This window comes from Herminiimonas fonticola, from assembly GCF_003293745.1.
Lineage (GTDB): Bacteria > Pseudomonadota > Gammaproteobacteria > Burkholderiales > Burkholderiaceae_D > Oxalicibacterium > Oxalicibacterium fonticola.
Genome location: NZ_PTLZ01000001.1, coordinates 56,974 through 113,150, shown reverse-complemented (window position 1 = coordinate 113,150; position 56,177 = coordinate 56,974). Strand labels below are relative to the sequence as shown.

The following is a 56,177-nucleotide window of genomic DNA, read 5'->3' as shown; positions in this document are numbered from 1 at the left end:
TGTTCAAAAACTATCCGGCGATTCGATTGAGGCGTTCGAGAAGGAGTTCTTCGAGAAAGTCCGTCCTACATCGTTGATCAAACGTTTCACGACGCCGGAAGAAGTCGCCAATATGGTGGTCTATATTTCTTCCGAGGCGTCGTCGGCTACTAACGGTGCGGCATTGCGTGTGGATGGTGGTGTCGTGCTCTCGGCTTTTTAAGCGATCACGATCATTGCTGTCTAGTCGAAGCAGAAATCGATTGTGGAATGTTTAAGTTTTTGAAAAAAGCGCCATTTGCAATGGCGCTTTTTTTATTCTCAAGCGTGATCAATAAGTTTTAAATCTGATCGTGCCATCGGAAAAAATTTCGCGCTTCAAGATTCCATCAAACCAGAGCTTGTGCAAATGCGCCAATGCTTCCCCCAGCGCAAAACTCAACTGATGTGAATCCAGCTTGCGCACAAACATGATGGGCACGATGTCTGCTGCCGATTGTGGCGTGACGCAGGCATCCAGTACTTCCTGCAGGCGCGCGGCGTGATGATCGACATACTGTTGTATGCGTGTGTGCAAACCACGGAAAGGTTTGCCGTGTGATGGCAGTATCAGCGTGTCGTCCGGCAAATCCTTGTACTTCAATAATGAATCGAGAAATTGCTGTACCGGATTCGATTCCGGCTCTATTGCAAAGACCGAGACATTGGTCGAGATGCGCGGCAAGACCATGTCGCCGGAGATCAGCAGATTCAATTCTTCGCAATACAGCGATGCATGTTCGGGTGCGTGGCCGAAGCCGGTAATGACGCGCCATGTGTGTGCGCCTCTGCGGAAGTTTTGCGTGTCGTGTATGCGAACGTAAGTCAGTGGCACGCTTGGTACCAGTGTAGGGTAATAGCTGCGGCGACCTTCCAGCTCTTGCAGCATTTGCGGATCGGCGAGGCCGTGCAGTTTGAAGAAGGGGAACATAGCTGTACCGTCCGAACCCGGCAAGGCGGCCGACATCATGCGTGCAAAGGTATATTCGCCGGTCGTCATCCAAAGCGGTACATTCCAGCGGCTGCAGATCCAGTCGGCGAGGCCGACGTGATCGGGATGGCAATGCGTGCAGATGACGCGCACGACGGGCAGGCCTTCCAGTTGCGTGGCGAAAATCTTTTCCCATGCTTCGCGCGTGGCATCGTTGGCGATGCCGCAATCGACGATGGTCCAGCCTGTGATCGGGCCGTTTTCACCTTTGACGGTATCTTTCAACAGCCACAGATTGATGTGATTGAGCGCAAACGGCAAACCCATGCGCAGCCACTTGATGCCGGGTGCGACCTCGAACGTGCTGCCAACGTCGGGCAAGGTGTCGTCAAAAGGGTAGTTCAGCTGGGCTTCAAGCAGATTCATCAAGGTCTCGCGGTGGGGTAATACGGTTCACATTCCAGTCAGGCGCGCCTACAATAGCTTCCTGGACTGCGTTGGAACGCATTGTGAATATCCTGCGCCATTTTAAACGGTGCATTAGCGTCGCGTACTGAGATTGCAAAGGGTAGCGGCAGGCAAAGAAAGTATGGCAAAACCAAATTCGGCGGCGAGCGCCGCCTGCCCTTGCGGCAATCACGGCGGCAAAGACAGTTACGCACAATGCTGCAAGCCTTTCCACGATGGCGCAGATGCATCGAATGCCGAAGCATTGATGCGTTCGCGTTACAGCGCCTATGTGTTGGGCTTGATGCATTACGTGCATTCCACATGGCACGCGTCTACGCGCCCGCCTTTGACTGATTTTGCGCATGATGCAGCGACCAAATGGCTGGGGCTGGAAGTGAAGAAGTTTGTGCCGGGCGAAAGCGAAGCGACGGTGGAATTTGTCGCGCGCTCAAAAAGCGGCGGCCGCGCGCAGCGCTTGCATGAGATCAGCCGCTTCGTCAAAGAAGATGGCCGCTGGTTTTATATAGACGGCGTGTTTCCCGAATAAGTTGACCTGCGTTTGCACTGGCAAGCGCATGGCAAGAATACGAGCGAGCTTGGAAAAATGAATCACATACCTGGCACACAAAACGATCTGGTGACGCGCAGCCTGCGCAGCGTTTGGCATCCGTGCACGCAGATGCAGCATCACGAAACGCTGCCGCTGATCCCCGTCAGTCACGGCCGTGGCGCGTGGCTGTACGACGTCAATGGCGATCGCTATCTGGATGCGATCAGTTCATGGTGGGTCAATCTGTTCGGCCACGCCAATCCGCGCATCAATAGCGCGCTGAAGTCGCAACTCGATTTGCTGGAGCACGCGATGCTGGCCGGTTTTACCCATGAGCCGGTAGTGCAATTGTCGGAACAGCTGGCGGCGCGCACTGGTCATGTACTCGGTCACTGCTTCTACGCATCGGATGGCGCATCGGCGGTAGAGATCGCGTTGAAGATGAGCTTCCACGCATGGCGCAATCAAGGTAAAACCGCCAAGCGCGAATTCGTTTGCCTGAAGGGTAGCTATCACGGCGAAACCATAGGCGCGCTCGGTGTAACCGATGTCGCCATCTTCCGCGATGCCTACGATTCTCTGTTGCAGCATGCGCACGTGGTCGCAAGCCCGGATGCGCGTGTCGCCGAGCCGGGGGAATCCGCTGCCGATGTCGCGCGTCGCGCGGCGCAGGATCTGGAAAAATTATTGCAGGAGCGTGCGCCACACATCGCCGCCATCATCATCGAACCATTGGTGCAATGTGCAACCGGCATGGCGATGCACGATCCTGCGTATCTGCAGGAAGTGCGCCTGCTGTGCGATAAATATCAAATCCACATGATCGCGGATGAGATCGCAGTTGGTTGCGGTCGCACCGGGACTTTCTTCGCGTGTGAACAGGCAGCGATCTGGCCGGACTTCTTGTGTTTGTCCAAAGGCATCAGCGGCGGTTATCTGCCTTTGTCCTTGGTGATGACGCGCGACGAGATTTATCAATCCTTTTATGACGTCGACGTGAAGCGCGGCTTCTTGCATTCGCATTCCTACACCGGCAATCCACTCGCATGTCGTGCGGCCTTGGCGACGCTGGCGATCTTTGAAGAAGACGATGTCATTTTGAATAATCGTGCGTGCGCTGCGCATTTGAGCACGGCGCTCGCGCCACTGGCGATGCATGAGCAAGTCACGAACTTCCGTCATCGCGGCATGATCTGGGCCTTCGATGCGGTGATCGACAGTCCGCAAGCAGCAGCGACTTTCTCGCAGCGCTTCTTCTCGACGGCGCTGGAGCATGAATTGTTGTTGCGCCCTATCGGCAACACGGTCTATCTGATGCCGCCGTATATTTTGAGTGGCGAAGAAATCGAAGGCCTTGCCTCGCGTGTGCAAACCGTTTTTGCAAAAGTGATGTCCGCATGAGCAAGTTGATCGCGGCACTGGATGCGCAGCTCGCGCAAATTGACGCGCAAAGCTTGCGTCGTCGTCGTCGCATCACTGAATCGCCATCCACGCCGCGTGTGCAAGTCGATGGTCGTTCCATGCTGGCATTTTGCAGTAATGATTACTTGGGTTTGGCTGCGCATCCCCAGATTGTCGAAGCCTTGCAGCAAGGTGCCGAACTCTATGGCGCAGGCAGTGGCGCATCGCATTTGATTAGTGGTCACTCGCGTGCGCATGCACAACTGGAAGAACGACTCGCCGAGTTTGTCGCGCCGCAAATCGACAATGCACGTGCGCTGTATTTTTGCACCGGTTACATGGCGAACCTGGCAATGCTGAGTGCGCTGGCCGGTAGCGATGCCGATCTGTTTTCCGAATCCTTGAATCACGCATCGCTGATCGATGGTGCGCGTCTGTCGCGGGCGAATGTGCAGGTTTATCCGCACGGCGATATAGAAAAATTATCTGCCCTGCTCGCCGCCAGCACCGCCGCAAAAAAGATGGTGGTGACGGACAGCGTGTTCAGCATGGATGGCGATCTGGCTGATTTGCCGCGTTTGCTGGCTTTGTGCGAACAGCACGATGCGTGGCTGGTGGTTGACGATGCGCATGGCTTTGGCGTGCTGGGCGCGCATGGTCGTGGTGTGCTGGAGCATTTCAATCTGCGTTCGCCAAATCTGGTTTACATGGGCACGCTGGGCAAGGCTGCAGGTGTCGCCGGCGCCTTCGTCGCGGCGCACGCCAGCGTGATCGAATGGATGGTGCAACGTGCGCGTCCGTATATTTATACAACCGCTGCGCCGCCTGCTGTCGCGCATGCCTTGCTGACCAGCCTGGATATCATCGAAGGTGCGGAAGGCGCAGAACGCCGCGCGCAATTGCAAAACCTGATCGTGCAATGGCAAGAGACTTTGCAGTTGAGCAAGTGGCAGGCGATGGAATCCAGCACCGCGATACAACCGGTCGTGATCGGCGCGAACGATGTGGCGATGCAGGTTGCAGCAAATTTATACGAGCGCGGCATCTGGGTACCGGCGATACGTCCGCCGACCGTGCCGGCCGGTACTGCGCGTTTGCGCGTGACCTTGTCGGCGGCACATACTGCCGACGATGTCGTGCAACTGGTCGATGTATTGCAGCAATTAGAAAAAGGAGCATGACGTGAGCAAAACTGTGACAGCGTCTTTCAGTTGTTTCGTAACCGGTACCGATACCGAAATCGGCAAAACGCTGATTTCGACCGCGATCCTGCATGCGCTGGTACAAGCCGGAGTCAAGGCAGCGGCGATCAAATCCGTGGCGGCCGGCGCGCATCCGATTCAGACAGCCGAGGGTGAGGTCTGGCACAATGACGACGCTGACGCTTTGGCGCAGGCTGCAAATGTCGTTTTGCCAAGGAATTTGGCGGTTCCCTACCTGTTTAAAGCCGCCGCTGCGCCGCACGTTGCAGCGAAGTTGGAGAATGTTGCAATAGATATCGCGCATATTCGCAGCAGTTATGCACAAGTTGTTGAAATGGCGGATGCGGTTGTGGTGGAAGGCGTAGGCGGTTTTCGCGTACCGCTGACGGATGACACCGATACTGCAGATTTGGCCCAACAACTGGCTTTGCCGGTCATAATGGTGGTCGGACTGCGGCTCGGTTGCCTGAATCACGCTTTATTGACTGCTGATGCGATTGCCGCACGCGGCCTGAAACTGGTGGGCTGGGTCGCCAATACCGTCGATGCCGGCATGCCGTTTGCCGAAGATAATGTGGCTGCATTGTCGGCTCGTTTGTCTGCGCCGTTGCTGGGTTGTGTGCCGCGCTTGTCTGCGCCCTTGCCTGCTGCAGCGGCTGCTTTTCTGGATTTTTCGTGTTTGCCTGGCTGGCCGAAGTCGGCCTGACAAACACTAGCTTTGAATTTTAGTCAGGAGTTTTTTCTATGTCGTCGCAACCAGTAACCTTCCAAGCGCCTGTCGCTCCTATCGTCCCGACCGCATGGCCGGTAGATGATGTGCTCGCCTTGTTCAATCTGCCATTCAACGAATTGATGTTCCGTGCGCAAACCGTGCACCGTGAAAATTTCGATCCAACGGAAGTGGAATTGGCAACCTTATTGTCGATCAAAACCGGCGGCTGCCCTGAAGATTGCGGCTACTGCCCGCAAGCTGCGCGTTACGACACAGGTGTGACCGCACAAAAAATTCTGCCACTGGAAGAAGTACTGGCTGCTGCACGCGAAGCAAAATCGCATGGCGCGACGCGCTTCTGCATGGGTGCTGCATGGCGTGAACCAAAAGATCGCGATCTGGAAAAAGTCGAAGAGATGGTGCGCGAAGTCAAAGCAATGGGTATGGAAACCTGCGCGACACTCGGCATGCTCGGCGAAGGCCAGGCTGAAAAATTGAAAAACGCCGGCCTCGATTACTACAATCACAATCTCGACACCGCACCTGAATTTTATTCAAACGTGATCTCGACCCGCGATTACCAAAACCGTATCGACACACTCGGTCGCGTGCGCGGCGCCGGCATCAAGGTTTGCTGCGGCGGTATCGTCGGCATGGGCGAATCGCGTTTGCAACGCGCCGGCCTGATCGCGCAATTGTGCAATATGGACCCGTATCCTGAATCGGTACCGGTCAACAATCTGGTGCAAGTCGAAGGCACGCCTTTGCACGGCACCGATCCTATCGATCCTTTGGAATTCGTTCGCACCGTCGCGGTTGCGCGCATCACGATGCCAAAAGCACGTGTGCGTTTGTCCGCAGGTCGCCGCGAAATGGGCGAAGCGATTCAAGCGTTGTGCTTCGTTGCTGGCGCGAACTCGATTTTCTACGGCGACAAGTTGCTGACGACCGGCAATCCGGAAGCGGTCGCAGATCAACAGTTGCTGGAAAAGCTCGGCATGCACACACGCAGCACCGCGATCGATGCGCGTTGCGATGTGACGCCGCAGTAATTAGAATTCGTAGTGTAGAGACGGCCGGTTGAATCTTCGACCGGCCGTTTTTCCATCTGAAACATGTTTTTCCTTGCAGTAAATTTTTGTATTAAATTTTTGCAGTAGCACTTGCCGCCAATTTCGTTTTGAAATCTGTTTTATCGAGGTCGTTCAATTGATGTCTTCCGCCCTGCCCGCATCCGTCAAGATCATAGAAGTCGGCCCACGCGACGGTTTGCAGAATGAACAGCAAACCATCAGCGCCGAGGTCAAGATCGAACTGGTCAATCGCCTGTCGCAAGCCGGCTTCGTCAACATCGAAGCGGCGTCCTTTGTGTCGCCCAAATGGGTGCCGCAAATGGCGACGTCGACGGAAGTGATGGCCGGCATTACGCGCAGGCGGGGCACGCTGTATTCGGCCTTGGTGCCGAATATGAAGGGCTTCGAAGCGGCCTTGGCGGCCGGTGTGGATGAAGTCGTGATTTTCGCTGCAGCATCGGAAGCATTTTCACAAAAGAACATCAATTGCTCGATTGCCGAATCGGTAGAACGCTTCCGCGATGTCGCGCGTGCCGCCAAGGAAAACAAGATACGTTTGCGCGGTGCATTGAGTTGCGCCTTCGGTTGTCCGTATCAAGGCGAGGTCACTACCGACAGCGTCGCGAGCGTGGTGCAGCAATTGCGCGATCTCGGCTGCGATGAAATCGATATCGCCGACACGATAGGGGTAGCGACACCGCGTCATGTGCAAGCGGTGATGCAACGCGCAGCACAGGAATTCCCGATCGCCGGTTTGTCCGGTCATTTCCACGACACCTACGGGCAGGCGCTGGCGAATATTTACGCCAGCCTGGAAGTCGGCATCACGATTTATCATGCATCGGTCGCCGGCCTTGGCGGCTGCCCGTATGCCAAAGGCGCGACCGGCAATGTTGCGACCGAAGACGTGCTGTACATGATGCGCGGACTCGGGATCGCAACCGGCATCGATTTCGATGCAGTGGTCGATGCCGGGCAATTCATTTCTGCACAGCTGGGCCGCAAGGCAGTCAGTCGCGCCGGCAATGCGAGCGCAGCGAAACGGCAGGGCCATGCTGGTTGCGCCTGAACGCAGATGGATATCAATGCAGCGAGAAAGTGAAGCACGCCGGAAGCTGCGACGTGCAGCACCGCTGCAATATGACTGGCGATAAGAATTGGAATACAAATTGCAGTGGAATAAAAAACGGGATGCGCCGAATTGGCTGCATCCCGTTTTGTTGTGCGACGTCGATCTATTTGTACAGCACGCCTGGCAGCCACATCCCGATTGCCGGGAAGATGTAGAGCAGGATCAGGGCAATGATCTGAATTCCCATGAACGGCAGCATGCCGAGGAAAATCTGGTTCAGCGTCACGTGCGGCGGCGCGACGCCTTTCAGATAGAAGGCAGACATCGCAACCGGTGGCGACAGGAAGGCGGTTTGCAGATTCATCGCCACCAGCAATCCAAAGAACAGTGGATCGACATCGAAGTGGGCAAGCAGAGGAATGAAAATCGGCATGAAGATCACGATGATCTCTGTCCATTCCAGCGGCCAGCCGAGCAGGAAGATGATCACTTGCGCGAGGATCATGAACTGCAATGGTGTCATGTCGAGCGACAGCACCCAGTCATTGATGATCTCCTGTCCGCCCAGCAATGCAAACGAGGCCGAGAATATGCTGGAGCCGACGAACAGCCAGCACACCATCGCACTGGTCTTGGTTGCCAGATAAGCGGATTCCTTCAGCATCCCAAAATTGAAGCGCCGATACGCCGCCGCCAGCAGGATGCCGCCGAACGCTCCCATCGCTGCTGCCTCGGTCGGCGTTGCCAGTCCGAACACGATACTGCCCAGCACGGCAAGGATCATGAATGCGAGCGGGAACAAGGACCCCAGCAGCATCTTGAAAATCTCCAGTCGGGCAAAGGTGAAGAAGGCATAAAACACCAGTAGCGCGGCCAAGCCTATGCCGAATGCGATCCAGAAGCTTTGCGGCGCGGGCTTCCTTTCCATTGCTGCTGCGCCGGATGCAGCTGGCGCAGCGGTTGGCTGGGCCTGGCTTGCTTCTGGTGTCGCTGCCGAAGAGGCTGCCGGAGCGGCTTCCTGCGGTGGTTCCGCCAGCCCGTCTTCCGCGGGTGGTGGTTCACCAAAACTGCCGTTCAAGGACAAGTCTTCGCTACTCACGTCCTGTGCGCCCAAACCCATTTCCACCAGCTCGGTTTGTGCCGCATCCGGTGCTGTGACCAAGCGATAACTCACACCCATAGCCAGCGCGAAAGCCAAGGCAGGCAATAGCGCAATTCCGAGTTGCGACAGCAATGTACGTGTAGAGACACCTGCTGCACGCTTGCCCTTCAGCGCACCCAGCAAGCCCGGCACCACGTTGTTGCTGATGCCAGTGGAAATGCTTTCCGCAAACGGCGGTAAATCGACGTGGCGTTCTGCGGCAGACAAGGGCGGTGCCATGCTGGGCTTGAGCTTCGCCAGAATGATCACGTAGCCGATATACAGCGTCGCCAGCATGATGCCGGGGAAGAATGCGCCGGCATACAGCTTGACCACCGAGACACCGGCGGTGGCGCCATAGACGATCAACAGCACTGATGGCGGTATCAGGATGCCCAGACAGCCACCTGCGGTAATGGCACCGGCCGACAATTGCGTGCTGTAGCCAGCCTTCAACATGGCAGGCAAGGCCAGCAGCCCCATCAAGGTCACCACGGCACCCACAATCCCGGTTGCGGTGGCAAACACGGCGCAGGTCACGATGGTGGCAACGGCAAGCGAACCCGGCACGCGTGCCATCGCAATGTGCAGACTCTTGAATAGTTTTTCGATCAGGTTGGCACGTTCAACCAGATAGCCCATGAAGATGAACAGCGGGATAGAGATCAGCACATCGTTGGCCATGACCGAATAGGCGCGCTGCACCATCAAGTCCAGCGTTTGCTGCGTTGCCAGACTGGGGTCGCGACTGTAAAACGCGAACCACGCAAACATCACGCCCATCCCCATCAGCGTAAACGCTGTCGGAAAGCCGAGCATGATCGCGACCACCACCAGCGCCAGCATCAGCAGGCCGAGATGGCCGTTGGTCATGTTTTCCGGTGACGGCATCAAGATAAAAAGTCCGACCACAATAGCGACCAGAATGGAGAGTCCAAACCAAACTTCTTTTCTCATCACTGGCTCCCGGATTGTTTGATGGCGAATTGATCGGCTTCTGCGAGGTCCTTGTCCTTTACCTGAACCATTGCCTTCAGCTTGTCGACGTCCACTTCTTCTACATCTTTCACGCGCGTTGGCCATTCGCCGTCACGCAGGCAAATGATGCAGCGAATGATTTCCACCACGCCTTGTATCAGCAAAAGGATGCCTGAGATCGGGATGACCATCTTGAATGGATAAAGCGGTGGTCCGTTGGCCGTGAGCGTGGAGTGCTCGTTGATGGCCAGTGATTCTGCTGCATACGTATAGCCGGCCCATACCAGCGCGATTACGCCCGGGATGAAGAACACAAAGTAAAGCAGCAGATCCAGTCCCGCTTGCAGGCGGGGTGGAAAGAATCCATACAGTACGTCGCCGCGCACGTGGCCATTTTTTGCCAGCGTGTAAGCACCGGCCATCATGAAAGCACTGCCGTACATCATGATCATTAAATCGAATGACCAGGGATTGGGATGGTTGAGTACGTAACGTGAGAAAACTTCCCACGAAATGAGAAAGGTCAGTGCCACGATCAGCCATGAAAATGCCTGGCCTACCCAGCTGCTCACCTTGTCGATGAAAAGTAGAATGTTCTGCATGACGACCTCCGAATGAAAGACAAGTGACGTTGGTCGCTTCGCGACGCCAGTCAGCGTTCATAAAACCCCATCCAGATGAACTGGATGGGGTTGTGTCGAACGTCGACGCGTCAGCCTTTCTTCGGTGCCGCCTTTTGCATGAAGTAATGGTTGTAGGCCATGCGACGATTATTGTTGGTGTCCATGTCCCACTTCATTGCGCGCTCGGCAAAGACGCGCTGCGATTTCTCCACTTCCTGGAACAGTGGATTGTCGGCGCCCTTTTTCTTGACGACATCGTCCCACACCGCCAGCTGGGTTTGCAGGATCGCATCCGGCGTTTTGTAAAACTTTACGCCATCCTTGGTTTGCATTTCACGATAGTCTTTGGAATAGCGATCGATTGCTTTCCATGACATGTCGGCCGATGCCGCTTCCACTGCATTGGCGATGATGGCTTTCATCTTCGGTGGCAAGCCCTCGTATTTGGTCTTGTTGAAGCTGATCTCGAATTGTTCCGAGCTTTGATGGAAACTCTGCAGCATGCAGACCTTGGATACGTCAGGGAAGCCGAGCAGGCGATCCGAACTGGCATTGTTGAACTCGGCACCGTCGAGTAGCCCGCGGTCCATCGCCGGCACGATCTCGCCGCCCGGCAACGCATTCACCGCAGCACCCATCGCCGTGAACAAATCAATTGCCAGACCGTTGGTGCGGAACTTCAGGCCTTTGAGATCGTCGGTCTTGGTAATCGGTTTTTTGAACCAGCCTAGCGGTTGCGTCGGCATCGGGCCAGACAGGAAGGAGACGACGTTGGCGCCGATGGAGGTATAGAGTTTGTCCAGCAATTCCTTGCCGCCGCCGTATTTATGCCAGGCCAGTACCATGTTCGCATCCATGCCGAAGACCGGACCCGACGTCCACAGTGCAATCGCGCTTTGCTTGCCGTAGTTGTAGCCCATCACGCCATGACCGCCGTCCAGCGTACCTTTCGATACCGCATCCAGCAAACCGAATGCAGGCACCACTGCGCCGGCCGGCAGCACTTCAATCTTCAGTTCGCCGCCAGTCATGTCATTCACTTTTTTGGCGAAATCCAGCGCGTATTCATGGAAGATATCTTTGCTTGGCCAAGTACTTTGGAAGCGCATCTGCGTCACGGATTGCGCCGTGGAGATCATCGGAAAACTGAGGGCTGCGGCGGCAGTGCCGGCGGTTGCTGTACCCAGAAACTTGCGGCGAGCGGTGGTCTTGCTCTGATCGTGATTCTTCTTCATTGTGTATCTCCTTTTATATTTTTAGAAATAACGCTGATTCATCACCGACAGACAGCTCCCATGAAAATGGTTGCCGGACTGACGAGCCTAGAATGCGCCTTCACAGATGGATGTCAAGGTGCGATGCAACACGTTCCAGGTCTTTCCCTCAGTGATTTGATGCTTGGGTGATGGTTGTCTCCTTTTTTTTATTTGACGCGATGCCGTGGTTCTTGTTTACGTCTTGTACCTCTAAGGCAAAGCGGTAAAACAGCATGCTGGTACAGAGCAGGGTGGCGCGGTGATAAATAAATGCCCTTCCTGCAGCAATCTTGGCGAGATGAAAATAACGCTTAAGCAGACTTCATTTTTTAGCCAGCAGTGTTATCTGGTTAAAATGACTTCACTATTTTCATGCACTTGATTGATGACCTATTATTCGGACCATTCCCTTACGTGATGCTTACAGCAACAACAACTTGCTTAATCAGATGCAAACTATCGAATTGATTCAAATTGGTGCAGCAGGACTTCCGCTTGTTCGCGCCGGCAAACTCAACGATGTTGCGACGCAGGTATGCGCCGCGACCGCGGTGCTGTATCGCGCAACGGGCTTCGTGCCACCGTGGATAGGTTACCTGGCTTGCATCGATAAACACTTGGTTGGCGCATGCGCATTCAAGGCACCGCCCGCCGATGGAAAAGTTGAAATCGGCTATTTCACATTTCCCGATTTCGAAGGACAAGGCGTGGCCACGCTAATGGTGCAGCAGTTGCTGGATATCGTGCGGACCAAAAGTCCAGAGTTGACCGTGCTTGCACAAACCGAGAACGAAGAAAATGCATCGAATGCTATTTTGAAAAAAATCGGTTTCACATTCGTTAGCATCGTTAACGATCCAGAAGACGGCGAGCTATGGTTATGGCAATTGACGGATTTAAATAAAGCGCTGCAACCATCGCCTGGAAAGCCACATGTTTGAACTCAAAACCATTGCATTGTTTATCGTCACCGCGATTGCAGAAATCGTCGGCTGCTATTTACCATATCTGTGGCTGCGACAATCTGCGTCAGTCTGGTTGCTGATTCCTGCGGCGTTCAGCCTCGCACTGTTCGCATGGCTGCTGACACTACACCCGGAAGCCAGCGGGCGAGTCTATGCCGCCTACGGTGGCGTCTACGTCAGTGCTGCACTGGTTTGGTTGTGGGCGGTCGATGGTATCAAGCCTTCCGTCTGGGATGCGGCGGGTGTTGCCTGCACCTTGTTGGGGATGGCCATCATCATGTTTGCACCACGGCATGCGTAGAAAAAATGTTGATCCGACGGCGTTCCGTGATTTGCTGGCCAATCTTGAGCTGTCATCAGAAGAAGGCTCATTGCCGTCGCCGTGTGTCGGCATTTGTCGTGTGGATACAAAGACGCGCTTTTGCGAAGCTTGTTTTCGCACGATAGACGAAATTGCACGGTGGGGTGGTGCAAGTGACGATGATAAGCGTGTCATATGGCAGGCGCTGCGACAAAGGTATGAGGCAAGCCTGCTCTGATTGCAGGAAGAAGTAGCAAACAAACTGTGCGATCATCCATCGCATGGAATTTTACAAAGAACCAAAATGGAACTGAATTTTTACAAACCTGCCAAAACAGTCAGTGGCCCGGCATACAGCCTGTGGTTCAAGATTCTGGCTACCGTCTTTTCTGTCGCACTCGTAGTATATGCAATCGATATCGCGCGTCGCTTCCCTTTGCTTGAATATGGACTCAGCGTTAAGGCCTTGCTCATCTTTGCGGCATTCATGCTGGTGATCAGCTATTACTGGTTTTTGCGCTCGACGATCACGATAGATGAAAAAGGTATTACGCAAACCTGGATGTATAACCGACATGTTGAATGGCGTGATGTGCGCAGTGCCAAGATGATAGGTGTTCCTTACGCCGTTTGGATATTTCCACCGCGACTAGTAGTACGTACTGGTAATTCCTTCACTACTTTTAATGGGGGTACGCAAGATATCCTGATCGAGTTTGCGCAGATCTCGCTGGCATTTCAGATGCAAAAAATGGCAGGAAAATAATCCTGTTTCTGCATTAAGGCGATTTATTTCATCCGCTTATTTTCAATTCGAATCTTGTCCGAAAACGGCTAGACGCTGATCGGAGTGGCGCGTATAAATACGCCATGGATCAGATCAACATCAATGACATACCGGATGGAGCAACTCTCACGGATGAAAGTTGTTATCGCGCATTGGCAGCAAAAGATGCGCGCTTCGACGGCGTCTTTTTCACTGGCGTAAAAACCACGGGCATTTATTGCCGACCTGTCTGTTCCGTAAAAACGCCGCGTGCTTCGTCCTGTGTTTTTTTCAGTACTGCTGCCGCAGCAGAAGCTGCCGGCTTTCGTCCCTGCTTGCGTTGTCGTCCTGAACTTGCTCCCTATGCATTGCAGCAGAATCTTGCGTACGCCGTGTGGCAGCGCATTGCTGCCGGCGCATTGAATGATGGCGATACGGAACGCTTGGCCGCAGAGGTAGGTTTGTCATCGCGGCAATTGCGCCGCGTTTTGTTGCAACACTTCGGCGTCACACCTGTCGAGCTCGCGCAAACGCAGAGACTTCTGTTTGCGAAAAAATTATTACAGGAAACGCGCCTGGCGATGAGTGACGTGGCGTATGCAGCAGGTTTTGGCAGCATACGCAGATTCAATGCATTGTTCCTCACTCGCTATGGCATGGCACCAACCAGCATACGGCGAGCAGCAGAAAAATCATCTGACAAGGGAGCGGATGCCATCACCTTGCGGCTTGCGTATAGACCGCCATTTGCATGGGCAGAAATGCTGCATTACCTGTCAGGCCGCGCGATCGCCGGTGTTGAAACCGTGATCAAGGATGCGCAGGGCGATATGTCTTATGCGCGCAGCGTACGACTTGGGGAAATAAGTGGCTGGTTGCACGTGCAACATCTGCCTGAAAAAAATCAACTTGAGCTGTCATTGTCGACCACGCTTGCACCTGCATTGATGCCCTTGCTGGCACGCATACGCAGCCAGTTCGATCTCGATGCGAATCCGCAAGTAATTGCCGCGCATTTGGCCGACGATGCCTTGCTGCAAAAACAGATAAGCAAAACGCCGGGTTTGCGTGTGCCTGGCACTTTCGATGTATTTGAATTGGCAATACGTGCAGTGCTGGGCCAGCAAGTCAGTGTAGCCGGAGCGACGACTTTATCGGGACGTTTGGTTGGCAAGTTTGGTATTCAGGCAGACACACCGTTTATCGGTGTGACACATCACTTCCCGACTCCAGAGCGATTGGCTGCAGCCAGTGCCGCAGAGGTAGCAGCAATTGGTTTGCCCATCGCGCGTGCCGAAGCGATACGCAATCTGGCGCAGTTTGCCGCGCAGGGCGGTTTGAAGATCAAGCCGGGCACGTCCTTGTTGGAGGTAGTTGCCCATTTGAAAACCGTACGCGGTATAGGTGAATGGACCGCGCAATACATTGCAATGCGCGCCTTGCGATTCACCGATGCCTTTCCGGCCGGCGATCTGGGTTTGCAAAAGGCGGCGATTGAATTGGAAGATGGTGTGCGCCTGACGGAAAAGCAGTTGCTGTTGCGCGCCGCCAATTGGTCGCCCTGGCGCGGCTATGCGGCGCTGTTGTTATGGCACTCGCTGAGCTGACGTCAACGCGACAGCACAGCAAGGTAAATAGCTCGCTTAACGATTTCTAATCTAGCCAGACCGATATTGATCTGCAAAAGGAAACATCATGATTTCATACATAGAACATTCAAGTCCGGTTGGCGTCTTGTTGATTGCGGCAACGGACGCGGGTATCTGCGGCATTTATTTTGAAGAGCATAAACACTTCAAAGGCACAGATGGCTGGCTGCCGACACCAACCCAATTCGCTGCCCCGCATTTGAAGAATGCAGCGATACAGCTTGATGAATACTTTGTGGGAAAACGTACGGAATTTAACGTGGCGCTGGATTTATCCGGCACGGAATTCCAGCGCGGCGTGTGGGCGGCTTTGAGTGAGATCCCGTTTGGCAAAAGTGTCAGCTACACCCAGCATGCACAAGCGTTGGGCAATCCGAAAGCACTGCGTGCGGTAGGTTCGGCTATTGGAAAAAACCCGGTATCCATCATCGTGCCCTGCCATCGCGTGATAGGTTCATCAGGCGCAGTGACAGGTTATGCCGGCGGTCTGGGGCGCAAGCGCTTCCTGCTCGCGCTGGAAGGCATTACGGTCAATTAGCTATTTGTCGCTGCGAGATGTCAGCCATGCAATTACATGTTCCGCATCTGCATCTGATGGGAACACAGGATAAAACACTTCCTCGATTCGACCTGCGCGAATGATGAGCGTGAGGCGCTTGATCAAATCAAGTCCCGCGAAGGTAAAGGTGGGAAGCTGCAAGGCTTTCGCAAAAGCGAGTTGCGCATCGCTCAGCAAGGGAAAGGGCAGATGCAATCTTTCTACCGCCTCGCTTTGATAAGCCGTGTCTTGCGTACTGAGGCCATACACAGACGCTCCCAACGCTTTCAGCTCTACATGATGATCACGATAGGCGCAGGATTGCGGCGAGCAACCGCGTGCACCTGGAATCGCATTCCACTTGTCTGCACCGCCGGGTAATTCATGACCAGGCCGACCGGTGCGGGGATAGCAATAGACCACAACCCAGGGCGATTTCTCTTTCGATAGATCGATAGTCGTGCCGGACGTCGCTTGCAATGCGATGGATGGCAGCGTCAAGCCACGCAGATGATCGCAGGCGCCATCGTCTTGCGGAATTGGCAGGTCGGTGGGAAGAGAGAGAAAATTATCTGCGGCCATATCCTGGGCTGTCATTTATTTGCATTTTGGAGCGGGGAAAGACGGCATCCTCGACCCCACAAATTTTACTGTACCAAACGAATCGCAAACGGATAGCGGTACGCCTGCCCTTTGGATGCTGCAATCGCGCCGAGTATGCAAAAAATCAAATTGGCGACATACAGAATGGGTACCAGCACAAAGCCGATCAAAATAAACGCCAGCACCCATGCAATCAAAAAACCTATCGTGATGGTGATTTGAAAATTCAAGGCTTCCTTGGCTTGCGAGCTGGCAAAACCCGGGCTGTCTTTCTTCACTATCCAGATAATCAGTGCGCCGATGAAACCAGTGAAAATCCCCAGTAGATGCGCGAGCATCGCAAGATTGCAATCGTCTTTGCCTGGACTGCCTGCTTCGATTTGATCCATGAAAACTCCCTAGGTTGGTCGTGCAAGGTTACGTCGAAAGATAATGCAGTGTGAAGTTTTGCGGCGGAATTGCTATTGATGAGAAACAGCATAAGACTACAGGGCTAGCTTTAGCAAGCTGTAGTCTTATTCTATAAACAGAAGTAATACTTACAAAGCAGCAGGGGCGCTTGATGCGCCCCTGCTATGGTGTGAAGAACTCGATTTAAGCTGCAGCTTTTTTAGCTGCCGGTTTCTTCGCAGCTACTTTCTTGGCTGGAGCCTTTTTAGCAGCTGGCTTTTTGGCCGCTACTTTCTTGGCGGCCTTTGCTGGCGCTGCAGCTAGCGCTGTTTCTTCTGCATCGTCCGCTACGGCTGCCGCTTTACCTTTGCCCGGCACTTTCTCTTTGCGCGGTTCAAATTCAAAGCTGGTCTTGCCATCCTTGCCTCTGACCAGATAAGCCTTGAAGGCGCGACGCGTGCGTTGCGAGACGAAGCCTGGCAACAAATCTGTCTTGCCTTCGTTGAGCAGCTTGCTCATTTGCTCAGGCAGAATTTCCTGTTGCAAGATGATGCGGCCGCTGCGGAAGTCGCAGGTTTTTGGTTTGGCTACCGAGTTTTCGCAAACATAGGACAGCGGCATTTCGTACACGCCGCCTGCGCATTTCGGGCAAGGGCCGAGTGGCGTTTGTTCGCTGAAATCTACCGGCTCTGCATTTTCGTCATCGTTCTGGCCGAAATCGAATTCCAGTTTGAAGTTTTTGATTTCTTCATCGCGTGAAATTTTCAAAACCGCGGCGAAAGGTCTGCCCATCTTCGAGCGGAAGCCTTGCAGTGGGCCTATGGTTTTATTCGCCAGCAGTTCTTCAACTTCAGCAACTTCAAACTGGCGGCTGCCCGGTGTTTTGCTCATCGAGAATTCGCACTTGGTACAGGCGAATCGGCGATAGTTTTCTTTGACGACGCCGCCGCAATTCGGGCACGGTGTTTTCAGTGTCGCGTAGTCACCAGGGATAGTGTCGTTGTCGTATTCCTTGGCGCGCTTGACGATGACTTGCGTCATTTGAGCGATCTCGCGCATGAAATCTTCGCGCGTGATTTTGCCGCGTTCCATTTCCGACAGCTTGTATTCCCATTCGCCTGTCAGTTCCGGTGCAGTCAGTTCACTCACACCCAGACCGCGCAGCAAGGTCATCAACTGAAATGCCTTGGCGGTCGGCATCATTTCGCGACCTTCGCGCAGCAGGTATTTCTCGTTCAGCAAACCTTCGATGATGGCGGCGCGCGTCGCCGGTGTGCCCAGGCCTTTGCCTGTCATGGCATCGCGCAGGTCGCTGTCGTCTATCAACTTGCCGGCACCTTCCATCGCCGACAGCAGCGTGGCTTCCGTGTAGCGCGCGGGCGGTTTGGTAACGAGGCCGTTGGCGACGACGGATTCGGTTTGCGTCTTCTCGCCTTTGGCGACAGGTACCAGCGTGCCGCTGTTTTCCGGATCTTTTTCGTCTATGACTTCCTTGCCGTAGACCGCGAGCCAGCCCGGATTGGTCATGACCTTGCCTTCAGTTTTGAACTGATGGCCGGAGACTTCGGTGAAGCGCGTCGTGACCTGGAATTCTGCCGCCGGGAAGAAGATGGACATGAAGCGGCGTGTCACGAGGTCGTACAACTTCTGTTCAGGCTCGGACAAATTCTTGGGCGCTTGCGTGGTCGGGATGATCGCAAAGTGGTCACTGATTTTCGTGTTGTCGAAAATCCGTTTGTTCGGCTTGACCCATTTGTTGTTCAGGATCTGTTTGGCAAACTGGTGATAGTTATTGTTCTCGGCAACGACTTCCAGCGTTTCCAATACTGTCGGTAAATAATCTTCCGGCAAATGGCGCGAATCGGTACGCGGATAGGTCAATACTTTATGACGCTCGTACAGCGCTTGCGCCAGACCGAGAGTATTTTTCGCGGAGAAGCCGAAGCGTGCATTCGCTTCGCGCTGCAGGCTGGTCAGATCGAACAGCGCTGGCGCCATCGATGTGGTCGGTTTTGATTCTTCAGTGACAGTGCCCATCTTGCCGCCACGGCAGGCGGCGACAATGGATTCTGCGGCCGCCTTGCTCCACAGGCGTTCGGCGCGACGTTCCGGATCGACTTCATCTTTCTTGAATTTGGTGTCTAACCAGCGGCCTTCATAAATGCCGGCGGCGCAAACGAATTCTGCACGCACTTCCCAGAAATCGCGCGAGACGAACTTCTTGATCTTCTCTTCGCGCTCGACCACGATGGACAGCGTTGGTGTTTGTACGCGACCAACCGTCGTTAAATAGAAGCCGCCTTCTTTTGAATTGAACGCGGTCATCGCACGCGTGCCGTTGATGCCGATCAGCCAGTCGGCTTCGCTGCGGCAGCGCGCGGCGTCGGCCAGTGGCGTCATCTCGGTATCGCTGCGCAGGTTCTTGAACGCTTCGCGAATCGCGCCGGGCGTCATCGATTGCAGCCACAGGCGCTGGATCGGTTGCTTGGCTTTCGTGTGTTGCGCGATCAGACGGAAAATCAATTCACCTTCGCGCCCGGCATCGCATGCGTTGATCAGGCCGGTGACGTCCTTGCGTTTGATCAGCTTGTTCAGCACCTTGAGGCGCGATTCAGTCTTGGCGATCGGGTTCAGCGCAAAGTACGGTGGAATCATCGGCAGATGCGTGAAGGTCCACTTGCCGCGTTTGACATCAAATTCTTCCGGCACCGCGATTTCCAGCAAATGACCGACCGCCGAAGACAGCACGTATTCATCGGATTCAAAATAGTCATCATGTTTGGTAAAGCCGCCTAGCGTCTTCGCGATATCGTTCGCGACCGAAGGCTTCTCGGCAATGATGAGGGTTTTTGTCATGGTCAGGTAATCTCTAAAGAAGGTGCCGGCACACATGGCTGAGTGCAGGTTGAGGCATACAGCTTATGGCGAGGGCGGCTTTTTTCAAGAAAGCCCGCGCTAATATAAGAGTTGCATAGCCGTCAAGCGGCCAATGATAAGCGCGTTGCGGCGAAATCCGCAAGCTTGGGGTAAAAGAGAGGCAAAAAGAGAAGTGAAGCGAAAACGGGCGGTGTTGCTGAAGTGACATGTCTGGCGGGTGAGCTTTCCCGGCCAGACATGTTTGAGGCGCTACGATTGATTAGTGCAACATCCGTGGTTCGGTATCGTCGTCATCGAGGAAGAGTTCGTCGAAGATCAGGCCGTCCGGTTCTTTACCCTGGCTCCACAAGACCATCAAGACGATGACTTTGAGCTTGTCTAGCGAGATTGGCGATTCACCCGCAGCCAAGGCGCGTTCGATGACGATTTCGCGCTGGATAGGATTGATCAGTTTGGCTGATTCCAGGAATTGGATAAAGCCTATCGCCGGGGCACCGATCACGTCGGTCTCTTGTGACACATAAATCCGGGTGCCGAACGAGAACGCCGTCTGATGCGGGTAGGAATCGGAAAATTTGTTGGTGGTTTCGGCCAATGCAGTCAGCCAACCCAGCGCTTTGGAAATTTCTTCTTCCTCAAAGCCGATGGCAGACAATTTTTTTGTCAGCGCATCCGAGTCCGGGCAGGCATCAGGCCGGTAGTAGGTTTCGTACAGATAAACTAGAACATCAAACATGGCGTCACCGTAGCGCTTGGGTTAAGACGACACCATCGCGAGTGTCGTCAGGATCGGATGCGTATGAATCACGCTCTTTACACAACGAATTACAAAGAGGTGTTACGACAGCGGCAGATCAAAGACAGCGCTTACTGTGTTCAAGGATACCCTAAAAATGCGGATGCCAACAGCGGCAGAAAATTTTGTGGCGAAGATGCGATGTCAAAGTGAGATGACAATTTTGAATGATGCGGGTTTGATAATTGTGTAGGGATTAATCCATGCGACGATACAGGCCACCTGGCAACATCTCCAGCATGCCATTCATCTCTAGCATCAGCAGTTGGCTGTTTAACGTTGCGATGTCGAGTTGGCAACGCGTTGCTAATGTATCTGCATCAACTGGATCGAAACCCAATGCGTGCAAGAGCAGCGCAGATTGTGCATCGGGTGCGCTTGCTGCAGAAATTGGCGCTGTTGAAGTGACAACTGACATGTACTTTAATTCTTCCAGAATATCCTGTGCCGATTCCACCAGCTTGGCACCTTGCTTGATCAACTGATGGCAACCTTTCGATAGCGGCGAATGGATAGAGCCGGGGATCGCAAACATATCGCGTCCTTGGTCTGCCGCCATGCGCGCAGTGATCAGTGATCCGGATTGCAATGCCGCTTCGACGACCAGTACGCCACGCGCCAAACCGCTGATGATGCGATTGCGACGCGGGAAGTTGGAGGCAATCGCCGGCATGCCGAGCGGATATTCGCTGAGTATGCAACCGGCTTCGGCGATTTGATGCGCGAGCGAACGATTGCGCGCTGGATAAACAAGATCGGCGCCGGTACCGATGACGGCGATGGTAGAGCCGGCAGTTGGTATTTGTTTCATGGGCAGCATGCCGCCACGATGCGCCGCCGTGTCTATGCCCAAGGCCATGCCTGACACTATGCTTAATCCAGCCAGGCTTAATGCTTCAGAAAATTTTTCTGCATTGACGATGCCTTGTGCTGTGGCATTGCGGCTGCCGACGACGGCGAGCGACGGGCGCGATAATAGAGCCACGCGACCTTTGGCGTACAACAAGATGGGGGGATCGGAAATTTCCAGCAAGGCCGGCGGATAGTCGGCGTCGGCCAGCGTCAATACGTGATTGTCGGGCTGCGCTGCCCAGATCTGTGTTTGTTCTATCAGTGCGCTGACGGTTTCGGATACGGGCGCCAGCAATGCATGCGCGATGCGATCAGGGACGACTTGCTGCAGTGCAGAGAATCCTGCGCTGAAGATGTTTTCCGGCAGGCCGAATGCGATGAGCAGCTTGCGTGCGGTATCGGGACCGACACCGACGGTTTGTTCCAGCCGCAACCAGCTTGCGAGATCGTCTGGCGCCGGCATTATGCGAGTACCGCGCGACGAATCTTGAGCAAAAATGAAAACCGGCCCTGCACGTTCAGCATCAATTCACTTAATGGTAAGCGCATGATGTGACGCGTCAGTGCCGGAAGATGAAGGTCTTAATTATTCAGGAGATCTGGCGACGTCTGCGATTTGTACGGTATCGGTAACTTGCATCACCAGTCCGTACGAAATATTGTTGAAGACGCGGAAGATCAACAGCGTGCCATAGGTTTCATCCGGCAATTTGATCAAGCCGCGGCCATTGCCTGCGGTGCGATCTGCAGTCAAGATGCCCAGCCGTTGCAATTCGAGCACGGTACCGATATCGAGGCCATCCTTGCTGCCACGATTGATCGATACAATTTGATTTTGCCCTGCTTGTGACACGCCACCATACACGGCCACGATTTGCGCATCGACCTGTTGTTCAGGTGCGTGCGGAACTTGGTTCATGAAAGGTTTAGGCTCAACTGCGATCAGACGATCACGCACGCCCATTTCTTCCTTGACGTTGGTCACGGTGAACGTGTGCGGGACGTTATCGACATTGCTCAAACGTTGCAATTTCAAGGTGCCCAGATAGACGGATTCATAGCCGATGATTTTTTTGGTGGCAGGATCCGTCAATGGTTTGCCTGGGCGGAATGCCTCGAATTCGGTACGGCCGTTCAATTCACCGCGTACATAAGCTTTATCGCCATTGCCGAGATAGACGTGGCCTTCTTGCACGGCGACGATGCGTGGCGCGTTGTTCAATTCATTTTCTTCAACAATCAGAGGCTTCGTCAAAAATTGTTGAATTGCCGACAAGTTGACGGTGGAAATCGCCTCTGAAACCGCTTCTGTCGAGCGTACTTGTGGCGACAGGCGCACGGTCGATGTATCGTTGTTACCGCTGCCAGCACCTCGACCCAGGCGTAATTTTCCGGCTGCACGGTCAAAATAGATAACTTGTCCCGGATAAATCCAGTGCGGATTGCGTATCTGGTCGCGATTCAAATCCCAAACTTGCGGCCAGCACCATGGCTTCTGCAGAAACTTTCCCGAAATATCCCACAAGGTATCGCCGCGCACGACCACATGCTGATCGGGAGCGTTAGGCAAAAACGCGCAGCTTGTTTTGCCGGCGACTGCTTTTGTCGGCGTTTGAGCATAGGTGCTGGCGGGCAAAACGACGGATGAGAAAGCGAGTAATAGTGCAGCTGTGCTAAAATTTTTCATGGTTTGTCCGGTGAGCTTGACTAATTGTGACGCCATTACTGTGCTGCTGCATGTTGTGAGTGAAATAACACATTCGTCAAAAAACTTGCTAAATTGAATCAAATTTTGCACATAAATCCTTGAAGTAGCAAGGAAACCACGCTGTTAACCTGCCGCCTTGTTGCGCAAAAGCTGTATGTCCATATTAAATATTCTGCGTTACCCCGATTCACGGCTGCATAAAATTGCCAAGCCGGTCACCGTATTCGATGCCCGCATCAAGACCCTGGTCGCCGATATGGCGGAAACCATGTATGACGCGCCTGGCGTTGGCCTAGCCGCGTCGCAAGTCGACGTGCATGAGCAGGTGATCGTGATTGATACCTCGGAAACACATTCCGAGCTGCGTGCCTATATCAATCCCGAGCTGATCTGGGTCAGTCCGGAAATGCAGGTCTACGAAGAAGGTTGCCTGTCCGTTCCCGGCATCTACGATGGCGTCGAGCGACATGCCAAGGTCACGGTGCGCGCCTACGATGCAGATGGCACACAGTTCGAGCTGGAAGCCGAAGGCTTGTTGGCCGTATGTATCCAGCACGAAATGGATCACCTGAAAGGCAAGGTATTCGTTGAATACCTGTCGCCGCTGAAGCGCAATCGCATCAAGACCAAGATGCTGAAAGAAGAGCGCGAGTTGAATCGTCACAACAAGGTGGCGCAGCGCTGAGATGTGACTGCGGCTCGCTCGCGCAGGACTGAATAGTCTAAGGTAGTCGTATGGTTTCTCATTCTGCGTCTGCCGTACTACAATTCATTCCATGAAAATCATATTTGCCGGTACGCCGGAATTTGCGGCCGTTGCATTGGCAGCCTTGCACGCGGCCGGCTTCGAGATTCCGCTCGTCTTGACGCAGCCGGATCGCCCCGCAGGTCGTGGCATGCAGTTGCATGCATCCGCCGTTAAACAGTTTGCGCTGGCGCACAACATTCCGGTGGCACAACCGATCTCTTTGCGGCTCGATGGAAAATATCCTGATATCGCACAAGAAGCGCATGATCTGCTGCGCGCTACGCCGCACGATGTAATGGTGGTGGCGGCGTATGGTTTGATCCTGCCGCAATCGGTGCTGGATATTCCGCCGCTGGGCTGCCTGAATATTCACGCTTCATTGTTGCCGCGCTGGCGCGGCGCGGCGCCGATTCATAGAGCGATTGAAGTTGGCGACGAGGAAACCGGCGTCACCATCATGCAGATGGAATTGGGTTTGGATACCGGACCGATGTTGCTGATGCAAAGTTTGCCGATTGCGGCTGACGATACCACTGCGAGCTTGCACGACAAGCTCGCCAAGCTGGGTGGTGAAATGATCGTTGATGCCTTGCGCAAACTGGAGCAAGGTGGCCTGACCGCCACGCCGCAACCGGAGATTGGTGCTAACTACGCTGCGAAAATTGCCAAGGAAGAAGCCACGCTGGATCTCAAGCAATCAGCGCAGGAGCTGGCGCGCAAGATACGTGCGTTTAATCCCTTCCCCGGAGCGATGGGGGTGTGCAATGGCACACCGGTCAAGTTCTGGCAGGCAGAAGTACTGGAATCTTCCGATCAGTGGCAAGCCGGTCAGGTTATTTCGGCCAATGCACATGATGGTGTGGTGATTGCCTGCGGCACCGGCGCCTTGCGCGTGACGGAATTGCAAAAGCCGGGCGGCAAGCGCTTGCCGGCAGCGGAATTTCTGAAGGGCTTTGCGCTGGAAGATAAGCGTTTTCAGTGAGTCTCTCTGGCCAAGTTCTTGCGGATATCGCCGTCTTGTTCGACAGGAAATGTGCGATAAGCGCGGCAGGCTATCAGAATAAAATTTTTAACCCGGCAACGGTAAGGGACTGGCTGGCTTGATTTCTTCCAGGCAGACCATAGAGCGCACCCCAGCCACGCCAGGCACTTGCATCAAGCGATCGGTCAAGAAAGATGACAGCGATTTGAGATCGACGGCGACCACTTTCAGCAAATAATCGAAATCACCGGAGATGGTGTAGCACTCCAGAATCTCCGGGAATTGCCGTATCGCTTTTTCCAATTCGCGCACTTGTTTGAACTGTTCGCGCGCAATATTCAAATTCACGAAAGCAGTGACGCCGAGGCCGAGTGCAGCCGCATCGACTTGCGCGGTATAACCGCGAATCACACCTTCCTGTTCCAGTCTTTGCACCCGTCTATAGCATTGTGGTGGCGACAAATTGACGCGTTCGGACAATTCCACATTGGAGGCGCGGCCGTGGTTTTGCAGGGTTTCCAGCAGGATGCGGTCGTAGCGGTCGAATTTTTCCATAAATCTTCCCTATGCGAATGATTCGTTCACTTTACGCCTAAAAATCGTTTAATAACGCAGAAATATTTCCCGGCTTTGTCTTTATCATGTGATGGTGAATTGCATTCTTCTCGTTGAGGAGCGCTATCGTGAGCAGTCATCGCATTGCATTGGAAGATCGCTATTGCGCGCATAACTACCAGCCTTTGCCGGTCGTGCTGAGCAAGGGACTAGGCATCTGGTTGTGGGATGAAGATGGTAAGCGCTACATGGACATGATGTCCGCCTATTCCGCCGTCAGTTTTGGGCACAGCCATCCTGCACTGGTTGAAGCACTGACGCATCAGGCCGGTCAATTGGCCGTCACTTCACGTGCGTTTTATACTGACCAGCTAGGTTCGTTTTTGCAACTGTTGTGCGAGATGACCGGCATGCCGAAAGCACTGCCTATGAATAGCGGCACCGAAGCGGTGGAAACCGCTTTGAAAGCAGCGCGCAAATGGGGCTACAAAGTCAAAGGAATCCCCGATCAACAAGCCGAGATCATCGTCTGTCACGGCAACTTTGCCGGACGCACGACGACCATAGTCGGTTTTTCTTCCGAGGCGCAGTACCGCGATGGCTTCGGCCCGTTCGATGGCGGCTTCGTGACGATACCTTTCGGCGATGCGGCGGCACTGGAAGCAGCGATCACGCCACGCACGGCGGCTTTCCTGGTCGAGCCGATACAGGGCGAAGGCGGCATCATCGTGCCGCCGGATGGTTATCTGGCGCAATGTCGCGAAATCTGTACGCGTCACGATGTTTTGTTGATCTGCGATGAAGTACAAACCGGATTGGGACGCACCGGACGTTTGCTGGCTTGCGACCATGAAGGCATCAAGCCGGATGGATTGATTCTGGGCAAGGCTTTGGGTGGTGGCTTGTTGCCGGTTTCTGCCTTCCTCGCGCGACGCGATGTGATGGATGTGTTTACGCCTGGCGATCACGGCAGCACTTTCGGCGGCAATCCTTTGGCGGCGGCGGTTGGTCATGCCGCCTTGTCCTTGTTGCGCGATGGTGCATTGATTGCCGCGGCGCAGCGTCTGGGGCAACGCTTGCGCGATGGTTTGTCTGCGATACAGCATCCGGCAATATGCAGCGTGCGCGGCAAGGGTTTGTTGATAGGACTGGAACTCGATCCCAATATTATTTCGGCGCGCAACTTTTGCGAACGCTTGATGGAAGAAGGTGTGCTGTCGAAAGAAACGCATCACACCGTCGTGCGTTTTGCGCCACCGCTGATCATCAGTGCAGCAGAAATTGATGCTGCCTTGCGCATCATCGAACATGTATTCGCCACTTTGCCCACGCCACATACGGAGGATTGCACATGATGAGCAAGCATCTCGATACCTTTCTGATGTGCGCGCCTGAGCACTTTGAAGTTTCTTACATCATCAATCCGTGGATGGAAGGGAATGTGGCGCATGGTGATCACCTGACTGCGCAAGGGCAATGGCAGGAGTTGAAGCATGCCTTGCAAAGCGTGGCGCACGTTGAGTGCATGCCGGCTGCGGCTGGTGTGCCGGATATGGTGTTCACTGCGAATGGCGGTTTGGTGCTGGGCGATAAGGTGATTCTGTCTGCTTTCAAGCATGTAGAGCGACAAGCTGAAGAAGCTCATTTTTCGACTTGGTTCGCCGCGCACGACTTGCAGGTATTGCACATGCCGCATGATTTGCCATTTGAAGGTGCCGGCGATGCCTTGCTGGATCGTGGTGTCGATTTGCTGTGGTTTGGTCATGGCCATCGCTCGGACGTGGCGTGTGCACCGCTGATGGCCGATATGCTGGATATCGAAGTGCAAGCTTTGAAGCTGGTTGATCCGCGCTTCTATCATCTGGATACCTGCTTCTGTCCTTTGCAGGGCGGCTATTTGTTGTATTACGAGGATGCTTTCGACGCTGCTGCACAGGCGTGGATCGCGGCGCGTGTGCCGGTACAAAAACGCTTTGCAGTGTCTGCCGAAGATGCACTCAACTTCGCCTGCAATGCTGTCAATAGCGGCAAACACGTGTTCTTGAATCATGCGTCGACGGTCTTGCTTGCCCAATTGCAGCGCTGGGGTTTTAGCGTCCATCAGATTGCCTTGACGGAATTCATGAGGGCCGGCGGTGCAGCCAAATGTCTGACCTTGAAGATGAACGAGCCGCACACGGTCAGGTCGCGCTATGCAGCCGATGGAAATTTGCCGGAATCAGTGCTGGCGCTTTAGCAAATGGAAGGAGTCAGGGTGGATGTTGGGAAAAGGTCAAGAAGCGGCGAAAGGACAAGGGGTTTAACGTATAATTTCAGTAGTTGCATGGCCTGTCTAACCCGGCGCAGTTTGTGTCCGGGTTTTTGTATTTTTATGTGACTGAACCGATAACGAACAAATAAAGAATTTACGATGAAACGCGACGCAATTTCTCCTACCGAAACTCTCCTGCGCGACCTGATGGCGCGCCGCATCCTGATTCTGGATGGCGCGATGGGGACCATGATTCAGCAATACAAGCTGACGGAAGAGGATTATCGCGGTGAGCGTTTTGCCGATCTGGCTACCGCTGGCATTGAAGTTCCTCCCGGTAGAGAGTTGTTCGTCAAAGGCAATAACGAGTTGCTGTCCTTGACGCGTCCCGATGTGATCAGCGCGATCCATGAAGAATATCTGGCGGCCGGCGCCGATCTGATCGAGAGCAATACTTTCGGCGCGACCACCGTGGCGCAGGACGATTACCACATGGGCCATCTGGCTTATGAAATGAACGTGGCATCGGCGCGTCTTGCGCGTGCTGCATGCGACAAGTATTCGACGCCGGACAAACCACGCTTCGTCGCCGGCGCGTTGGGGCCGACACCGAAGACGGCATCGATCTCGCCGGACGTCAACGACCCTGCTGCGCGTAACGTCACCTTCGACCAATTGGTGGCTGCCTATCTGGATCAGACGCGCGGGCTGGTTGAAGGCGGCGCTGATGTGCTGCTGGTCGAAACCATTTTCGATACGCTGAACTGCAAGGCGGCCTTGTTCGCGATCGACCAGTTCTTTGAAGAGTCGGGTCAGCGTTTGCCTATCATGATTTCCGGCACCGTTACTGATGCATCGGGTCGTATCCTGTCCGGTCAAACCGTGCCTGCTTTCTGGCATTCGATTCGCCATGCGCGCCCATTGACCGTGGGTTTGAACTGCGCACTTGGCGCGGCGCTGATGCGTCCGTACGCAGAAGAATTGGCTAAGATCGCCGACACCTACGTTTGTATTTATCCGAACGCCGGTTTGCCGAATCCCATGAGCGATACCGGCTTCGATGAAACGCCGGATGTGACTTCATCCTTGCTGAAAGATTTTGCCGAGAGCGGTTTCGTCAATATCGCCGGTGGCTGTTGCGGTACCACGCCAAGTCACATACGTGCGATTGCCGAGACCGTCAAAACCATAGAGCCACGTCTGGTGCCATCGGTTGACCCGACATTGAAATTGTCGGGTCTGGAACCCTTCGTCATTGACGATCAATCGCTGTTCGTCAACGTCGGTGAACGCACCAACGTCACCGGCTCGAAAGCGTTCGCACGCTTGATCATCAACGAGCAATACGATGAAGCATTGGCCGTCGCTCGTCAGCAGGTCGAGAACGGCGCGCAAGTCATCGATATCAATATGGATGAAGCGATGCTCGATTCGCAGGCAGCGATGTCACGCTTCCTGAATCTGGTGGCGTCGGAGCCGGACATCGCGCGCGTACCTATCATGATCGATTCGTCGAAGTGGTCGGTCATCGAAGCCGGTTTGAAATGCGTGCAAGGCAAGGCGATCGTCAACTCGATTTCGATGAAAGAAGGCGAAGAAAAATTCCTGCATGAAGCCAAGTTGTGCCGTCGTTATGGCGCCGCCGTGATCGTGATGGCCTTTGATGAAAAAGGTCAGGCCGATACCTTCGAGCGCAAGATAGAAATCTGCGAACGCGCCTACAAGCTGCTGATCAAGGAAGTCGATTTTCCGCCGGAAGACATCATTTTCGATCCGAACATTTTCGCGATCGCAACCGGTATTGAAGAACACAATAACTACGCAGTTGATTTCATCAATGCGGTACGCTGGATCAAAGAGAATCTGCCGCACGCAAAAATCAGTGGCGGCGTGTCGAACGTCAGCTTCAGCTTCCGTGGCAATGACCCGGCGCGCGAAGCGATCCATACCGTGTTCCTGTATCACGCGATCAAGGCCGGCATGACGATGGGTATCGTCAACGCCGGTATGGTTGGCGTCTACGACAATCTGCCAGCAGAGCTGAAAGAGCGTGTCGAAGACGTGGTATTGAATCGCCGCGAAGATGCGACCGAGCGCATGATCGAAATTGCCGCGACGCTGAAAGCTGGCGACAAGAAGGAAGAAGCCACGCTCGAATGGCGCAGCGGCACCGTGCAGCAACGTTTGGCGCATGCGTTGGTGCAAGGCATCACACAATGGATAGTCGAAGACACCGAAGAAGCGCGGCAGGAATTGCTGGGCAATGGAGGTCGTCCTATCCACGTGATCGAAGGTCCACTGATGGATGGCATGAACATCGTCGGCGATCTGTTCGGTCAGGGCAAAATGTTTTTGCCGCAAGTGGTGAAATCCGCGCGCGTGATGAAGCAGGCGGTTGCGCATCTGATTCCATTCATCGAGGAAGAGAAGCGTCTGTTGCAGGAACAAACAGGTGTCGTCAGCAAGCCGAAAGGCAAGATCGTCATCGCGACGGTCAAGGGCGACGTGCATGACATTGGCAAGAACATCGTATCGGTGGTCCTGCAATGTAATAACTTTGAAGTCGTCAACATGGGCGTGATGGTGCCGTGCTCGGAAATCCTTGCGAAGGCGAAAGAGGAGAACGCCGATATCATCGGCCTCTCAGGTTTGATCACGCCGTCACTGGAAGAAATGGCTTACGTCGCGAAGGAAATGCAACGCGACGAATACTTCCGTGGTTTGAAAATGCCCTTGCTGATAGGCGGCGCGACCACCAGCCGCGCGCATACCGCCGTCAAGATCGCGCATAACTACGATGGCCCTGTCGTCTACGTGCCGGATGCTTCGCGTTCGGTGTCGGTTGCACAATCGCTGCTGACGCCGGAAAGTCGCGATGAATACATCGCCGAGATCGCCACCGATTACGAACGCATACGCGTACAGCATGCGAACAAGAAAGCTGTGCCTATGCTGACTTTGGCTGATGCACGGAAAAATAAAATGAAACTGGATTTCACCGGCAAGAGCGCGCCGGTCAAGCCCAAGTTTATCGGCCGTCGCGTATTCAAGAATGTTGATCTGGCGACCATCGCGCAATACATCGATTGGGGTCCGTTTTTCCAGACCTGGGATCTTGCAGGGCCGTATCCGGCGATTTTGACGGATGAAGTTGTCGGCGATGCAGCGACCAAAGTGTTTGCTGAAGGCCAAGCCTTGCTGAAAAAAATTATCGATGGCCGCTGGCTGACGGCGAATGGTGTGATTGCACTATTGCCGGCGAATACGGTGAATGACGATGACATCGAAATCTATACGGATGAAACGCGTACCGAAGTTGCCTTTACTTATTACGGTTTGCGTCAGCAAACCGTCAAACCGGTGATCGATGGCGTGCAGCGTCCTAATCAATGTCTGGCTGATTTCATTGCGCCTAAATCGTCAGGTGTAGCGGATTACATAGGCTTGTTTGCGGTGACCACCGGTCTCGGTATTGAAAAATACGAGAAGCGTTTTGAAGATGCCTACGATGATTATTCATCGATCATGCTGAAGTCCTTGGCTGATCGTTTGGCGGAAGCATTTGCCGAGCATCTACATGAGCGTGTGCGTAAGGATTTGTGGGGTTATGCACCGGATGAGTCGCTGGATAATGAAGCGATGATCAAGGAAGAGTACCTTGGCATACGTCCGGCACCGGGCTACCCTGCATGTCCGGAACATACGGTAAAAATTGATATGTTCAAGACGCTGCAGGCAGAAGAAATCGGCATGATGCTGACTGAATCGTTCGCCATGTTCCCGGGCGCAGCGGTATCCGGTTTTTATTTCGGGCATCCGGAAGCAAAGTACTTCGTCGTTGGCAAGATTGGCGACGATCAGGTGAATGATATGGTGCAACGCCGTGGCGCATCTAAGGAAGATGTAGAGCGCTGGTTGGCACCGAATTTATCCTGAACGCGACATACGTTCGCGATGCTTCAATAAAAAAAGCTGCAAGATTTCTTGCAGCTTTTTTTATGCCCTCGATCAGGGTAATCTGAAGAGCTTAAGGCAGCGGCAAGCCGTCGATAAACACTTTCAATTCACCGGTCTTGAATGGAATCCACGTTTCATTCGTGGTCAACGGCGCGGTAACGATGATTGCGACGCGATCGTTCGGTGTCGTCACTTCTGAAAAATCCACTTTCATGTCCTCATCGCACAGCGCTGCTTCGGCGAATGGATACTGGCGCACGATGTAATGCAGATTTGTCGAGCAATGCGCAAATAATGCCGTGCCGTCCGACAGCATCATATTGAAGGTGCCGTGAGACGCGATCTCGCTGCACAGCGTTTCAATCGCAGCGGTCATCTGCGGCAGTGTCGGCAAGGCATCGTCAAAGCGGCGACGTAATTCCTGCAGGATGTAGCAGAACGCTACCTCACTATCGGTGGTGCCTACCGGCTGGTATGAGCCATTTAATTCTGGATTGAAATCCTTCAGGTCGCCGTTGTGCGCGAAGACAAAATAGCGCCCCCATAACTCACGCACGAATGGATGGCAGTTTTCCAATGCAACGCGGCCTTGGGTTGCCTTGCGGATGTGAGAAATGACGTTTTTCGATTTGATCGGGAAACGTCGTATCAACTCCGCAACCGGTGACTCGATTGCCGACTGGTGGTCGACGAAATGGCGCACGCCTGCACCTTCAAAAAAGGCGATGCCCCAACCGTCATTGTGAATATCGGTTCTACCACCGCGTGTTGCAAAGCCGGTGAAGCTGAACACGATATCGGTGGGAACATTGCAATTCATTCCGAGAAGCTGACACATGTGTTTCCGTAATTATTCGTTAGGCAAAGCGGGTAGCTTTTTTGTTGAAACAGGATTTCCAACACAGTATCACGACTCGCCCCCTCGTTTATCCTTCGCTCAGTATTCCTGCCAGAGCCGGCGCTTGATTATCTGTCGCGTTTTGCGCATAAAACTGCGAAATATGACGCGCATGCCCGGCTGAAATTGAAATGTCAAAGTCCGGTCATAATCGGCAACTAGCATGAGCTCAATCAACTTATCCAACAGGTGACTTATGAGCGTGCGAAATTTACTGATTCAGGGTGGTACCAGCCTCGTGCAAAATGCGCAGGGCGAAACTAACTGGAGCACCAAGGCGATTGCGACTTCGCATGCCTGCATCGACAGCATTGCGGCCGCATCGAATGATGTTGCACGTCAGCCTACGGTGTTCGATGCCGGTGGTTTGCTGGTGTTGCCGGGCATGGTTGATATTCATGGCGATGCGTTCGAGCGTCAATTGCAGCCACGGCCAGACACTTTCTTTTCCCACGATATTGCACTGGCGGATACGGACCGACAATTGGTCGCCAACGGCATCACCACCGCTTGTCATGGTCTGACTTATTCGTGGGAAGGTGGTTTGCGCGGCCGTGAATCGGCCATCGCCCTGCTGGAACAAGTAGCGCGTCAGCGCAAGACGGCGCACGCCGACCATCGTATCCATCTGCGGTTTGAAAATCATCATATCGACGGTCTGGCTGATGCATTGCAGTGGATACATCAGGGCCGCATTGATTTCTTTGCATTCAATGAACACCTGCCGGCTATTGCAGAAAAATCCTTGTTGCCGGAAAAGCTGGCAGCTTACAGCGAGCGCGCTCGTTGCGACACGAACACATATCTGCGGCGTTTGAAAAAAGCGCAGGAGCGTGCAGACCAAGTGCCGTACGTCATTGCGACCTTGGCCAAAGCTTGCATCACACGCGGTGTGCCTATGGCCTCGCATGAGGATCAGACATTTTCGCAACGTGAACGCTATCAGGAACTGGGTGTGACCATCAGCGAATTCCCGCGTACACAGGAAGCCTTGCTGACGGCGATGGGTTTAGGTAATCAAGTGGTCATGGGTGCGCCTAATGTATTGTTAGGCGGCAGTCATTGCGGCAACCTGGCAACCGAAGATGCGGTGAGGAGTGGCATGTGCGACATGCTGGCTTCCGATTATTATTATCCGGCTATGCTGCATGCGCCCTTCAAACTTGCACATCTGGGTTTGTGCACGCTGGCGCAAGCATGGTGTCTGGTGGCGCAAAACCCGGCGCGTGTATTGGGGCTGGAAGATCGCGGACATATCCGTAATGGCGGCCGCGCCGACATGATCATGGTGGAAGTCTCGGCCGCAGGCACGGCACGCTTGGTGGCGACGATTGCTGCCGGCAAGATTGCCTACTGCGCCGATCCTGCGCGCTTGCATATATCACATCCGTATGAATTGGCGGCCTGACATCATGTAGTTGATGTGTCGTTTTATGATGCTGTCTGAGCTACGCAAGTTGTATCTGACAGCACCACAAGTCGTGCCCGGAAGCTTGATACTTTTGCTCGAACGGTGTCATTGCCTGTTCCGGCACATATGGCAGACAACTTACTTCCTGCCGTGTTACTTGCATCAACGCCTTACTGAATTCTTCAATGTAAATACGCCAGTTGCTACGGCATTCAAGCGCGCCGCCTAGTGCGACTATCGTTGGGAAAATGGCGTGTCCATGCCAACGTCGTGCCAGATGTCCTATCTTCGGCCATGGGTTCGGATACAGAATGTAATGACGCTCCAGCTGTATCCCGCTTTGCAATAACAAGCGCCAGTAATCCACCAGATCTGCACGTACCCACGTGAAGTTTTGCGGCATGGCTTGTGGCCATTGCGTATTGCGTGCAATGCGGTCTGCAGACTGATCGACACCGATCACATAATGGTCGGGGAATTGCGTCGCCAGATGCAAAGTGGATAGGCCGACGCCACATGCAGCATCGAGAATCAAGGGCTTGGCACCTGCAGCTCGCCAGATGGCGATGCTGCTTTCGAAAGCAGTGCGATTGTAATCAGTGATGGGTTTTTGAAACGGATGGGTAAGGTGTTTTGCCAGCAGTGCGTTCAGATCTTTGTGAACGTCGCTTTGGCTGCTGCTGATTTGATAAGAGTTCGCGCGCATCGCGATAGAACGGAAAAAGTAAATTGAGGAATGAGGATGGTGTTGTCCCGAATGATAAATGAAAGTCAGTCGAGTCAGTCAGGGAATCAGGCAAACAAAAAAACGATCCCCGCGGGGATCGCTTATTGCAGATTTAAAAACGCAGACGCAAAACGTGTTGTTAGTGAAAGACGACGGCCTGACTCATGAATGAATCATAGTTGCCAAGAAAATCATCGATCTCTTCCACGCTGGGTTCGGTGGCAATTAAATCCTTCACTTCGCGGCGAAATGATTCTGCCAGCGCACCGGCGATAAATACTTCGCGCTTGGAAGGTTTATCCATGATTTCATAACCACCGAAACGCAATGCATCCTGATCGGCATCCGCGCCGAATTCCACTACGCTGTATTGATCGCTGTTGTAGATAACGTTCATATGAATCTCCTGTTGCCAAGGCAATGAAAATCATTGCATTGATAGAGAAATGGCGCAGATTGGAAAAATTTCAAGTCCTGAACCACATTCCCGGTTCATAACTTGGTAACGGCGTGTTACAGGAAATATTGAGCAGAGCTAACGATGATTAACAATGTGAGCTAAATGACATTGTTGCTTTGTTATGTGTTGCACACGATGTCGTCTGTGAACGATAGCAAATCGTCATACGGTGCCTGCGTGAGGAAGAGGCGGAGCTGTTCTATGTGTTCGCTGTTGGCGACGCTGATGTAGAGCCGTTCTGGCTTGGCGCGCAACATGCGATTCAAATGTACGCGCATGATCATGTTGCCGACGCAGCACATGCAGCCGGGGGCGATGCGGGCAACGGTCAGATTGTGACTGGACGCCAGAGTATCGAGTTCGCTGCTGCCGTCGGGCAGGCCTTCGAGAATGATCGCGGTCTGCAGGTTGCTGTCGATGCTGCTGAGAATGACGGCTTCGCGATCTTTAGCCCGCGCGCCCATCACCAGGGACGTCAGTGTCATAGCCCTTTTTTTGCAATCTTGCCGGGTTCAACGCCTAGCTGTTTGAGTTTGCGATACAAATGGGTGCGTTCCAGTCCGGTTTTTTCCGCGACGCGTGTCATGCTGCCGCCTTCTTGCCCGAGATGATGTTCGAAGTAGGCGCGCTCGAAGGCGTCGCGTGCTTCGCGCAATGGCAATTCAAATGAAGCCGTGAAAAATTGTGTATCGGCAGACATCAGTGATACCGGAATGCTGGCCTGATAGCTGAGACCTGAGGCGGGAGACAAGTTTTTATCTGCCGACAGATGATGTGTGTGCATGTCGTTGGACGCGAGAGGTGCGCGTACCGGAATGGCGGCCACACGTGTTACTTCCTGTCCGCGTGAAATGCCTTGCTGCACGGCTTTCAAAAGCTTTTGCAGCGAGATAGGTTTCTCGAGGAAGTTGAGTGCGCCTATACGGGTCGCTTCGACGGCGGTGTCGATGGTGGCGTGACCGGACATCATGATCACCGGCATCGTCAGCAAGCCATCGCGTTGCCATTCCTTGAGCAGAGTGACGCCGTCCGTGTCCGGCATCCATATATCCAGTAAAACCAGATCAGGTTTTGCGGCTGCGCGCAGTTCCCGCGCTTGCTGAGCGTTCTCGGCTGTTGCCACGACATGCCCTTCGTCTCCCAGAATTTCGGAGAGCAATTCGCGTATTCCCATTTCGTCGTCAACAACTAGAATGTTTGCCATCTGTTCAACTCCCTCAACGTAGTGTCACCCTCTATCCATGTCCTGTAGTTCGGACCTTTTCAGGAGGATAACTTTAACAGCAAAATTGCCACTTTTGCACCATTCGTGGTGGTTCGATTTTTGATGTCGATACGCCCGCCGTGTTCTTCGATAATCTTCTTCACCATAGCAAGGCCCAGGCCAGTGCCGCGCGGTTTGGAAGTAATGTAGGGTTCAAATGCGTGGGCCAGAATCTTGGGCGAAAACCCCGGGCCATTATCGGTAATCGATAGTTGCACTGCATTACTGACAGCGCCATCCGAGCTTCGATAATGAATTTCTTCCGTAATAATATCAATACGGGCGGCTGCTTCCTTGTTTGTACGATCTGTTACGGCATCTTGCGCATTCTGCAGCAGATTGTGTATGACTTGTCGTAATTGTGTGGCGTCGCCCATGACGTGCGGCAAGCCATCGGCCAAATTAGCGTGAATGATATCGCGCTCGTCGCCGGCAAGATATAGATGCAGGATTTCTTCTATCAATGAATTCAAATCCAGCGAAGATAAAACCGCGGGCGGTGTTTTTGCATAATCGCGGAAGTCATCGACCATGCGCTTCATTGCCGTGACCTGATTGACGATGGTGGCGGTGCTGCGTTCCAGCACCTGTGCATCCGCGCCGGTTAATTTTCCTTCCAGCTTCATGTGCAGACGTTCTGCCGATAATTGAATCGGCGTCAGCGGATTTTTGATTTCATGCGCCAGCCGTCGAGCCACTTCACCCCATGCAATCGAGCGCTGGGCTGAAATTACATCCGAAATATCATCGAATACCACGACATAGCCGCTATCTCTTGCTGCGGGCAAACGCGAACCACGCGCCAGCAGCGAAATATCGTTTTCTGCTTCCGGTCCGCCCATGCGACGTGGCACTTCGATCTGATGTTGCCAATGTAAATTTTCAGTCCCGCTTCCGCCAGCTGCCGATTGCGCGCTTTGCTCCGAGAACGATTGCGTGATGACTTGTGCGAATGTGCTCAGGCCTTCAATTTCTTTGAGTGGTTTGCCTATGTGCTGGGCGAAGTCGTGTTCCAGTATGCGTTCAACCGATTCGTTGCAGGTGACGAGTTTGAAATTTCTATCCAGCACCATCACGCCCGCCGACATATTGGCGAGTACCGATTCCAGATAGCCTTTGGCGTTTTCCAGTTCGGTGCGATTTTTTTCTACCGAAGCACGCGCGTCGAATAGTTGTCGCGTCATCGTGTTGAAGGATTGCGTCAGCGTGCCGAGTTCATCCGACGTCGCAACAATCGGTCGTGGTGACAGATTGCCTTCCGCCACTGCCTTGGTTCCTTCTGCCAGTAACAGTAGCGGCTTGGCCAGATCGCTGGCAATCAGGAAGGCGCCTGCGATCGCACCGAAGATTGCCAGCAACAAGGTCAGCGTCAAGGTCACGATGTAAATTTTGCGCAAGCCGGTGCGAGCGAGATAGCGTTCCTGATATTCGCTGTAAGCCACGCGCAACGCTTCGGCATTGGTCGCCAGCTGCTCAGGTACCGGTTGCAATAATTGCAGGTAACGTGACTCGGATTGCAGGGACAAGCTCTTGCTCGGACTCGGGATGGCGACCACCACGCGCAAGCGCAGGCTGTTTGCCGGATTGGCGGCGGGTGTTGTAATCGTATTGGTTTTGGCGTCGCTGACAGAGGGGCTATTGTCCTGAAAATCGGTATTACCTTCGATGACGGCATAGCCACGTGTCAGCCTGGCCTGGCGCAACATCGCAGCGGTCGGCAGGTCGGGCAGGAGGGCACTCAATTGTGAGCCGGAACTTGCCACCATCTGACCGTTGCCGGTAACGATGACTGCTTCCTGCGACAAATTCTGATCGCGTATGCGCGACAGTTGTGTGATCTGGGTTGCGTCTGATGAGTCGGATAATTCCAGCGCCATGTTGCGGGCTTTGACGCGTAACTCATCGAGCGAAGAGTCGAGTGCGGCGCGGCCGAGATTGAGGCCGGACTCCAGCGCGGACTCAACCCGCACATCGAACCAGGATTCAATCGAGCGTGAAACGAATTGCACCGAGACTGTATAAATCACTGCGCCCGGCAAGATGCCTATCATGGCGAACAGCAATACCAGCCGCGCCATCAATTTGGAACCGAACTTGCCGCGCTTGTAGCGTTTATATAAACGTATCAGCAACAGCACAACCAGCGTCAGCAAGGCTGCGGCAACGACCGCATTGAGAATCAGCAGCCACGCATAATTTCGTTCGAACAGGTTGGAATTTTCTGACGCAGAGGCCAGCATGAACAGCAAGATACTGATAACGGCGCCGCCAACTACCAGCAAATACCGAAGTAACCTGGTCACTGCCGTTCCGCCGTGTAGATGAAGTGTTTCCAGTTCGATGTCAGGCGCCAGTCGCTGCTATTAAGTGCATGGACCTGAAACGGCTTTGGAAGCTGCGCAACGTCGAGTTGCATGCGGACCGAGACTAAATAAGTCTGGCCGACTTTCAATTCATTCCTGTCTGCGACCACCCAGCGATTCGGGCGACGCACTAAAGAAAGAGCATCGTCCAGATTGGAAAAGCTTTGTTGCAGACGACCGGTAATCGCGGCGTGATATTGGCGCGTGAGTACATTGTAGGAAATACGTATGGTTTGCGCGTCGACCACTTCTTTCGCATCAAACCAGTACCAACGCGGTTTGGTAATTTCAATCTCTGTGGTGAAGTACAGGGGAATGCCGCGATTCAGCGCATCTTCGAGTCCGCGATTCAAATCGAAGACAAAGGTCGATGACAATCGATAGCCTTCACTACTGTCTTCAAGATGCGCTTGTTCAATTTCGATGCCGTCTGCTGCGTGTGCGTTCACGAACTGCAGCGAGAACGCCAGCAGCAAGGTGGCGCATAGCCAGTAAAGGGAAATGGAAAAGTTTTGTTTCACGCGCGCGTACCGTGCAATCGTCTGATGGATTGAATAAAAAAGTTAAGCCCCGGATTTTTGAAACAATGCGTAAAACAGGCCGTCATGGTCGTTTTCCAAACTTGCGGTCGGTAACAATTGCCCAGGTGCCGGTAATCTGGTCGCATTATTGCGCACAGCAAACGCGGCTGCCTGCGCTTCCGATTCCTGCGGCCACAAGGAGCATGTCACAAATAGCAATTTACCATCCGCTCGCAGCATCTGCCAAAGGTTGTCGAGAATTTCGCCGGAAATTGTTGCAAGCTGCGCAGTATCGCTTTTGCGTCTTAGCCAGCGTATGTCGGGATGACGGCGCACGATGCCGGATGCGGTACACGGCACGTCGGCCAAAATGCGATCGAAGGGTTTGCCATCCCACCAGCTGTTATCGCTGGCGTCACCTGTCAACAAGGATGCATTCAATTGCAGGCGCTCTAGATTTTCAGTGATGCGCGACATGCGACGTTCGTCGCTATCCAGTGCAATTAGTTCGACCTTGGCGGTTTCCAGTATGTGGCCGCTTTTGCCGCCTGGCGCTGCACACGCATCCAGCACGCGCATGCCATCTTGCAGATCAAGCAAAGGTGCGGCCAGTTGGGCAGCAGCATCCTGCACGGAAACCAGACCATCGATGAAGCCGGGGATTTGACTGACCGGTGTTGCTTGCGCGAGCCGCACGGCAAAGGGGCCGATGCGGGTGGCCGCGATATCTTGTTGCGACAGCATTGCAAGGTAATCGGCTACGCTGGTTTTGCGTTGATTGACACGCAAGGTCAGTGGCGGCGCGGCGTTGCCGGATGCGAGTATTGCTTGCCAGTCTTGCGGATACGCCGAGCGCATCCGGTCTATCCACCAATCTGGATAATTCCAGACGGCCATTTGTGTGCCTGCTGCACTTTTCATTAACGCATCCCGCTCACGCAGAAAGCGACGCAGGATGGCGTTGACCATGCCTTTTGCATGCGCCATGTCTGGATCCGCAGCGGCAGCCGTCACTGCTTGATCGACTACTGTGAAATCGCTGTAACGTGCCCCTGCTGTTGCGGCTTCCGGATCGGAAATCAGTGCCAGTGAACAACACAGCAAACCATGCAAAATTGCCGGTTCGGTTTGCTTGGTCGTCATTGCATTAAGCAAAGATTCTGCGCGACCGATATGGCGCATGCAGTGATAGGAAATATCCTGAATCGCGCCGCGTGCCTGTGGCGTTGCGCTGGTTTGCGCAAAAATCCGCGCCAGCGATTGCGGCAAGGCAATGCCACGGCCAACATCGGCTACAGCTTGTGCCGCACCGTGCAGAGTAAAGGAAAGTGAATCAGGTTTTAAATGTATGGTCGCCACATTAGGTTTTCGTTAGGGCGGATATGCCGAGCGCGATGCAGTGATCGTTCAAGGTCGCTTCCTGCCTGAGCTGATTTGCAAGAATGACCATGCAATGCTCGTGATTTTCAATGTCGTGATTGTAACGGGAGCCGCCTGTTCGCGCGCGTTATGGCAGGATAAATTGCGGAAGTTTATTGCTTTGTGGACGGACGGGAATGCCGACAATGAATTTAATTGGAGTTTGACAAGCAGGGCTGAGCTTGAAGTAGTGCTTTGAAGCTTGAGTCAAGCGGGAGACAGTTTTGATATTGCAAACTGCTCCGCTTGCATCATTCAGTACGAGGCAATCGAGGATGAATAACCTAAGAAATTGCCCATGCAGGCAAACTTATTTCACCGTAGTCTAAACGCCCCACATCACATCTTTGTTTTCTTCTCGTGCGGCACGCAGCATTTCCAGTAGCGGATAGGCGCGCGTTGAGAAATGCACGGTTTCCGGTTGTTCGTGCTCATTATCGTCGCCATCTGCACCATGATGAGCAACCACATCACGCTTTACCGCTTCGGACGCAAAATGCGCCTTGCTTTCGGTTATTTCGGATTCCAGCAATTTGATGGCATTGGCTGTTTCTGCTGCGGTAATGACGCCGCGTTTATGGTCTTTATGTAGCAGATCGAGAATACGTTTTGCATGTTCTTCATACATCAGGACCTCGGCAGCAGCTTTGGATTTAAACGTAATTAACATGAGCATCCTCCTTGATGTGAACTTGATAAAACGATAGCACGATTTCAAAACGGCTTCTAGCGTTGTTATGTATGTAGGGTATACCTGTAAAGACAGAAATGCTTGTGCGCTAGTTCAATTTGAATGAAGAGAAAAATGTTGCGACCACATCGCGGCTGACCGATTTCTCTGGCCCGATGACAATCAGCTGATACACGCGTTTTTCCTTTGCCAGAAAACGCGCAAACAGAACGCGATTTTGACCATTCGCGGTTGCGCCACTTGCTTCAATTTCTGTCAGTGCCACCGTGCCGGGAGCATTCATCGATTGTGGCATGGTCAACACTTTTTCCTGTTTGACGGTGCCGCCGATATTGTTAATCATCGCGGTCTTCATTGCAGCCAGAGAAACCTGTGCCTGCGTGGCGTCCGGCAATTCTGCACTGCCGACGGCGAAGGTAATGCCATCGACTTCCGATGCGACCATCGTCATCGATACCGTTATGCCTTTCAAATCAATTTTGCGGGTGTATGTCGTCGGCTTTGTCGGCAACGCAATGACATAAGGTGCTGCGTCGCCATGTACTTCGCGCCAGTCGTATTTGGGCGAACAGGCACTCAGAAAAAGAAGACCGACGATGACAGCCGCATTGCGCAATTGTGTGAGCGAAAAATTCATGATGATGAAGTCGTAGGCAAGGCAGCCATGTTACACCGCGTGCTGTGTTGCTTCGCATTTCAGGCGGATGTACATGCATGGAATGCTTACGGCGATGCCAAGGCGAGTAAAATCTTTCGAATTCTGGAAAAGAATATTTTCAACGTGTCATAAGGCCATAACTCATGGGAAAACTGCTGGCGATTGACGGTCTGAATATTGTGCGACGTGTGTATGAAGCCAATATAGAGCCTGATACTTCTGCGAAGGCAGAAGCCGCACTGCGACATTCGCTGGGTTCGTTCCGCAAATTGCTGGCAACGCATGAACCTACGCATGTATTGCCGGCTTTTGACTTCGGCGGCCATACGTGGCGTCATGATTTGTATGCGCGATATCGTGAAAACCGCGAGCCTATGCCTACGGTTTTGAAGGAGCGCCTACCGGATTTTTACGATCAACTTGCTGCGCTCGGACTCAAGGTGGTCGAAGTGCCGGAGGTGGAAGCGGATGACGTCATTGCAACCGGCGTCATGCGCTGGCTGGCAGAAGGACGCGGTGATGCAATCATCGCCTCAACTGACAAGGATTTGCACGTGCTGATTGCGCACGGCGCGATGGTTTGGGATCATTTCAAAAGCGAATGGCACAACAGCAAATGGGTGGAAGATAAATTTGGCGTGCCGCCTGAAAAGTTGACAGATTTGCTGGCCTTGATGGGCGATGTATCGGACAGTATTCCCGGCGTATCAAAAGTCGGCGTGAAAACTGCCGCCAAGCTATTGCAGAGTTACGGCAATATCGAACGTATCATGGCAGGCGCCGGGATTCTGAAAGACGGTTTGGGTGAACGCTTGCGCAAGGATAGTGCGCAGCTTGCCATTTCCCGTCAACTGGTTGAGTTAAAAACCGACGTACGCATGGGCGTGACATGGAACATGCTGGCCTTTGATGCCGTGCACATCAATTGATGCAAAGCACATACTTCACTATTTTTGAAATCAAAATTTATGACTGAAACCAATCAAGCTTATATCGTCCAGCAACGCAAAATGAACGCGGGCGAAAAAGATTTACCCGTTTATGCGAAAGCCATGCGCAGCAAGGAAGGTGTTTTCGAAGGAGTGTCTTTTATTCGCAATCGCGAAAAGGCATCCGTGATGACGCTGGCAGAAGCGCAGGAAGCAGTTGCATGGGCCAAGAAAAAAAAGCCGCTGGCTGGCTTGTATGAAACGAGCATCATTCCGGCAGCATGAAAATGCCTGGCTAATCGCTGGTGTCGGATATGAATGCAAGATTGTTGAGTGTGTCGGCGAAAGGATATTCACCATGCGACGAATTATCACTGGCAGTGCTTTTATCTTCGCAGCATTGAGTATGGTTGGATCTGCGTCGGCATCGTCCCCCGATGCATGGCAGGTTCTATACGATACGACGGCTCATGCCTGTTTGAAGAAGAGTGAGCTGAAAAAAGCCAGGGTGGTTGAAGGGCCGCTACTTTTTTCAAATACCATTCTGTACAAGATCAAGGGCGTCTGGCCGCAAGCGCACATGAAGGGCAAGACGGGGAAAGTATATTGTCTGCACCCTTATCCAAATGGCGAGCCTGAAATTGTCGATGCACCTTAAAATTTATTGTTCGCGCAATGCACGTCGATACTGAATCGCTTCCGCCACGTGCGCTTGCTTGATTGTTGATGTGTCGTCGAGGTCCGCAATCGTGCGTGCGACTTTCAATACGCGATGATAGGCGCGGGCCGACCAATTCAAGCGCGTCATCGCTGTGCGCAACAACTGCTCGCCGGCCGCATCCGGTTTGCAATGGTTGTCCATTTCGCTGTTGGATAACAAATTATTGTGTTTGCCTTGTCGCGATAGCTGGCGTGCCGATGCATGCGCAACGCGTGCTGCGACATGCTCTGACGATTCACCTGTCGATTGCTTGAGCAAGTCTTCATGCGCGAGGGCGCCGACTTGAATTTGCATGTCGATACGATCAAGCAAAGGGCCGGAAATTTTTCCTTGATAACGTGCAATCACATCGGGTGTGCAACGACATTTGTTCGACGGATGGCCAAGGTAACCACACGGGCACGGATTCATGGCGGCGATCAATTGGAATCTCGCAGGGAAATCCGCTTGTCGTGCGGCACGTGAAATAGTGATTTGTCCAGACTCTAGCGGTTCACGTAAAACTTCCAGCACGGTGCGACTGAATTCAGGCAATTCGTCGAGGAAGAGTACCCCTCGATGTGCCAGCGAAATTTCTCCCGGACGTGGCGTACCTCCACCACCAACCAGTGCAACGCCAGAAGCTGTATGGTGCGGCGAACGAAATGGCCTGACCTTCCAGCGTGCAGTAGTAAAACCGCTGGTTAGAGATTGAACTGCGGCTGACTCCAAAGCTTCATCATCTGTCATCGGCGGCAAAATGCCAGCGAAACGCGCTGCCAACATCGACTTGCCGGTCCCCGGCGGGCCCACCATAAGTAAACTATGTGAGCCAGCTGCGGCGACTTCCAGTGCGCGCTTTGCTTGTGCCTGGCCTTTTACATCTGCCAGATCAGGATAGTTCGGTCTTGCGCTGGTCGGTGTCGCGATATGGCGCGTCAAACGCGCATCCGGATCCGTGGCGGCGAAGTGTGCGCAAACCTGCAATAACGAATCAGCAGGAAAAATCGTGACGTCACGCACTAATGCGGCTTCATCTGCATTCATGCGCGGCAAAATGAAGGCACGTTGCTTGCCGTTTTTATCGCTGCTGCGATGCATCGCAAACGTCATTGCCAGTGCGCCACGGATAGGGCGCAATTCTCCGGACAGAGATAATTCACCGGCAAATTCATACGACGCTAATGCATCGGCTGGCATTTTGCCTGACGCGGCTAATATGCCGAGCGCGATGGGTAAATCGAAACGGCCGCTTTCCTTCGGTAAGTCCGCAGGTGCCAGATTGACCGTTATTCTTCTTGATGGAAATTCAAAGCCTGCATTCTGCAAAGCCGCCCGCACACGATCCTTCGATTCTTTTACCTCGGTTTCAGGCAAGCCGACAATCGTAAAAGATGGAAGGCCGTTGGCCAGATGAACCTCTACCGTTACTTCAGGCGCTTGCATTCCTGCCAACGCACGACTCGTCAAAACGGCTAGGCTCATGTTGCTCCCTGGAATTTACTGCGGTTCAGCGGATGCTGTAATCAGTGTTTGCAGTGCTTGGCGTGTTCCAGATGAGCAATGGCCGCTTTGACGATTGCATATCTCATTGCCTGATCTTGGGTCGGGTGATCCGAAATATGCACAATCGTGGTGCCTATATGAATTGCCTTGCCGTGTGGATCATCGGGAAGGTCTTGATAGCTGATGGCCAGTGCATATTCTGCAATCAATGGTCCGCAAGCTTTCCAGTCGCGCGTCCATTTGGGCAAAACCTGGGTGTTTTCCCATAAAGAGCCGGCGCTTTCATAGAACTCTTCGATGTTGTGATGCCCTCGCAACTGCGCCAGATGACGCTCTTGAGACACGCAACTGCGGAAGTACTCTTCGTCGCTCATACGCATGGTGCCCCCTGCTGTTGGAATATCAGTGCCGGTTTCCCGGTGAAATATGAAAATAAATCGATGGCCGGCAGCTAAAACGCTTGGAAGCAAGTCTGTGTTTGCACGCATCTATATAGTTGGTATCGGAAAAATGCGAGCTGCGCTTTGCCGGAGTCGGTCTATCGTTCTTATTTTTTCAACTGTGCTTCCAGTGCAGTTACTTGCGCTTCGAGTGCTTCCAGTTTGGCGCGGGTAGTAGCCAGCACTTCAGCCTGTACATCGAACTCTTCACGCGTGACCAGATCCAGCTTGGAAAATCCCTGGCTCATCATCGCTTTTACATTTTTTTCAATGTCTTTAACGGGCGAGTTCTCCAAAACCTGATTGATTTTGTCTTGCATATCGTTAAAAAAATTAGGCTTTTCCATTTTTTCCTCGCAAAGAGTGTTTATTTGGCACCAATCAGGTGCAATTTATGTTCATATGCGCTAGAAGGGTGCGCAAGTGACTTTTGAACGGTTAAGAAAATAGTATTGGGTAAGGATTAATAGTAAAAATGATAATACATTCTAGCTAAAAAAGCTGGCATGAGTCCTGCTAAATGTATGCCTGAGGACAACCAATTTTGGTTTCTATATTTAACTTCAAAGGGAATATCATGAAAAAACTGATTCTTGCAGTTGCTGTAATGGGTGCATTTGCTGGTATTGCTAACGCACAAGAAGCTACTCCAGAACACTCGTTCACAGGTAATGTGACTGTAGCAACAGATTACCGTTTCCGTGGTATTTCGCAAACCTTTAAAGAACCAACAATTCAAGGCGGGTTCGACTATTCACATTCTAGCGGCTTCTACGTCGGTAACTGGAACTCGAACGTGAGCAGTAATTCGTTCACAGGTGGCTCGATCGAAATGGATCTGTACGCAGGCTACAAATTCGCGATCACTCCAGATTTCACAGCTGATGTTGGCGCTTTGTACTACTACTACCCAGGTGCTCAAATCTCTGGCGGTCAAAAATACAATACAACCGAACTGTATGTTGCCGGTACCTATAAATGGTTCACTTTGAAATACAGCAATGCAGTTTCTGATTTCTTCGGTGCACCTAATTCCGATGGTTCAGATTACCTCGAATTGAATGCTAACTTCGAAGTGATGGATAAAACAACTCTGGGCTTCCATGTTGGCCATCAAAACGTCAAGAATGTAAACAATGCTGATTACACTGATTACAAAGTCAGCCTTGCGCGTGACTTCGGATTTGCAACTATCGGCCTGGCTGTAGTTGGTACTGACGCAGACAAATCGTTCTACTCGGCGACAAACGGCGCTGGCAAAACTAAAAAACTGGGCGAAACAACAGCAGTTTTGTCGATCTCCAAAGCTTTCTAATCTAAAAATAACGTAAGAGGTTCAAATGAAACTGATTACCGCCATTATCAAGCCCTTCAAGTTGGATGAAGTGCGGGAAGCCTTGTCTGCGATCGGCGTGCAAGGCATTACCGTGACTGAAGTCAAAGGCTTCGGTCGTCAAAAAGGTCATACCGAGTTGTATCGCGGTGCGGAGTACGTGGTGGACTTTCTGCCTAAAACCAAAATCGAAGCTGCTGTAGATGACACGATCGTTGATCGCGCTATCGAAGCAATCGAAACTGCGGCACGTACCGGCAAAATCGGCGATGGCAAGATTTTCGTCTATGACCTGCAACAAGTCGTCCGCATCCGCACCGGTGAAACCGGTAAAGAAGCACTTTAAGGGGAATCAGATGAGTATCAAAAAAATATTCGCAAGCGCCCTGGCAACTGGTGCTTTGTTGGTTGCCGTAGGTTTTTCGGCACCGGTCATTGCTGAAGAAGCGGCCGCTCCGGCCACGACTGAAGCAGTAGCGGCGCCAGCCGCTGCAGCACCGGCAGCAGCGCCTGCTCCAGCAGCGGCCGCAGCTGCACCAGCAGAAGCGCCAGCCGCCGCACCGGCACTTGTGCCGAATAAAGGCGACGTGGCGTGGATGTCGATTGCAACCATCCTCGTGATCATGATGTCGATCCCTGGCTTGGCATTGTTTTACGGCGGCTTGGTTCGCTCGAAAAATATGCTGTCCGTGTTGATGCAAGTCTTCATGGTGTTCTCGGTGATCGTGGTGTTGTGGTGTGTGTACGGCTACTCGCTGGCATTCACACAAGGCGGCGCATTCATTGGTGGATTCGATCGCTTGTTCCTGAAAGGCATCACGGCTGAAACAGTCGCTGCTACCTTCAGCAAAGGCGTCGTGATTCCTGAGTTCAGCTTTGTCGCTTTCCAGGCTACGTTTGCAGCCATCACTTGCGGCCTGATCGTCGGTGCGTTCGCAGAACGTGTGAAATTCTCCGCTGTCCTGTTGTTCATGGTTCTGTGGTTCACGTTCTCGTACCTGCCTATGGCTCACATGGTCTGGTTCTGGCCTGGTCCTGATGCTTACACAGATGCTGCCGCTGCTGAAGCTGCTACCTCTGTATCAGGCTGGTTGTTCCAAAAAGGCGCACTCGACTTCGCTGGCGGTACCGTGGTTCACATCAATGCTGCTATCGCAGGCTTGGTCGGTGCATACGTTATCGGCAAACGTGTTGGTTACGGTAAAGAATCGATGGCTCCTCATTCGCTGACCATGACCATGATTGGTGCTTCCTTGCTGTGGGTGGGCTGGTTCGGTTTCAACGCTGGCTCCGGTCTCGAAGCAAACGGCCTGTCGGCTTTGGCAATCGTCAATACTTTGTTGGCTACAGCTGCTGCAGTTTGCACCTGGACCTTCGGCGAATGGATGGCTAAAGGCAAACCTTCGATGCTGGGTGCTGCATCCGGTGCTGTTGCTGGTCTGGTTGCGATTACACCTGCTGCCGGTTTCGTCGGCCCAATGGGTGCATTGGTAATCGGTCTGCTGGCTGGTATCGTCTGCCTGTGGGGTGTGAATGGTCTGAAACGCTTGTTGGGCGCAGATGACTCACTTGACGTGTTCGGCGTGCATGGCGTTGGCGGTATTCTCGGTGCGATTCTGACCGGTGTATTTGCTGATCCAGCACTCGGCGGTTCCGGCATCTATGACTATGTTGCTAACGCTGTTGCTCCTGATTACTCGATCATGGGTCAAGTCTGGATTCAAACCCAAGGCGTGATCACCACAGTAATCTGGTCGGCTGTCGTTGCATTCATCGCCTTCAAACTGGTTGACTTGGTTATCGGTCTGCGTGTTCCAGAAGAAGAAGAGCGCGAAGGTCTGGACATCACCAGCCACGGCGAGTCGGCTTACCACTCGTAATCTGTTTCTCCTGACCCGCGCAAGCGGGATTCAAAAGCGCCTCCTCGTGAGGCGCTTTTTTCATTTGGGCCTTTAAAATTGCCCTTCAGCCCTAATCTAGGTATGCCAAATTGAGCGGATAAGCTTGCCGAGCCAAGGGCGCAATCGGCGTTTCCCGTTTAAAATCAGCGTCAATTAACGATAGTTCAGCAAAAAGGTTTATATGGTTCCGCATCTCGTCACGGCCTTGAACGGTCCGTTGCTCGACCTTGAGAAAAAGATTCTCACCGCCACCCCAGCCATCGAACGCTGGTTCCGGCTGGAATGGCAAGAGCACACGCCGCCTTTTTATTGCTCAGTCGATCTGCGCAATGCCGGCTTCAAGCTGGCACCTGTCGATACCAATTTGTTCCCTGGTGGGTTTAACAATCTTTCGCCGGAAATGCTGCCTTTGGCGGTGCAATCGGCAATGGCAGCGATTGAAAAGTATTGTCCCGATGCCAAGAATCTATTGCTGATCCCGGAGGGTCATACACGCAATACCTTCTATCTGCAAAATATCGCGCGCCTGATGCAGATATTCCGCCAAACTGGTTTGAATGTGCGCCTAGGCTCCTTGTCGCCGGATGTAACCGGGCCAACACCTATCGAGCTGCCCGATGGTACGACCTTGACGCTGGAGCCACTGGAGCGCTCGCACAACGGTAGGCGTGTGGGTCTTAAAAACTTCGACCCATGCACAATTCTGCTGAATAACGATTTGTCCTCCGGTTTGCCGTCGATACTGGAAAACATCCACGAACAAAATCTGTTGCCGCCTTTGCATGCTGGCTGGGCTGTGCGTCGCAAGACCAATCACTTTGCCGCCTATGATGAAGTGGTGAAGAAATTTGCGAAGATGATAGACGTCGATCCGTGGATGCTGAATCCGTATTTCATGAAATGCGAAGGCGTTAATTTCAATGAAAATGTAGGCACCGATTGCCTCGCTTCCAATGTCGACACCCTGCTCGCCAAGATGCGCAAGAAATACAAGGAATACGGCATCAAGGAAAAACCATTCGTGGTCATCAAGGCGGATGCCGGTACCTACGGTATGGGCATCATGACCGTGCACGATGCAAGCGAAGTCAAGGATTTGAACCGCAAGCAGCGCAACAAGATGGCAGTCGTCAAGGATGGTCTCGAAGTTACCGACGTCATGATTCAGGAGGGCGTGCCAACTTTCGAACACATCAATGAGTCGGTGGCCGAACCTGTCGTCTACATGATTGATCGCTATGTGGTGGGTGGCTTCTATCGCGTGCACGCCGAGCGCGGCAATCACGAAAACCTGAATGCGCCGGGCGCACATTTCGTACCCTTGGCGTTTGCACATCAACATGCCTTGCCGGATTACCAAGCCAAACCAGGTACCGCTGCACCGAATCGTTTTTACATGTACGGTGTCGTAGCGCGCCTGGCTTTGCTGGCAGCGTCGCTGGAAATGGAAAAAACCGATCCGAATCCGGAAGTGTATTAAGGCATTGCAGCCCAGCGCTGTTGGCTTAGTCATTCATGTGCTTGTTCAATTGCGCTGCAATGGTTTCACAAAATTAAAACTTGTCGAGCATATGCTGCGACAAGATGATCTTTCAGGGTGTGCAGGATGAAAATAGCTTTCGCATGTGATCCGCTGGATGGCTTCAAGATTTATAAAGACAGCACGTACGCGATGATGGCGGAGGCCGCGCGTCGCGGGCATGAGATCCATGTATTCCAGCACAAGGATATGGCGTTTGAAGCCGGTAAAGTGGTGGCGAATATTTCGCGTGTCACGCTGACCGGTGACAACAATGATTGGTATCGCCTGGATGCGCCGATTGCGCAGGAATTGACGGCCTTCGATGCGATTCTGGAGCGTACCGATCCGCCTTTCAATATGGAATACATTTACGCGACTTATTTGCTGGAGCTGGCGCAGCAACAAGGCGCGCGCATCTTCAACAAGCCGGAAGCGATACGCAGCTTCAATGAAAAACTCGCGATTGCACAATTTCCGCAATACATAGCGCCGACCTTGGTAAGCAGCGATACGACGCGCATCAAGGCTTTTCACGGCGAACATCGCGACATCATCCTGAAGCCGCTGGACGGCATGGGCGGTGCCGGGATTTTTCGCGTAAAAGACGATGCACTCAACCTCGGTTCCATCATCGAGACGCTGACGGATAATGGACGTCAAACCATCATGGTGCAGCGTTACATTCCAGAAATCACCGAAGGCGACAAACGCATCCTGTTGATAGGTGGGCAAGTCGTGCCGTATTGCCTGGCGCGCATTCCGCAAGGAACGGAAATTCGCGGTAATCTCGCAGTCGGCGGTGTGGGCGTGGCACGTGAAATATCGGCGCGCGATCGCGAAATCGGTGAAGCCCTGGCGCCCATCCTTTTAAAAAGAGGCTTGTTACTGGTAGGATTGGACGCAATTGGTGATTACATGACCGAATTAAACGTGACCAGCCCGACCTGCTTCCAGGAAATCAGGGAGCAAACCGGTTTCGATGTCGCTGCGATGTTTGTTGATGCGTTGGAAAAACAGGCTGAAGCGTGGAATTCGTAATTGAATAAAAGAAATTGTCCAAAAATTTGAGTAAGTTGTTGTAAAAACCGGATTAAATAAAGCTGATGGTTGGTATTCTGTTATTGACGCACGCACCTCTGGGGCAAGCCTTTATCGCGGCGGCCACGCATGTATTTCGTTCGCGCCCGGAAAAACTGGATTCGATAGACGTCAATGCGGATCAGGATACGTGCGAAGTCGAGCAATTGGCAAAGAACGCTATCGCCGGTTTGGATGATGGCTCTGGCGTGCTGGTCATCACCGATGTGATGGGCGGTACGCCATCGAATTGCACCTTGGGTTTGTGCAATGTCGAAAATGTTGCGGTGATTGCCGGTATCAGCTTGCCGATGTTGTTGCGGGCAATTACGTATCGGCAAGATACCTTGGATGTTGTAGTTGAGATGGCATTAGCCGGTGGTCAAGGAGGCGCGGTCAGGGTGGACAACCGCGTACGGCTCTCGGCGAATTGATTAATTGATTTAAATAATTCTTATAATAAAAATGATTGAACAAGAGATTGAGATTATCAACAAGCTGGGTTTGCATGCACGCGCTTCTGCCAAGCTGACACAGTTAGCCGCAAAATACCAAAGTGAAGTCTGGATGACGCGCAACAAACGCCGCGTCAATGCCAAGTCCATCATGGGCGTGATGATGCTGGCTGCCGGAAAAGGCTCCAAGGTCATGCTGGAAACCAACGGCCCTGATGAAAAAGAATGCTTCGACGCACTCGAATTGCTGATTCAAGACAAGTTCGGTGAAGGCGAATAAATAAACCGGAGCAAATGGCAGGCGTTTTGCTTGCATGCGCTGGTCTGTTTTTCACATTGCCTTCAGTTTTTACTGATACGGACTGGACCTGATTTTGATGACTTCTTTCACGCTACATGGCATTCCAGTATCGCGCGGTATCGCAATCGGCCGTGCGCATATCCTCGCACCTGCCGCGCTCGACGTGCAGCATTACCTGATCGCCGATGATCAGGTCGAGGCGGAAGTTGCACGCCTCCAGTGTGCGATTACTGCCGTACATGCCGAGCTTCAAACCATCTGGAATGAATTGCCGCAGGATGCGCCGGCTGAGTTGGGTGCATTCATCGACGTGCATGCGCTGATCCTGTCCGATCCGATGATTTCCGAAATGCCGCTCGATATCATACGCTCGCGTTATTACAACGCCGAGTGGGCGCTGGTCACACAGATTGAAGAATTGTCATCGCAGTTTGAAGAGATTGAAGATGCCTATCTGCGTGAGCGCAAGGCGGATATTCAACAGGTTGGTGAACGCGTCCTGAAAGCGTTGACCGGCAGCGCCAATTTCCTGCCCAAGGTTGACGGAAACGAAGGCAGCGCTAGCATGATTGTTGTCGCCCACGATATTTCGCCAGCCGATATGTTGCAGTTTCGCGATCGTGCCTTTAGCGGATTTATCACTGATGTCGGTGGGCAAAACTCGCATACCGCCATCGTTGCGCGCAGTCTGGATATCCCGGCTACGGTCGGCGTCTCCAATGCATCGACGCTGATAGAGCAAGGCGACTGGCTGATCATTGACGGCGATGCCGGCGTGGTGGTGGTCGATCCTACGTCAGTGGTGCTCGATCAGTATCGCGAAAAACAAGCGCGCCAGATACGAGAACGTAAAAAACTCGGCAAGCTTAAAAAAATGCCGTCGGTGACCTTGGATGGTACGGCGATCACCTTGTTGGCGAATATTGAATTTCCTGATGATTGTGCGCATGCAATGGATGCGGGTGCACATGGTATCGGTTTGTTCCGTTCCGAATTTTTATTCATGGGACGTACCGGACACGCACACAAATTGCCGACCGAAGACGAACAATTTGAATCTTATAAAAAAGCCGTGGTCGCGATGAAGGGCCGCCCAGTCACGATACGTACGCTGGATATCGGTGCCGACAAACCTATGGATTTTGCCGAACAGACTGCGCTCAATCCTGCGCTGGGTTTGCGCGCGATCCGCTTCTGTCTGTCCGAGCCGCAAATGTTCATGACGCAGTTGCGCGCGATTTTGCGCGCCTCCGCATTTGGCCCGATCAAGTTGCTGATTCCCATGCTGGCGCATGCATTTGAAATTGATCAAACCCTGGCGATGATTGCGCAGGCAAAAGCGCAACTGCGCGAAGAAAAAATCAAGTTCGATCCAGTCTTGCCTATCGGCGCGATGATTGAAATTCCTGCTGCTGCATTGACGCTCCCCTTGTTCATCAAGCGTCTGGATTTTCTGTCTATCGGTACCAACGATTTAATCCAGTACACGTTGGCTATCGATCGCGTCGACCATGAAGTGGCGCACCTCTACAATCCTTTACACCCGGCCGTGTTGTATTTGCTGTCGACGACGATTGCCATCGCAGCAAAAGCAGGTGTCGAGATTTCGGTATGCGGCGAGATGGCTGGCGACACACAGATGACACGTTTGCTGCTGGGAATGGGCTTGCGTGAATTCTCCATGCATCCGTCGCAATTGCTGGCAGTCAAGAATGAAATTTTGAACAGCGATTTGAATGTGCTGACACCAGCTACGCGCAAGATCTCGCGTCTGTATGAACCGAAAGCGATTAACGAAGCGGTCGAACAACTACGATTGCTGTAAAAAATTTCTTTTTAATGAAGTTTTTATACCAGCCCGAACCAACCTAAAGCCGCGCCGATAAGCAGCAACCACAAGATGTGGATTTTGGTTTTCAACACCACAGGAATGATTGCTGTGGTCAGTAACCAAAGCGGCCAATCCTTCGATAGTGTGCTGTGCGTACTGGCCAGTATCCAACCGGTTGCCAGCATCAGTCCAACCACGATCGGCCCCATCCCCTGCTTAAAAGCCCGCACACTACGCAACTCGCGATTGTGATGCACCCAGCGTGTTGCCGTGTAGGTAAAAAGACTGCTAGGTATCATGATGCCCGTCATCGTGATGAGCATGCCGAGCAAGCCGGCCGTCATGCTGCCTGCGTTCAATCCGATATTCCAACCCATCAGTGCCACAAATAAAATATTCGGGCCGGGGGCTGCCTGTGCGATGGAAATCGATGCGCTGAACTGTGGCTCTGTCAGCCAGTTTTGTTCAGCGACCAGGTAGCGGTGCATTTCAGGTGCCGTGACTAGCGCTCCGCCTAATGAAAGCAGCGACAACGATAGATAGTGGAGAAAAAGATTCAGCCAGTCGGTAGTATGCAGCGAAAGATGCAGCGTCTCGTTCATCGCGCGATCTTTCGATAAGCCAGCACGCAGGCGATGACGCCAAGACCGAACAACGGATAGATCAAGGGTATGCGCAGCAAGGCAACCGCGATAAAGCAAAGCGCGCCCAGCACAAAGCATGTACGCGGGCCCAGTGGATTATTTTTCATGGCGGCGATCAGGCGAAAACCTGTAGCCAAAATGAGTCCTGCCGCAACGGCGCCCATCGCACGCAAGGCATTGGTTACCTGGGGATGATGAGCGTAGGGTGCGTAAAGAATTGAGATCGCCAGCACGAGCAGCAAGGGCAGACATAACATGCCGGCGAGCGCAGCGAGGGCGCCACGCCAACCAAAATAACGTCCGCCGATGATGATGGATAGATTGACTACATTCGGGCCCGGCATGATCTGCGCAACGGCCCAGTCTTCAATAAATTCCTCCCGCGTTAGCCACTTCTTTTTTTCGACCAGTTCTTGCTGCACGATGGCCATGACGCCGCCAAAACCCTGCAGTGCAAGCAGGCTAAATGAGAGGAACAGATCCTTGAGGGATTGCGGCCTGGCTTTATAAAAGTCAGGCTCATCAGGATTCGGCCCATTTTGACTGGAAGAATATTTATTTGACGGTGTGTTCATTCAGCACCCGAATGCGTAACGTTAGTCCGGCATGCTCCATTAATCGTGCCGTGGGTAAGCGAATGGCTGCAGCTCTTCGAGTACTGTCGTTCATGCCGTCCAGGGAAGATGCTTGATATCGCCATGCAATACAGGGGATACGGGATTTAATGATTCTCCGGCAAGTACCCTTGTATAGATGGATAGATAATCGTTCGCCATCTGGTCTGAGTTGAAAGTTAACGCTCGTGCATGACAGGCATGCGGATCAAATTTACTGCGCGATACTGCTTGCGCAAGGGTTGCTCTACTGGTGGAAAGAATGCCGCATTCAGGCGTGACAATCTCGGGTAGTGCGCCGTAAGGCGTCGCGAATACAGGCGCGCCAAAATACAGGCTCTCGATCACTGCCAGGCCGAATGGTTCATGCCATAAGGTTGGAAACACCAAACCACGTGAAGTGTTGAGTAGCTGGAATTTTTTGTCGCCACCCACCATGCCGTGAAATTTAACCTGGCGTGACCACGTGAACCGGAAGCCACGTTTAAGGTTGATGCGGTTGCCGCCCAATACGTCTAGAGGAATATGCGCAGCACGCGCTACATCGATGGCGCCTTGTACATTTTTAACGCGCCACGCTGCCTTGCCGAGAAAATGAGCGTGTGTGCGCGTGGCTTGCCAGTTGACAGCGCCGTATGCCGACCAATCCAGTCCATTGTAAACAAAGGCATCTGAACCGTGACGCTGCGCGTGATTTTTTGAAACGAAGACAGTGTTACGCGGCAATGGAACGCTCTCCGATGAGTTGCCATGTTGCGTAACTACATGAGGAAAATTCAGAGGCACGTTGGGATTGAATTGGAAATGCGTTATATCCACTCCGGCAGGTACTTGTGCTTCCCATGGGATATCTCTCTGCAGAAGAAGCACTTCAGCAAAGTCGCAGTGAGAGCCCTCTGGCACAAGGTAGCTTACGCGATGTCCGGCGCGTACCAGTGCACGGCCCAGATCCCAAATGACACGTTCGGTACCACCGTAAGCGAACACAGGTATAGGGCTGTGGTTAACAATCAGAATGTGCATGGTTGCTCTATAAGGAAGGGGGCTCGTTGCGCGCAGCCAGCAGCGGCATTACAGCTGCCAGCGACAGTGCCATTACGTAGTAGTTGTGCAAAAAATTGACGTTGGTCAGGCTCGCAGTCGCATGCATGAACAACACACCACCCA

The 56,177-nt window shown here is 53.0% G+C and carries 58 protein-coding genes (2 of these 58 only partly in view); 30 read left to right on the top strand and 28 right to left on the bottom strand.

The window, feature by feature from the left end; all coding sequences use genetic code 11:
- A protein-coding gene (locus Hfont_RS00555; RefSeq protein ID WP_112990320.1) for an SDR family NAD(P)-dependent oxidoreductase crosses the window boundary here: on the top strand, positions 1-202 show its end. Its footprint begins 584 nt before the window's first position; the window shows 202 of its 786 coding nt (coding positions 585-786); the start codon falls outside the window, past its left edge; its stop codon occupies positions 200-202.
- 108 nt (positions 203-310) lie between these two features.
- On the opposite strand, the gene Hfont_RS00550 is transcribed toward Hfont_RS00555, so the two are convergent.
- Positions 311-1,375, bottom strand: a complete 1,065-nt coding sequence (locus tag Hfont_RS00550) for an MBL fold metallo-hydrolase (protein ID WP_112990319.1) — start codon at positions 1,373-1,375, stop codon at positions 311-313.
- A 163-nt stretch (positions 1,376-1,538) separates the two neighbouring features.
- Between Hfont_RS00550 and Hfont_RS00545 the strand changes: the two genes are divergently transcribed.
- The 6 genes from Hfont_RS00545 to Hfont_RS00520 all read left to right on the top strand — a co-directional run bounded on the left by Hfont_RS00545 (position 1,539) and on the right by Hfont_RS00520 (position 7,406).
- On the top strand, positions 1,539-1,946 hold the full coding sequence (locus tag Hfont_RS00545; RefSeq protein ID WP_112990318.1) for a YchJ family protein: 408 nt from the start codon (positions 1,539-1,541) through the stop codon (positions 1,944-1,946).
- A gap of 57 nt (positions 1,947-2,003) precedes the next feature.
- Entirely contained in the window at positions 2,004-3,350 is a 1,347-nt protein-coding gene (bioA, locus tag Hfont_RS00540) for an adenosylmethionine--8-amino-7-oxononanoate transaminase (protein WP_112990317.1), read from the top strand.
- Entirely contained in the window at positions 3,347-4,531 is a 1,185-nt protein-coding gene (gene bioF, locus Hfont_RS00535; RefSeq protein WP_112990316.1) for an 8-amino-7-oxononanoate synthase, read from the top strand. Before bioA ends, bioF begins: the two co-directional genes overlap by 4 nt.
- 13 nt (positions 4,532-4,544) lie before the next feature.
- Positions 4,545-5,258, top strand: a complete 714-nt coding sequence (gene bioD / locus Hfont_RS00530) for a dethiobiotin synthase (protein ID WP_112991621.1) — start codon at positions 4,545-4,547, stop codon at positions 5,256-5,258.
- A 38-nt stretch (positions 5,259-5,296) separates the two neighbouring features.
- Positions 5,297-6,316 carry a biotin synthase BioB gene (gene bioB / locus Hfont_RS00525; protein ID WP_112990315.1) on the top strand — a complete coding sequence of 340 codons (1,020 nt, stop codon included), beginning with the start codon at positions 5,297-5,299 and terminating at the stop codon, positions 6,314-6,316.
- A 160-nt stretch (positions 6,317-6,476) separates the two neighbouring features.
- The gene (locus Hfont_RS00520) at positions 6,477-7,406 is read left to right on the top strand and encodes a hydroxymethylglutaryl-CoA lyase (protein WP_112990314.1); all 930 of its coding nucleotides are present in this window, start codon (positions 6,477-6,479) and stop codon (positions 7,404-7,406) included.
- Positions 7,407-7,572: 166 nt separating this feature from the next.
- Here Hfont_RS00520 and Hfont_RS00515 read toward each other — a convergent pair whose 3' ends face one another.
- The 3 genes from Hfont_RS00515 to Hfont_RS00505 form a co-directional block, all read right to left on the bottom strand.
- Positions 7,573-9,507 (bottom strand): TRAP transporter large permease, encoded by a 1,935-nt coding sequence (locus Hfont_RS00515; protein WP_112990313.1) that lies wholly within the window; start codon positions 9,505-9,507, stop codon positions 7,573-7,575.
- Positions 9,507-10,130: a TRAP transporter small permease subunit gene (locus Hfont_RS00510; protein ID WP_112990312.1), complete on the bottom strand. Its 624-nt coding sequence runs from the start codon at positions 10,128-10,130 to the stop codon at positions 9,507-9,509. The genes Hfont_RS00515 and Hfont_RS00510 overlap by 1 nt, the downstream gene beginning before the upstream one ends.
- Before the next feature lie 110 nt (positions 10,131-10,240).
- The gene (locus tag Hfont_RS00505; RefSeq protein WP_112990311.1) at positions 10,241-11,386 is read right to left on the bottom strand and encodes a TRAP transporter substrate-binding protein; all 1,146 of its coding nucleotides are present in this window, start codon (positions 11,384-11,386) and stop codon (positions 10,241-10,243) included.
- A 470-nt stretch (positions 11,387-11,856) separates the two neighbouring features.
- Between Hfont_RS00505 and Hfont_RS00500 the strand changes: the two genes are divergently transcribed.
- The 6 genes from Hfont_RS00500 to Hfont_RS00475 all read left to right on the top strand — a co-directional run bounded on the left by Hfont_RS00500 (position 11,857) and on the right by Hfont_RS00475 (position 15,626).
- Positions 11,857-12,348, top strand: coding sequence for a GNAT family N-acetyltransferase (locus Hfont_RS00500; protein ID WP_112990310.1), 492 nt, complete (start codon positions 11,857-11,859; stop codon positions 12,346-12,348).
- Positions 12,341-12,673 carry a YnfA family protein gene (locus tag Hfont_RS00495; protein WP_112990309.1) on the top strand — a complete coding sequence of 111 codons (333 nt, stop codon included), beginning with the start codon at positions 12,341-12,343 and terminating at the stop codon, positions 12,671-12,673. Before Hfont_RS00500 ends, Hfont_RS00495 begins: the two co-directional genes overlap by 8 nt.
- Positions 12,582-12,911: a DUF1289 domain-containing protein gene (locus tag Hfont_RS00490; RefSeq protein ID WP_338322771.1), complete on the top strand. Its 330-nt coding sequence runs from the start codon at positions 12,582-12,584 to the stop codon at positions 12,909-12,911. The genes Hfont_RS00495 and Hfont_RS00490 overlap by 92 nt, the downstream gene beginning before the upstream one ends.
- A gap of 66 nt (positions 12,912-12,977) precedes the next feature.
- Positions 12,978-13,439, top strand: coding sequence for a hypothetical protein (locus Hfont_RS00485; protein WP_112991620.1), 462 nt, complete (start codon positions 12,978-12,980; stop codon positions 13,437-13,439).
- A gap of 104 nt (positions 13,440-13,543) precedes the next feature.
- Positions 13,544-15,046: a DNA-3-methyladenine glycosylase 2 family protein gene (locus Hfont_RS00480; protein WP_112990307.1), complete on the top strand. Its 1,503-nt coding sequence runs from the start codon at positions 13,544-13,546 to the stop codon at positions 15,044-15,046.
- Positions 15,047-15,134: 88 nt separating this feature from the next.
- Positions 15,135-15,626, top strand: a complete 492-nt coding sequence (locus Hfont_RS00475; protein WP_112990306.1) for a methylated-DNA--[protein]-cysteine S-methyltransferase — start codon at positions 15,135-15,137, stop codon at positions 15,624-15,626.
- Here Hfont_RS00475 and Hfont_RS00470 read toward each other — a convergent pair whose 3' ends face one another.
- From Hfont_RS00470 to Hfont_RS00445, 6 genes are all read right to left on the bottom strand, one after another.
- On the bottom strand, positions 15,627-16,223 hold the full coding sequence (locus tag Hfont_RS00470) for a peroxiredoxin (RefSeq protein WP_241522970.1): 597 nt from the start codon (positions 16,221-16,223) through the stop codon (positions 15,627-15,629).
- A 50-nt stretch (positions 16,224-16,273) separates the two neighbouring features.
- On the bottom strand, positions 16,274-16,618 hold the full coding sequence (locus tag Hfont_RS00465; protein ID WP_112990305.1) for a DUF4870 domain-containing protein: 345 nt from the start codon (positions 16,616-16,618) through the stop codon (positions 16,274-16,276).
- Positions 16,619-16,823: 205 nt separating this feature from the next.
- On the bottom strand, positions 16,824-19,475 hold the full coding sequence (locus Hfont_RS00460) for a DNA topoisomerase III (RefSeq protein ID WP_112991618.1): 2,652 nt from the start codon (positions 19,473-19,475) through the stop codon (positions 16,824-16,826).
- Between the two features lie 280 nt (positions 19,476-19,755).
- Complete coding sequence (locus Hfont_RS00455) at positions 19,756-20,232, bottom strand: Smg family protein (RefSeq protein WP_112990304.1); 477 nt, start codon at positions 20,230-20,232, stop codon at positions 19,756-19,758.
- 256 nt (positions 20,233-20,488) lie between these two features.
- Positions 20,489-21,607 carry a DNA-processing protein DprA gene (dprA, locus tag Hfont_RS00450; protein ID WP_112990303.1) on the bottom strand — a complete coding sequence of 373 codons (1,119 nt, stop codon included), beginning with the start codon at positions 21,605-21,607 and terminating at the stop codon, positions 20,489-20,491.
- A gap of 123 nt (positions 21,608-21,730) precedes the next feature.
- Complete coding sequence (locus Hfont_RS00445) at positions 21,731-22,831, bottom strand: LysM peptidoglycan-binding domain-containing protein (protein WP_162845848.1); 1,101 nt, start codon at positions 22,829-22,831, stop codon at positions 21,731-21,733.
- Between the two features lie 175 nt (positions 22,832-23,006).
- Here Hfont_RS00445 and def point away from each other — a divergent pair, with 175 nt between their 5' ends.
- On the top strand, positions 23,007-23,537 hold the full coding sequence (def, locus tag Hfont_RS00440; protein WP_112990301.1) for a peptide deformylase: 531 nt from the start codon (positions 23,007-23,009) through the stop codon (positions 23,535-23,537).
- Between the two features lie 91 nt (positions 23,538-23,628).
- Positions 23,629-24,582, top strand: coding sequence for a methionyl-tRNA formyltransferase (gene fmt, locus Hfont_RS00435; RefSeq protein WP_112990300.1), 954 nt, complete (start codon positions 23,629-23,631; stop codon positions 24,580-24,582).
- Between the two features lie 87 nt (positions 24,583-24,669).
- Here the strand turns inward: fmt and Hfont_RS00430 are convergent, their stop codons facing one another.
- Positions 24,670-25,137 (bottom strand): Lrp/AsnC family transcriptional regulator, encoded by a 468-nt coding sequence (locus Hfont_RS00430; protein WP_112990299.1) that lies wholly within the window; start codon positions 25,135-25,137, stop codon positions 24,670-24,672.
- 128 nt (positions 25,138-25,265) lie between these two features.
- Here Hfont_RS00430 and rocD point away from each other — a divergent pair, with 128 nt between their 5' ends.
- The 3 genes from rocD (at position 25,266) to metH (ending at position 31,324) form a co-directional block, all read left to right on the top strand.
- Positions 25,266-26,492 (top strand): ornithine--oxo-acid transaminase, encoded by a 1,227-nt coding sequence (gene rocD, locus Hfont_RS00425; protein WP_112990298.1) that lies wholly within the window; start codon positions 25,266-25,268, stop codon positions 26,490-26,492.
- Positions 26,489-27,373, top strand: coding sequence for a dimethylarginine dimethylaminohydrolase family protein (locus Hfont_RS00420; RefSeq protein WP_241522969.1), 885 nt, complete (start codon positions 26,489-26,491; stop codon positions 27,371-27,373). Before rocD ends, Hfont_RS00420 begins: the two co-directional genes overlap by 4 nt.
- Positions 27,374-27,547: 174 nt before the next feature.
- Entirely contained in the window at positions 27,548-31,324 is a 3,777-nt protein-coding gene (gene metH / locus Hfont_RS00415; RefSeq protein WP_112990297.1) for a methionine synthase, read from the top strand.
- Between the two features lie 91 nt (positions 31,325-31,415).
- Here the strand turns inward: metH and Hfont_RS00410 are convergent, their stop codons facing one another.
- On the bottom strand, positions 31,416-32,183 hold the full coding sequence (locus Hfont_RS00410) for a class II glutamine amidotransferase (protein ID WP_112990296.1): 768 nt from the start codon (positions 32,181-32,183) through the stop codon (positions 31,416-31,418).
- A gap of 256 nt (positions 32,184-32,439) precedes the next feature.
- Between Hfont_RS00410 and Hfont_RS00405 the strand changes: the two genes are divergently transcribed.
- Entirely contained in the window at positions 32,440-33,651 is a 1,212-nt protein-coding gene (locus Hfont_RS00405) for an alpha-D-ribose 1-methylphosphonate 5-triphosphate diphosphatase (protein ID WP_112990295.1), read from the top strand.
- Positions 33,652-33,691: 40 nt separating this feature from the next.
- Here the strand turns inward: Hfont_RS00405 and trmB are convergent, their stop codons facing one another.
- The 9 genes from trmB to Hfont_RS00355 all read right to left on the bottom strand — a co-directional run bounded on the left by trmB (position 33,692) and on the right by Hfont_RS00355 (position 41,736).
- Positions 33,692-34,360 carry a tRNA (guanine(46)-N(7))-methyltransferase TrmB gene (gene trmB, locus Hfont_RS00400; RefSeq protein WP_112990294.1) on the bottom strand — a complete coding sequence of 223 codons (669 nt, stop codon included), beginning with the start codon at positions 34,358-34,360 and terminating at the stop codon, positions 33,692-33,694.
- 160 nt (positions 34,361-34,520) lie between these two features.
- Complete coding sequence (locus tag Hfont_RS00395; RefSeq protein ID WP_112990293.1) at positions 34,521-34,778, bottom strand: BTH_I0359 family protein; 258 nt, start codon at positions 34,776-34,778, stop codon at positions 34,521-34,523.
- A gap of 182 nt (positions 34,779-34,960) precedes the next feature.
- A complete protein-coding gene (locus Hfont_RS00390; RefSeq protein WP_112990292.1) occupies positions 34,961-35,326 on the bottom strand; it encodes a GTPase in 366 nt (121 codons plus the stop codon).
- On the bottom strand, positions 35,323-36,045 hold the full coding sequence (locus Hfont_RS00385; protein WP_112990291.1) for a response regulator: 723 nt from the start codon (positions 36,043-36,045) through the stop codon (positions 35,323-35,325). Before Hfont_RS00385 ends, Hfont_RS00390 begins: the two co-directional genes overlap by 4 nt.
- Positions 36,046-36,104: 59 nt before the next feature.
- Positions 36,105-38,408, bottom strand: a complete 2,304-nt coding sequence (locus tag Hfont_RS00380; protein WP_112990290.1) for a sensor histidine kinase — start codon at positions 38,406-38,408, stop codon at positions 36,105-36,107.
- Complete coding sequence (locus Hfont_RS00375; protein WP_421800972.1) at positions 38,405-38,989, bottom strand: DUF4390 domain-containing protein; 585 nt, start codon at positions 38,987-38,989, stop codon at positions 38,405-38,407. The genes Hfont_RS00380 and Hfont_RS00375 overlap by 4 nt, the downstream gene beginning before the upstream one ends.
- A gap of 42 nt (positions 38,990-39,031) precedes the next feature.
- Positions 39,032-40,348, bottom strand: coding sequence for a 16S rRNA (cytosine(967)-C(5))-methyltransferase RsmB (gene rsmB, locus Hfont_RS00370; RefSeq protein WP_112990288.1), 1,317 nt, complete (start codon positions 40,346-40,348; stop codon positions 39,032-39,034).
- Between the two features lie 385 nt (positions 40,349-40,733).
- Entirely contained in the window at positions 40,734-41,078 is a 345-nt protein-coding gene (locus Hfont_RS00360; RefSeq protein WP_112990286.1) for a DUF1840 domain-containing protein, read from the bottom strand.
- 109 nt (positions 41,079-41,187) lie between these two features.
- Positions 41,188-41,736, bottom strand: coding sequence for a hypothetical protein (locus Hfont_RS00355; RefSeq protein ID WP_112990285.1), 549 nt, complete (start codon positions 41,734-41,736; stop codon positions 41,188-41,190).
- A 164-nt stretch (positions 41,737-41,900) separates the two neighbouring features.
- Here Hfont_RS00355 and Hfont_RS00350 point away from each other — a divergent pair, with 164 nt between their 5' ends.
- Genes Hfont_RS00350 through Hfont_RS15155 form a run of 3 tightly spaced genes read left to right on the top strand, consistent with a single transcriptional unit; the run spans position 41,901 to position 43,344 of the window.
- Positions 41,901-42,686, top strand: coding sequence for a 5'-3' exonuclease (locus Hfont_RS00350; protein ID WP_112990284.1), 786 nt, complete (start codon positions 41,901-41,903; stop codon positions 42,684-42,686).
- Positions 42,687-42,725: 39 nt separating this feature from the next.
- Positions 42,726-42,971, top strand: coding sequence for a hypothetical protein (locus Hfont_RS00345; RefSeq protein WP_112990283.1), 246 nt, complete (start codon positions 42,726-42,728; stop codon positions 42,969-42,971).
- Positions 42,943-43,344, top strand: coding sequence for a hypothetical protein (locus Hfont_RS15155; protein ID WP_241522968.1), 402 nt, complete (start codon positions 42,943-42,945; stop codon positions 43,342-43,344). The genes Hfont_RS00345 and Hfont_RS15155 overlap by 29 nt, the downstream gene beginning before the upstream one ends.
- A gap of 3 nt (positions 43,345-43,347) precedes the next feature.
- Here Hfont_RS15155 and Hfont_RS00335 read toward each other — a convergent pair whose 3' ends face one another.
- Genes Hfont_RS00335 through Hfont_RS00325 form a run of 3 tightly spaced genes read right to left on the bottom strand, consistent with a single transcriptional unit; the run spans position 43,348 to position 45,679 of the window.
- Complete coding sequence (locus Hfont_RS00335) at positions 43,348-44,871, bottom strand: YifB family Mg chelatase-like AAA ATPase (protein ID WP_112990282.1); 1,524 nt, start codon at positions 44,869-44,871, stop codon at positions 43,348-43,350.
- Positions 44,872-44,912: 41 nt separating this feature from the next.
- Entirely contained in the window at positions 44,913-45,380 is a 468-nt protein-coding gene (locus Hfont_RS00330; protein WP_241522967.1) for an aminoacyl-tRNA synthetase, read from the bottom strand.
- Between the two features lie 59 nt (positions 45,381-45,439).
- Positions 45,440-45,679 carry an accessory factor UbiK family protein gene (locus Hfont_RS00325; RefSeq protein WP_112990280.1) on the bottom strand — a complete coding sequence of 80 codons (240 nt, stop codon included), beginning with the start codon at positions 45,677-45,679 and terminating at the stop codon, positions 45,440-45,442.
- A gap of 230 nt (positions 45,680-45,909) precedes the next feature.
- Between Hfont_RS00325 and Hfont_RS00320 the strand changes: the two genes are divergently transcribed.
- The 8 genes from Hfont_RS00320 (at position 45,910) to ptsP (ending at position 53,746) form a co-directional block, all read left to right on the top strand.
- A complete protein-coding gene (locus Hfont_RS00320; protein WP_112990279.1) occupies positions 45,910-46,647 on the top strand; it encodes a TorF family putative porin in 738 nt (245 codons plus the stop codon).
- A 25-nt stretch (positions 46,648-46,672) separates the two neighbouring features.
- Positions 46,673-47,011, top strand: coding sequence for a P-II family nitrogen regulator (locus Hfont_RS00315; RefSeq protein ID WP_112990278.1), 339 nt, complete (start codon positions 46,673-46,675; stop codon positions 47,009-47,011).
- A 10-nt stretch (positions 47,012-47,021) separates the two neighbouring features.
- The gene (locus Hfont_RS00310) at positions 47,022-48,545 is read left to right on the top strand and encodes an ammonium transporter (protein ID WP_112990277.1); all 1,524 of its coding nucleotides are present in this window, start codon (positions 47,022-47,024) and stop codon (positions 48,543-48,545) included.
- Between the two features lie 202 nt (positions 48,546-48,747).
- Positions 48,748-50,046, top strand: a complete 1,299-nt coding sequence (gene gshA, locus Hfont_RS00305; RefSeq protein WP_112990276.1) for a glutamate--cysteine ligase — start codon at positions 48,748-48,750, stop codon at positions 50,044-50,046.
- A gap of 126 nt (positions 50,047-50,172) precedes the next feature.
- Entirely contained in the window at positions 50,173-51,126 is a 954-nt protein-coding gene (gene gshB / locus Hfont_RS00300) for a glutathione synthase (RefSeq protein ID WP_112990275.1), read from the top strand.
- A 65-nt stretch (positions 51,127-51,191) separates the two neighbouring features.
- Positions 51,192-51,599: a PTS sugar transporter subunit IIA gene (locus Hfont_RS00295; RefSeq protein WP_112990274.1), complete on the top strand. Its 408-nt coding sequence runs from the start codon at positions 51,192-51,194 to the stop codon at positions 51,597-51,599.
- 31 nt (positions 51,600-51,630) lie between these two features.
- Positions 51,631-51,900 (top strand): HPr family phosphocarrier protein, encoded by a 270-nt coding sequence (locus Hfont_RS00290; protein ID WP_112990273.1) that lies wholly within the window; start codon positions 51,631-51,633, stop codon positions 51,898-51,900.
- A 97-nt stretch (positions 51,901-51,997) separates the two neighbouring features.
- The gene (gene ptsP / locus Hfont_RS00285) at positions 51,998-53,746 is read left to right on the top strand and encodes a phosphoenolpyruvate--protein phosphotransferase (RefSeq protein WP_112990272.1); all 1,749 of its coding nucleotides are present in this window, start codon (positions 51,998-52,000) and stop codon (positions 53,744-53,746) included.
- Between the two features lie 23 nt (positions 53,747-53,769).
- On the opposite strand, the gene Hfont_RS00280 is transcribed toward ptsP, so the two are convergent.
- The 4 genes from Hfont_RS00280 to Hfont_RS00265 all read right to left on the bottom strand — a co-directional run.
- Complete coding sequence (locus Hfont_RS00280; protein ID WP_112990271.1) at positions 53,770-54,354, bottom strand: chromate transporter; 585 nt, start codon at positions 54,352-54,354, stop codon at positions 53,770-53,772.
- Positions 54,351-54,971: a chromate transporter gene (locus tag Hfont_RS00275; protein WP_112990270.1), complete on the bottom strand. Its 621-nt coding sequence runs from the start codon at positions 54,969-54,971 to the stop codon at positions 54,351-54,353. Before Hfont_RS00275 ends, Hfont_RS00280 begins: the two co-directional genes overlap by 4 nt.
- Before the next feature lie 90 nt (positions 54,972-55,061).
- On the bottom strand, positions 55,062-56,033 hold the full coding sequence (locus Hfont_RS00270) for a glycosyltransferase (RefSeq protein WP_112990269.1): 972 nt from the start codon (positions 56,031-56,033) through the stop codon (positions 55,062-55,064).
- A 7-nt stretch (positions 56,034-56,040) separates the two neighbouring features.
- Positions 56,041-56,177: the final stretch of an O-antigen ligase family protein gene (locus Hfont_RS00265; protein WP_112991615.1), read on the bottom strand. The gene runs 1,105 nt beyond the window's last position; only the last 137 of its 1,242 coding nucleotides appear in the window; the start codon falls outside the window, past its right edge; the stop codon is at positions 56,041-56,043.

Excerpts from the sequence above, each read along its gene's own strand:
- Hfont_RS00550 (WP_112990319.1), bottom strand. The coding sequence starts at position 1,375 with ATGAATCTGCTTGAAGCCCAGCTGAACTACCCTTTTGACGACACCTTG.
- Hfont_RS00545 (WP_112990318.1), top strand. The coding sequence starts at position 1,539 with ATGGCAAAACCAAATTCGGCGGCGAGCGCCGCCTGCCCTTGCGGCAAT.
- bioA (WP_112990317.1), top strand. The coding sequence starts at position 2,004 with ATGAATCACATACCTGGCACACAAAACGATCTGGTGACGCGCAGCCTG.
- bioF (WP_112990316.1), top strand. The coding sequence starts at position 3,347 with ATGAGCAAGTTGATCGCGGCACTGGATGCGCAGCTCGCGCAAATTGAC.
- bioB (WP_112990315.1), top strand. The coding sequence starts at position 5,297 with ATGTCGTCGCAACCAGTAACCTTCCAAGCGCCTGTCGCTCCTATCGTC.
- Hfont_RS00520 (WP_112990314.1), top strand. The coding sequence starts at position 6,477 with ATGTCTTCCGCCCTGCCCGCATCCGTCAAGATCATAGAAGTCGGCCCA.
- Hfont_RS00515 (WP_112990313.1), bottom strand. The coding sequence starts at position 9,507 with ATGAGAAAAGAAGTTTGGTTTGGACTCTCCATTCTGGTCGCTATTGTG.
- Hfont_RS00510 (WP_112990312.1), bottom strand. The coding sequence starts at position 10,130 with ATGCAGAACATTCTACTTTTCATCGACAAGGTGAGCAGCTGGGTAGGC.
- Hfont_RS00505 (WP_112990311.1), bottom strand. The coding sequence starts at position 11,386 with ATGAAGAAGAATCACGATCAGAGCAAGACCACCGCTCGCCGCAAGTTT.
- Hfont_RS00500 (WP_112990310.1), top strand. The coding sequence starts at position 11,857 with ATGCAAACTATCGAATTGATTCAAATTGGTGCAGCAGGACTTCCGCTT.
- Hfont_RS00495 (WP_112990309.1), top strand. The coding sequence starts at position 12,341 with ATGTTTGAACTCAAAACCATTGCATTGTTTATCGTCACCGCGATTGCA.
- Hfont_RS00490 (WP_338322771.1), top strand. The coding sequence starts at position 12,582 with ATGGTATCAAGCCTTCCGTCTGGGATGCGGCGGGTGTTGCCTGCACCT.
- Hfont_RS00485 (WP_112991620.1), top strand. The coding sequence starts at position 12,978 with ATGGAACTGAATTTTTACAAACCTGCCAAAACAGTCAGTGGCCCGGCA.
- Hfont_RS00480 (WP_112990307.1), top strand. The coding sequence starts at position 13,544 with ATGGATCAGATCAACATCAATGACATACCGGATGGAGCAACTCTCACG.
- Hfont_RS00475 (WP_112990306.1), top strand. The coding sequence starts at position 15,135 with ATGATTTCATACATAGAACATTCAAGTCCGGTTGGCGTCTTGTTGATT.
- Hfont_RS00470 (WP_241522970.1), bottom strand. The coding sequence starts at position 16,223 with ATGACAGCCCAGGATATGGCCGCAGATAATTTTCTCTCTCTTCCCACC.
- Hfont_RS00465 (WP_112990305.1), bottom strand. The coding sequence starts at position 16,618 with ATGGATCAAATCGAAGCAGGCAGTCCAGGCAAAGACGATTGCAATCTT.
- Hfont_RS00460 (WP_112991618.1), bottom strand. The coding sequence starts at position 19,475 with ATGACAAAAACCCTCATCATTGCCGAGAAGCCTTCGGTCGCGAACGAT.
- Hfont_RS00455 (WP_112990304.1), bottom strand. The coding sequence starts at position 20,232 with ATGTTTGATGTTCTAGTTTATCTGTACGAAACCTACTACCGGCCTGAT.
- dprA (WP_112990303.1), bottom strand. The coding sequence starts at position 21,607 with ATGCCGGCGCCAGACGATCTCGCAAGCTGGTTGCGGCTGGAACAAACC.
- Hfont_RS00445 (WP_162845848.1), bottom strand. The coding sequence starts at position 22,831 with ATGAAAAATTTTAGCACAGCTGCACTATTACTCGCTTTCTCATCCGTC.
- def (WP_112990301.1), top strand. The coding sequence starts at position 23,007 with ATGTCCATATTAAATATTCTGCGTTACCCCGATTCACGGCTGCATAAA.
- fmt (WP_112990300.1), top strand. The coding sequence starts at position 23,629 with ATGAAAATCATATTTGCCGGTACGCCGGAATTTGCGGCCGTTGCATTG.
- Hfont_RS00430 (WP_112990299.1), bottom strand. The coding sequence starts at position 25,137 with ATGGAAAAATTCGACCGCTACGACCGCATCCTGCTGGAAACCCTGCAA.
- Hfont_RS00420 (WP_241522969.1), top strand. The coding sequence starts at position 26,489 with ATGATGAGCAAGCATCTCGATACCTTTCTGATGTGCGCGCCTGAGCAC.
- metH (WP_112990297.1), top strand. The coding sequence starts at position 27,548 with ATGAAACGCGACGCAATTTCTCCTACCGAAACTCTCCTGCGCGACCTG.
- Hfont_RS00410 (WP_112990296.1), bottom strand. The coding sequence starts at position 32,183 with ATGTGTCAGCTTCTCGGAATGAATTGCAATGTTCCCACCGATATCGTG.
- Hfont_RS00405 (WP_112990295.1), top strand. The coding sequence starts at position 32,440 with ATGAGCGTGCGAAATTTACTGATTCAGGGTGGTACCAGCCTCGTGCAA.
- trmB (WP_112990294.1), bottom strand. The coding sequence starts at position 34,360 with ATGCGCGCGAACTCTTATCAAATCAGCAGCAGCCAAAGCGACGTTCAC.
- Hfont_RS00395 (WP_112990293.1), bottom strand. The coding sequence starts at position 34,778 with ATGAACGTTATCTACAACAGCGATCAATACAGCGTAGTGGAATTCGGC.
- Hfont_RS00390 (WP_112990292.1), bottom strand. The coding sequence starts at position 35,326 with ATGACACTGACGTCCCTGGTGATGGGCGCGCGGGCTAAAGATCGCGAA.
- Hfont_RS00385 (WP_112990291.1), bottom strand. The coding sequence starts at position 36,045 with ATGGCAAACATTCTAGTTGTTGACGACGAAATGGGAATACGCGAATTG.
- Hfont_RS00360 (WP_112990286.1), bottom strand. The coding sequence starts at position 41,078 with ATGTTAATTACGTTTAAATCCAAAGCTGCTGCCGAGGTCCTGATGTAT.
- Hfont_RS00355 (WP_112990285.1), bottom strand. The coding sequence starts at position 41,736 with ATGAATTTTTCGCTCACACAATTGCGCAATGCGGCTGTCATCGTCGGT.
- Hfont_RS00350 (WP_112990284.1), top strand. The coding sequence starts at position 41,901 with ATGGGAAAACTGCTGGCGATTGACGGTCTGAATATTGTGCGACGTGTG.
- Hfont_RS00345 (WP_112990283.1), top strand. The coding sequence starts at position 42,726 with ATGACTGAAACCAATCAAGCTTATATCGTCCAGCAACGCAAAATGAAC.
- Hfont_RS15155 (WP_241522968.1), top strand. The coding sequence starts at position 42,943 with ATGAAACGAGCATCATTCCGGCAGCATGAAAATGCCTGGCTAATCGCT.
- Hfont_RS00335 (WP_112990282.1), bottom strand. The coding sequence starts at position 44,871 with ATGAGCCTAGCCGTTTTGACGAGTCGTGCGTTGGCAGGAATGCAAGCG.
- Hfont_RS00330 (WP_241522967.1), bottom strand. The coding sequence starts at position 45,380 with ATGCGTGCAAACACAGACTTGCTTCCAAGCGTTTTAGCTGCCGGCCAT.
- Hfont_RS00325 (WP_112990280.1), bottom strand. The coding sequence starts at position 45,679 with ATGGAAAAGCCTAATTTTTTTAACGATATGCAAGACAAAATCAATCAG.
- Hfont_RS00320 (WP_112990279.1), top strand. The coding sequence starts at position 45,910 with ATGAAAAAACTGATTCTTGCAGTTGCTGTAATGGGTGCATTTGCTGGT.
- Hfont_RS00315 (WP_112990278.1), top strand. The coding sequence starts at position 46,673 with ATGAAACTGATTACCGCCATTATCAAGCCCTTCAAGTTGGATGAAGTG.
- Hfont_RS00310 (WP_112990277.1), top strand. The coding sequence starts at position 47,022 with ATGAGTATCAAAAAAATATTCGCAAGCGCCCTGGCAACTGGTGCTTTG.
- gshA (WP_112990276.1), top strand. The coding sequence starts at position 48,748 with ATGGTTCCGCATCTCGTCACGGCCTTGAACGGTCCGTTGCTCGACCTT.
- gshB (WP_112990275.1), top strand. The coding sequence starts at position 50,173 with ATGAAAATAGCTTTCGCATGTGATCCGCTGGATGGCTTCAAGATTTAT.
- Hfont_RS00295 (WP_112990274.1), top strand. The coding sequence starts at position 51,192 with ATGGTTGGTATTCTGTTATTGACGCACGCACCTCTGGGGCAAGCCTTT.
- Hfont_RS00290 (WP_112990273.1), top strand. The coding sequence starts at position 51,631 with ATGATTGAACAAGAGATTGAGATTATCAACAAGCTGGGTTTGCATGCA.
- ptsP (WP_112990272.1), top strand. The coding sequence starts at position 51,998 with ATGACTTCTTTCACGCTACATGGCATTCCAGTATCGCGCGGTATCGCA.
- Hfont_RS00280 (WP_112990271.1), bottom strand. The coding sequence starts at position 54,354 with ATGAACGAGACGCTGCATCTTTCGCTGCATACTACCGACTGGCTGAAT.
- Hfont_RS00275 (WP_112990270.1), bottom strand. The coding sequence starts at position 54,971 with ATGAACACACCGTCAAATAAATATTCTTCCAGTCAAAATGGGCCGAAT.
- Hfont_RS00270 (WP_112990269.1), bottom strand. The coding sequence starts at position 56,033 with ATGCACATTCTGATTGTTAACCACAGCCCTATACCTGTGTTCGCTTAC.